The organism is Croceicoccus sp. Ery5, from assembly GCF_020985325.1.
Taxonomy (GTDB): Bacteria; Pseudomonadota; Alphaproteobacteria; order Sphingomonadales; family Sphingomonadaceae; genus Croceicoccus.
Genome location: NZ_CP087587.1, coordinates 2,541,650 through 2,599,320, shown reverse-complemented (window position 1 = coordinate 2,599,320; position 57,671 = coordinate 2,541,650). Strand labels below are relative to the sequence as shown.

Below are 57,671 nucleotides of genomic sequence, written 5' to 3'. Positions count from 1 at the left end.
TTCCCGCGTTCTCGCCGCGGTAGAGCCCGGCAAGGGCATCGGGGCACATCTCAAGGCCGTCCAGCATCTCCTCACTGTAGCGCAGCTTTCCTTCCCGCACCCATTGCGCCAGCGTCGCGACGGATTCTTCCCAGCGGTCGAAATGGTCGAACACGACAAACCCCTGCATTCGGGCGCGCTTCACAAGGAGGTGCCGCTCCACGCGCGGTCCGGACGGCCACGGGTTCCAGCGATCTATGGCGGCGGTACCGCAATTGACCACACGCGCATGCATGGCCAGTTGCGGCAAGACCGCATCGCTGACCGCACCCGACGTATTGTCGAAATATATGTCGACGCCATCCGGACACGCCTTCGCCAGCGCCTCGTCCAGTCCTGCGGCCTTGTAATCGATTGCCGCATCGAAGCCGAAGTCTTCGATGCACTGGCTGACCTTGGCTGGTCCGCCTGCAATGCCCACGGTGCGGCACCCCAGCATGCGGCCGATCTGCCCGACGGCTGACCCTACGGACCCGCCCGCTGTCGACACGACCAGCGTATCGCCCGCTTTCGGTTCGCCCACCATCGTCAGGGCAAGAAAGGCCGTGATGCCGTTGATGCCCAGTACGCCAAGCGCAAGGGAAGGGGAAAGATCCGGCTGTGAAACCGCGCGCACGATTGCATCCGACCCGACTGTTGCGATTTCCTGCCAGCCGAACCAGCCGAGGACGATCTGACCCTCGCGCCAGTCGGGATGGCGACTTTCCGTGATTTCGCCCACCGCCAGCGAACGCATTACGCCGCCGACGGGCACGGGATCCGAATAATTACCGGCATCTGCGATCCAGCCACGCATCGCAGGGTCAACCGACAAGAAGCGATTGGCGATACGAAGTTGACCTTCGCCCAAAGGCGGAACCGCAGTCCGGTCCATCGCAAAATTGGCGACCTGCGCTATGCTGGCCGGTCTCGATACGAGTATGACCCTGCGGTTCATTTCGACATTTTGCGTCCCCATGCACCAACGAAAGCCCGTGTTTTGAATGGAGATATCCTATCGCAGGGTAGGTGATGAGATAGCCTGCGGCCCGGATGGGGGTCACCAAAAGAACGGACAAAGGTTCGTTCACGGTCGACTTCGGGAGAATCGCTCCAATGCGTGATGTATTTATCTATGACCACGTTCGGACACCGCGCGGGCGCGGTCGGGCGGATGGCTCACTTCATGAAATTCCCGCCATCGAACTGGTTACCCAGTTGCTGCAGGAAATCCGCGATCGCAATGGCCTTAATACCGCCCTGCTGGACGATGTGGTGATCGGCTGCGCGCAGCCCGTGGGCGAGCAGGGCGGCGTGCTCGCCCGCGGCGCGGTGGTGAACGCGGGCTATGCCCACAGCGTTGGCGGCCAGCAATTGCACCGCTTTTGCGCGTCCGGGCTTGAGGCCGTGAACAATGTCGCTGCGCAGGTCGCTAGCGGCATGGCCAGCGCAGGCATCGGTGGCGGCGTCGAAAGCATGAGCCGTGTAATCATGGGTTATGACAGCGGTGCATGGGTCGCGGATCCCGCCGTCGCGCTGCAAAACTACTATGCCCCGCAAGGCCTTGGCGCAGACATGATCGCTACCCTCGAAGGTTACAGCCGCGAAGATGTCGACAGCTATGCGGTGGAAAGCCAGCGCCGCGCCGCTAAGTCATGGGACGAAGGCAACTTCGACCACTCGATCGTGCCCGTAAAGGACGTGATGGGCGAAGTCGTACTGGATAATGACGAATATCGGCGGCCGGCGACGACCATGGAATCGCTCGCGGGGCTGAAGGCTGCCTTCCCGCCCTTTGCCAAGATGGGCTTCGGCCGCGTCGCCAAGGAACGCTATCCCGAGATCGAGGAAATCAACCACGTCCATACCGGGGGCAATTCCAGCGGTATCGTCGATGGTTCGGGCATCGTCATGCTGGGCAATGCCGAGTTCGGTAAGGCCGCCGGCCTCAAGCCGCGCGCCCGCATCAAGGGCTGGGCCTCGATCGGTTCGGACCCGACAATCATGCTGACCGCGCCTGCCGATGTCGCGCGCAAGGCGTTGAAGAACGTGGGCATGGAAAAGGGCGATATCGACCTCTACGAATTGAACGAGGCGTTCGCGAGCGTTGTCTTGCGCTTCATGGATCATCTGGACGTCGATCACGCGATCACCAATGTGGCAGGCGGCGCGATTGCCCTTGGCCATCCGCTTGGCGCGACGGGAGCCATGATCCTGGGGACCGTGCTCGACGAGCTGGAACGCCGCGACCTCAATACCGCCATGACCCTGCTGTGCGCCGGTAACGGCCTCGGCACCGCCACCATTATCGAACGGGTGTGACCCGATGAGTGAAAGCGCAAAGAGCAAAACCATGCGACACATCAAGCTGGACAAGGGCGCCGACGGCGTCGCCATTCTCACACTCGACAATGCCGATGAGAGCATGAACGTCGTTTCGGCCGAATGGCTCGAAGACATGAATGCCGCAATTGCAGAGCTGCGCGACGACGAGAGTGTTACCGGCGTCATCATCGCATCGGGCAAGAAGGCCTTCATGGCGGGCGCCGACCTAAAGCTGATGGTCGCGGGTTATGAAACCATGACGCCCAAGGATGCCTTTGCGTTCAGCCAGAAGGCAACGGCAATGCACCGCGCGCTGGAAACGATGGGCAAGCCGGTCGCCTGTGCCATGAACGGCCTTGCGCTTGGCGGAGGGTTCGAACTGGCACTGGCATGCCACCACCGTGTGCTGTCGGACGATCCGCGTGCCGTCGTGGGGCTGCCAGAAGTCAATCTGGGTCTTTTGCCGGGATCGGGCGGCACGCAGCGCCTGCCGCGCCTGATTGGTCGCAAGAAGGGGCTCGACCTGCTTCTTTCCGGCCGTTCGGTCGCGCCGAAGGAAGCGCTGGAACTGGGCCTCGTCGACGAAATCGCACCTATCGACCAGCTGGTCGACAAGGCGCGCCAGTGGCTGGCCACCAATCCGCCCGCAGAGCGGATATGGGACGTCAAGGGTTACGCCATTCCCGAAATGCGCGGCATGATCGTGCCCGAAGTCGCGATGGATTATTCGATCGGCGTCGCACAGGTCGCAGGCAAGCATGGCTATAATTACCCGGCGCCCGCCGCGATCCTGTCATGCGTGTTCGAAGGCTTGCAATTGCCGATGGACAAGGCGCTTTCGGTGGAAGGCAAATATTTCGCCAAGCTGCTGACCGATCCGGTCGCGCGCAACATCATCCGCACGACCTTCATTTCCAAGCAGGCTGCCGAAAAGGGCGCGCGCCGCCCCGAAGGCGTGCCGAAGTCGGAAGTGAAGAAACTGGGCGTACTGGGCGCGGGCATGATGGGCGCAGGCATCGCGCTTGTCGCAGCAAAGGCGGGGATCGACGTGGTGTTGATCGACCGTGATACGGCCACCGCCGCAAAGGGCAAAGGCTATAGCGAGAAAGTCTTCGGCAAGGCTGTCGAGCGCGGCAAGATGCCGCAGGACAAGGCCGATTCCGCACTTGCGCATATCACCCCGACCGATGATTTCGCGCTGCTCGACGGATGCGATCTTGTGGTCGAGGCGGTGTTCGAGGATATGGGCATCAAGGCCGAAACCACGCAAAAGGCCGAAGCCGTCCTGCCGGAGAGCGCGGTCTTTGCGACCAATACCTCCACCCTGCCGATTTCGGAGCTTGCCAAGGCTTCCAAGCGGCCGGACCAATATATCGGCCTGCATTTCTTTTCGCCTGTCGATCGCATGGGACTGGTCGAAGTCATCATGGGCGAGCAGACGTCGGACGAGACGCTGGCCAAGTCGCTGGATTTTATCGCCCAGATCCGCAAGACCCCGATCGTCGTCAATGACGCGCAGGGTTTCTACACCAGTCGTGTCTTTCGCATGTTCATCTTCGAAGGCGCTGCGATGCTGGAAGACGGCGTGGAGCCCGCAAGGATCGAGAATGCCGCGAAGGCTGCCGGTTTCCCGATCGGCCCGCTCGCCCTGCTGGACGAGGTGACGATCGACCTGCCGGTCAAGATCCTCAAGGATGCGGAAGGCAAGGACGGGAACCTCTATACGATCGAGCGTGGCGGCAAGGTGCTCGACCGGATGCTCGAACTCGGTCGCGGCAGCCGCAAGGCCGGTGCCGGCTTCTACGAATATGCCGAGGATGGCAGCAAACATCTGTGGGAAGGTCTCGGCACGGAATTCCCGGTGTCCGACGATCAGCCTGATCAGGAGGAACTGAAGAAGCGCTTCCTCTACTCGCAGGCCAATGAAACCGCGCAATGCCTTGAGGAAGGCGTGCTCGAAACCGCGCAGGATGCGGATCTGGGTGCGATATTGGGTTGGGGCTTCCCCGTCTGGACGGGCGGCACGCTCAGCTACATCGACACGATCGGGGTTGCCGAATTCGTGAAGGATGCCAGCAGGCTGGCGGACAATTACGGCGCCCGTTTTGCTCCTTCGAAATGGTTGCAGGACCGGGCGGCCGCGAACACCGTCTTCTACCCGCCGATCAAGACAGGCTGAGCACCGATGCAGCGTACTATCTTCGAACCCGAGCACGAGCAGTTTCGCGACAGCGTTCGCAAGTTCATGCAAACGGAAGTGGGGCCCCATGCTGACCGCTGGCGCGAAGCCGGAATTGTAGACCGCGAAGTCTATCTCAAGGCTGGCGAGCAGGGCCTGCTATGCGTGTTCGCGGATGAGAAATATGGTGGTGCGGGGATCGAGGATCTCCGTTTCGACCAGATCATCATCGAAGAGAACATGCGTTATGGCGACATCGGGTTCTACATCAACCTGCATAGTGATCTTGTTGCGCCGTACATCCACAAGCTCTGCAATGATGAGCAGCGGGATCGCTTCATGCCCGGAATCGTGTCGGGCGAGACGGTCCTGGCGGTAGCCATGACCGAACCTTCGACCGGCAGCGATCTTGCCGGCATGAAGACCCGTGCGGTCGAAAATGGCGATCATTGGGTATTGAACGGGGCCAAGACCTATATCTCCAACGGCATCCTCGGCGATCTGATAGTCGTGGCGGCGCGCACCGATCCCGACAAGCCGCATGGCATCAGCCTGTTCCTTGTCGAGCGTGGCATGGAAGGGTTCGAACGGGGCCGCAAGCTCGACAAGATGGGGCTGAAGTCCCAGGACACGGCAGAGCTGTTCTTCAACGATGTGAAGGTGCCGCAGGCAAACCTGATCGGCGAGGCCGGGCAGGGTTTCAAATATCTCGCCCGGATGCTGGCGCAGGAAAGGCTGATCGCGGCCATAGGTTTCATGGCGACCGCGCAGACGGCGTTCGACCTCACGCTCGATTATGTGAAGGAACGCCGGGCCTTCGGCAAGCCGATCGGGGCGTTCCAGAATACGCGGTTCAAGATGGCCCAGATGCGCGCCGAACTCGACATGGCGCAGACCTATGTCGATCAATGCGTCATGTTGCTCAATGACAAGAAGCTTACTGCCGAAGATGCCTCGGCGGCAAAGCTTCTGACCAGCGAGCTGGAAGGGCGCGTCATGGACATCTGCGTGCAATTGCATGGCGGCGCGGGGTATATGGAAGAATACCGTATCAGCCGCATGTACACCGATGCGCGCATCAGCCGCATTTTCGCGGGCACAAGCGAAATCATGTTGGAAATCATCGGTCGCGGAATCGGACTGGACGAGCGCAAGATGAACTAACGTGGGCCTGCCCACTGGCACTGGCAGGTGATAACACTGAACAGCGCAATTACGGCAATGGCGTGCAGATCCCTGCTGAGCTAGGCGTCAGGGACATGATCCTCATGACCAGCTCGTAGCACTTGAAGGCTATGGTCTGTCGATCGTGGGAGAACAAGAGATCGATAGCGATTGATGGTACATCGGCCTCCCCACTTGCGAATTCCTCGCGAGTTCACCCCGAGAGCAGATCGCCACCGCAAGAGGATGCTGCACGATGCCGTGTTACGAATTCCAGGGCCTGCGGCCGGTGGTGGATGCCGCCAGCTACCTCCATCCGCTGGCATCGCTGATCGGCGATGTGATTGTGGGGCCGGGCTGCTATATCGGACCCGGTGCAAGCCTGCGGGCCGATTTCGGGCGGATCATCGTCGAGCGGGACGCCAGCATACAGGATAATGCCACGATTCATGTGTCCACCGAAAGGGACACGGTGATCAAGCGCGGCGCCACTATCGCCCACGGCGCCGTTGTTCACGGCTGCGAGATTGGCGAGAACTGTCTCGTCGGGATCAATTCGGTCGTTCTGGATGCAGCGATCCTCGCCCCCGAATGCCTGGTGGCGGCCATGTCATTCGTTCCGCATGGCATGGAAGTACCCCAACGCAGCGTCCTTATGGGTATTCCAGCGCGCATTGTCCGCACCTTAGCGGGCGAGGAAGTTTCATGGCGCAACGATGGTGACGGGGACTACCAGCTTCTTACGCGCGAAGCACTTACCAGTCTCCGCCAGACCGAGCCCCTGCGTCAGGTCCAACCTGTCAGGAAACGAACCCGGATCGAAGCCAGCGCCGTGACGCTGACACGCCGGTCGTCCGACTAGTCGTCCTGATCGGTCTGCAGCGCATTCATCACTTCAAGATGCTGGGTCGAGCGGTTATCTCCGTGGTGGTCGAGCGTGTCGAGAAGCAGAGACAGCAGCGATCGCAACTGATCCAGTTCCCCAGCAGAGAACGCTTTCTGGGCGCCAGCCTCCATCGCCTTGGCCTTCGCGAAAAGTCCGATCATTGTCTCGCGACCGGCTTTTGTCAGAGCGATGCTCGCATCCTCTGACAGCTCGATATACCCTTCGGCCACCAGCCTTTGAATATCGTCTTCCCTCCATTGCCAGCCTGATGCGTCCAGCATGGAGTTGACCTCCTCGACAGTAGCCGGGCCACCCTGCATCAGTACCGAGAGCGCATAGTGATCGACCTGAGACAGGCCAAGACCCCTAGCCTCGAGCCGGACATCATCGGTGAGCATGAAATAGGCGCGCGCGATAAGATAGTTGAGATCGCGGCGATTTTGGCCGTCGCCGCCGCCGGGGAACGTCTTGCGCGCATATTTCCCGCGGTGGAACAACAGAGGTTCCTTCTCCGACTGCTCGAGATCCAGGACTTCGCCGACAAAAATGATGTGATCGCCGCCATCGTATCGATAGGCCGTCCGGCATTCGAAGCGCGCAGCACAATCTTGCAGGAGAGGAACCCCACCTGCGCTCGTTTCGAACTCCACTCCCTCGAACTTGTCGATCCCGGGAGTGGCAAACCGGTTCGATAGCGCTTCCTGATCGGCCCCGAGAATATGTACTGCGAAGCCATCGACACTCGTGAACGCCTCGATGTTTGACGACTTCTTCGCCAGGCTCCACAGCACAAGAGGCGGATCGAGCGACACGGAATTGAAACTGTTCGCAGTCAGCCCGACATTTCGCCCGCCGTGGCTGGTTGTCACGATGGTCACACCGGTAGCGAAATTACCCAGTGCATCTCTCAATGATTTCGCTTCGATCACTGTTTGCCTCTCGACTCGTGGAAGGTCCATGCCGCCCCGTAGTTGGGTTTAATCTATAGAGACCTCCCGATCCTTTACCTTCCGACCGATAGGAACAGAGTCTCCGACAAATTCCGCGATACCGCCCTTTAGCAATCACCCTGCCTGTCGGCAGGAAAGGCCATGCGGACTCTCTGACAAACAACAGCTGTTCATTGCGATGACCTGTCGATCGATCTGCTTCGAAGTCGAACGGGTGCCTCGCCAAATAACTCGGATTGCGATGCGTCTCCCGCTCGTCGCTCATTTCTCGGAGAAATCATGCGTAAGCAGCCCACACATCTCACCCGCCGCAAGGCACTTCACGGTCTGGCCGCCGGGACCGGAGCCTTGGCGTTTGCTAGTTCTGCGGCCGCACTGGGCAAGGCAACGGGCTTGATTGGAACACAGGAAAGCCTGGCGCGGACTCCGGCTTGGCAGCTTCGAGAAATGATGGCCCACAAGTCGCTGTCGCCGGTCGAACTGACGCGCTATTTTCTTGATCGGATTGATCGTATCGACCCGCTTATCCACGCATACATAACCGTCGATCGCGAAGGTGCACTTGCGCAGGCAGCATCGGCCGAAAAGGCGATATCGAGCGGCGACAGGCTGGGTCCGCTTCACGGAATCCCGATCTCAATAAAGGATCTCTACGCGACCAAAGGCCTCGTCACCACACAGGGGTCGATGGCGATGAAGGACCTTGTCCCTACCGTGGACGAAATCCTTGTCGAACGCCTCCGCAATGCCGGGGCCATCATCGTGGGCAAGACGAATACGCCAGAATTCGCAACTTTCCCGCGGAGCAAAACGTTCCTTGCCGGCGAAACGCTCAATCCATGGGATCGCAGGCGTATTTCCGGCGCGTCAAGCGGGGGTGCCGCCGCATCCGTTGCTGCCGGAATCACGCCCTTTGCCATTGGCAGCGATGGAGGCGGGTCGACAAGAATACCTGCAGCACTGAATGGCGTGTTCGGGTTCCAGCCCAGTGCCGGGCGCATTCCTTCGCGCAGTCCGGTAAGCGTCCACATGTCGTCGGCGGGTCCCATCACGCAGGATGTCCGCGACGGCGCCATCATAATGCAGGTGCTGGCAGGCCGCGATGCGCGCGACCCAAGCGCCATCGACGAGCCGTCGCCAGACCTTGTGTCTGCGCTTGGCGCCGGTGTGGCCGGAAAGCGGATTGGGTGGAGCCGGGACTGGGGCGTCGTTACCGGCGGCGATCCGCGCGCCATCGATGTGGCGGAGAAAGCTGTCAGGCTGTTCTCTACCGCAGGCGCAAATGTCGAAGTCGCGGACGTTACGCTGCCCGATTCCGCGGCCTGGCCCGTGTTCATCGGGATGAATGAATATTCCTATCGACGCACGGGTCGGCTGCTTGGCTTCAGTGCCGAAAAGCAGGCGCTTTTCACGCCGCCGGTGAAGGCCATGCTTGCCCAGATCAAAGCGATGGGTGGAGAGCTGTTTTCGGCTGACGATTATATGCGGCTGTTCGAGACGCGTGCAGAACTGGTGCGTTGGATTGATACGGTGTTCGAGCGCCATGATTTCATATGCACGCCTACGGTCGGGATGATTGCTCCGTTGATCCCGGATGGTGAATGGGACCAGCCCTACACTGACAAATACTCGATCGACCACATAAGCACCAACTACACATATATAGCCAATGTGCTGGGCTTGCCTGCGGCATCGGTGCCATGTGGGTTCGTCGACGGCATGCCCGTCGGACTGCAGATCATCGGGCCGAGGCTGGCCGACGCGGAAGTATTCGCGGCGGCCCATGCTTTTTCCCGGATTCAGCCCTGGGCTGGGCAGCATCCCTCGATTGCGACAATTTAACACGGCTCACTAGACCGGCGGTGTAAATGGGCATGGCCGGTTTAGTGACCTAACGCTGGCTCTTGCTGAAAGGTCGCCGAATGGCGGCCTTTTATGCGTTTTACGGCTCGCGAGAACGTGATCGAGGCCGGGGCGGTGAGTGCTTGCGCCAGAAGAGTCGCCCGTTGGTAGTTTCAGCGGGACATGTTCTGAACCGCTTGCGCCGACCGCGCATTAGCACAAAGATATTGCCGCTTTGGGAAGTCGATTTTCCAGAAAGAAAGGGAGCGAACCGAAGTCCGCCCCCCTGCCGGTCCGCTTAAAGCCGGACCGCTTACATGTCAGTGATCAGAAGCTGTACTTGGCTTCCACGCCCCATGTGCGCGGCGGCCCCAGATAGAGGCTGTTGTAAGGTGCAGCAGGCAGAATCACGGAAACGCCGGCCTGATATTCAACATCGAACATGTTCTTGAGATAGAACCCAAGGTCGAAGCCGGAACCGCCGATACCCTTCAGGTCAATGCGGCCATTGGCCAGCGAATAGCCTTCCAGCTGGAAACCCTGCTGCCCGCCGTAATCGGCGGTCATATAGAGATCTCCGCTAAAGATCAGGTCAGCATCTGCCGGCTTGACCGGTGCGATCCAGCTTGCGCTGAACGTACCGGCGAATGTCGGGGTCAGCTTGTTGATCTGCCCCCTGCCAAAAGAGCCCACATTGGGTCCAAGTTCTCCATTGGTGTTTACTGGCAACTGCTTGTCGATGTCAGTCTGGGTTATCGCGCCGTTGAAACCGAGGGTGAAGTTGCTGTCGGGCGAGACGCTGGCGTCGATCTCCACACCATAGATGCTGAGGTCGGCGGCGTTGATGATGAACGACGACGGCGGCGCATCCAGTGTTCCACGTGGGAAGGTAAAATTACCCGAATTCGACAGGAACTGCGTTGCATTCTCATACTTCGAATAGAACGCAGCCACGTTGATCCGGCCGCGCCCGCCGCCGAGATTGAAATTCAGCTTCTCGCCGATTTCCACGTCGGTCACGCGTTCCTGCTTGATCGTCTGGTACCCGGTAAGATCGACACAGGATGTCGAATAGTTCCCCGAAGGACAGGTCACCGGATCGGATTCAAACAGCGGGAAATTCAGATTCTTCGGACGGACGCCGCGACGGCTGGTGATATAGACCATGAAGTCCGGATTCACCTTATAGTCGAAACCGACGGTCCAGGTGGGATAATCGTCCTTTACCGACGAGCGACCGAAACCATCGCTGAATTCGGTCGGCGTGCCGACACGATCCGCAATATTCTGCTTACACTCGTCGAAAGAAACCGATTCAAACGTCGCCGCGTTGCCCGGATTATAGCAGAACTGTGCCTTGTCCCAGCTGTAGCGACCACCGACGTTGAAATTCAGTTTTTCGCTAAGCGGAATCGTGAACTGGCTGTAGATCGCAAAGCTCTGGTTCTTGACGTGCGTCGTCGTGGGCGGAATGCGGCCTAGCGAAGAGAAGGTGGTGAACTGATCGCCTGAAGGACCGGCCGGACCATCGACGCTGTAATATGCGCCGAGAATCCCGTTGAAGCCGCTGTCACTATCGTAGATGAGCTGAAGGTCGTTATCGATATAATCGCGCACATAGTGCTGTTCGGCATAATAAACGATAAACGGTTGGGTGACGAGCCCGCCCAGAAACGGATTGGCAAATCCGCCTTGGTCGAGGATGGGCACGGCGCCCGTGTTGATCCCTTGATCGTTTGTATTTTTGCGATAGCCGAAGATGTTGCGGATCGAAAGGCTATTGCTCAAATCTACATCGGTCGTGTTCACGACAGCGATCGACTTGCGATAGGCGCGGCCGCCGTTGATGCCGCCATCAAATGCTCCGCGCGGATTTTCTTGTGCGTAGTCGGCTGCCAGATCAGCGAGAGCGACAGCAGTAGCTGCCCGGGCCGGGTCACCCATCAGGGGCAGGAAGGCCGTGTTCTGGAATGGCGCGAAGTCGGCCTTGTAAAGAAACAGGCCTGCCGCACGCTCATCTGCTTTGAAATATTCGACCACGGTGGTATTCGAAATTCCATCGGTCGGCTGGATCGTCAGCGAAGCGCGGACGCTGTCATTCTTGATGTTATCGAACCCTGGGTAGCTGTCTGCATTCGGGTCGGTGACTCCCAGCGCCTGAACCTCTGCAAGGGCGAAGAAATCGGCGTCGAGTGAACGAATTCGTTCATCCTGCCGGCGAATCTGTCCTGCGACGCGCAGTGCGACGGAGCCGGGGATGATCGGGATATTGAGCGCGCCTTCCAGAGCGCGATAATCATAGCGGCCATAGGTGCCACGGACATAGCCTTTGAAGTCGTACAGGTCCGGCTGCGCAGTGTTGACAAGGATCGCGCCGCCAAGCGTCGATTTCCCGAAAAGCGTTCCCTGGGGCCCTTTCAGAACCTGGATGTTCGCGATGTCGTATGTCGGGATGCTCGAGCCGAGGCTGGGGATCGCGATATTGTTGAAATAGGTGACCACGCCGGGTGTCGTGAGTCCTACGGGAAGCTGCCCGATGCCGCGAAGGCTGACGTTGGTCGTGCTCTTGCCGCCTTCGGAATTGAAGTTCAGACCCGATGCGATCGATCTGACTTCGGCCAGTTCCTGCACGGTGCTGCGTTCCAGCGCCTGATCGTCGAACGCCGTCACAGCAACGGGCACGTCTTGCAGTCGTTCAGCGGTACGGCGCGCGGTTACAATGATTTCGCCTTGCCCTGCGGGCGCAGATTCGGCGAGTTGCACCTCGGCAATGTCCTGATTTTCAATGTCCTGCGCGTGCGCGGGAAGCGCGATTGCAAGCGCGGCGCTAGACGCCAACAGAGCAGGATGAAGTAATTTACTCATTGACCATCTCCCATGGAATTAAGATTTTTGTGTCTGTCGCGATGGTAGATAGGGCGAATGGCTCGGCGATGACCTATCTTAAGGTGGGGACCCTTTTTTATTGGTCATTGGGGGGGATTTGCGTGAACTCGCGGCTGATGCAGGCGCGCGCCACGGTCAACATGGCCTTGCCGACGCCGGGCATCTCACCGTCGCGTCCGAACAAGGAGGGCATGTACACGGTCAGCCCCGCATCGCGGACCCAGCGAGCAAAACGCGCCACATAGAGTTTGATCCCGGGAGTTTCGGAGATCACGATCACGGCGGAACTGCTTCCGGCCACATACACGGTCTTGGTCTTTCCCAGGAGCGTCAATTGACGCTTGTAGAAATCGTCTAGCGGGTCACCGATCTCGGGAAGAAATTCTCGCATTGACCTGAGCCCGGCAAACTGGTCCGTTTTTTGTGGGAATTTCCCGGTTAGGTTTGGCCAGTGCCAGCCAGGAGATTCGTGGCATGAAGAAGTCCAGGTTCAGTGAGCAACAGATTGCCTTCATACTGAAGCAGGCGGAGGACGGGACGACGGTCGATGAGGTCTGCCGCAAGGCGGGGATCTCGATCCAGACGTACTACCGCTGGCGCAGCAAGTACGGTGGGTTGATGCCGTCGGAGATGAAGCGCCTGAAGCAGCTCGAGGAGGAGAACAGCCGGCTTAAGCGCCTGGTGGCGAACCTCAGTCTCGACAAGGAGATGCTGCAGGATGTCATCAAACGAAAAATGTAAGGCCTGATCGGGCCCGTGAGCTGGTTGGCTATATGCAGTCCAGCTACGGTGTCTCCGAACGGCGGGCCTGCGATGTGTTCCCGACCAACAGGGCAACCGTCAGATACAAGTCCCGCCGTCCCGATCAGGCCAGTCTCGAAATGCGGATCAGGGAGCTTGCCGCGACGCGTGTGCGCTATGGCTACCGGCGTATCCATGTCCTGCTGCGGAGGGAAGGATGGCAAATCAACCACAAGAAGACCCGACGGATCTACCGCGAACTCGGCCTGCAGCCGCGCAACAAGACGCCCAAGCGCAAGGTGAAGGCGAAGCTGCGCGAGGACCGGGTTCCGGCCACGGCGCCCAACGAGTGTTGGTCGATGGACTTCCTGTCGGACCAGTTGTTCGACGGGCGCAAGATCCGGGTGCTCTCCATCGTCGACAACTACACCCGGTTGTCACCGGCGCTCGATGTCCGGTTCAGCTATCGGGGCGGCGACGTGGTCGACACGCTCGAACGGATCGCGGGTCAGTATGGGAGACCGAAGCGGGTCAGGGTGGACCAGGGGCCGGAGTTCATCTCGAAGGACCTCGACCTGTGGGCCTACCAGCATGATGTCGTACTCGACTTCAGCAGACTCGGCAAACCGGCCGACAATGCCTTCGCGGAATCCTTCAACGGCCGGGTCAGGGCCGAGTGTCTCAACGCAAACTGGTTCTTGAGCCTGGCCGATGCCCGGCATAAATGTGAGGCGTGGCGGCATGACTACAACAATGTCCGCCCGCACAGCTCCCTCGGCAACCAAACCCCGGCGGAGCGCGCTTTTGCATCAGGGCAGGCTAGCCTGCCCTGATGCAAAAAGAGCCGGTCTTTCTCATAAAGATCGGACCAAAGAAAGGGCCAGGCTCAAGTGGCCCAAGGCTCTACTCGTAACTGGTAGAAACTTCGGGCTCAGACCAGCATGTTTCCCTTCCCCCTTGCGGAACCTACTAATCTGCCACAGGCAATTCCGTGCCCTGTTGTCCGATCCGGATGGACCGCGTAGCCAGCAGAAGGTGCAATCCCCCCCAAGCTACGAAGATCATGGCAAAACCGATGCCCCACGCAACGCCTCTCGTCCCGCCTACCGCTTCACTTACGGCGCCGATCAGATATGTGCCGGCGCCCACACCGATAAGGTTGGCCCCCAATTGCACCAGCGACACGGCCAAACCGCGCAGGCGCGGTCCGGCCTGGTGTACGATTACGGAATAGACCGGCCCATTATACGATGCGCTGAAAAAGCCGCACATCAGCATGGCCGCGATGACCTGCGCCAGATTGCCGAAATACACCGTTCCCAGCCCCGTGAGTGCGGTGGCAAAGGGGATCATCGCCCCGAACAGAGCGGTCCGCACGGGATTAAATCCACCTTTATGCCGGTTCAGCTGATCCACCGCCCATCCAGCGGCAAGGCCGCCCGCCGAGCCGAGGACTCCATATGATAGAGCGATGAGCAGTCCCGCATCGGCAATCGGCATGCCATGTACGCGAATGAGAAATGTCGTCAGCCATGTACTCATCCCATAGATGCCGGTGGCGATCAGGATGATGGCGAAGATGCAATGGGCAAGTCCCGGTCGCGCCAGCAATTCGCCGATGCGGGAACGCAGACCGGCCTCCGACGCAAGTTCGTTGCTGGCCGGATCTTCGCTGGCGTCCATGCCCCCACGCACCGGTTCGCGCACGCCGAACAGCAGGACCGGTGCCAGCAGGATCCCGGGAATACCAGCCGCGATGAATGCCCAGCGCCACCCGAAATTCTGTACGATCGCGCCGCCCGCGACGAAGGCTATCGCCAAACCTACACCCGAACTGAGATACCAGATGCCGATTGCGGTAGCGCGGCGGTTCTTGTCGAAATAATCGCTCAGGATGGAAATACCCGTGGGTGATCCGGCCGCTTCAGAAACCCCAACCACGGCCCTGCTGGCGAACATCGACCAAAATCCGACCGCAAGACCACATAACGCGGTCGAGGCGCTCCAGATGGTCAACGCGGCGGCCATGATGTTGCGCCGATTGAAGCGATCGACCGCGACGCCGAACGGAATCGCGGCCATCGCAAAGAAAATGCCATATGCAAATCCCGCAAGAACGCCGAGCCGGCCATCGCTCAATCCGAACTCCCGACCCATCGGTTCAAGGATCAGGCCGATGATTGCCCGGTCGATGCCATGGGTCGTCTGAACCGCCGTCAAAATGGCAAGAACGCACCAGCTATATGCAGGGGAAGGGGCCGCCGACTGAGGTGGCTCTCCGGATTTCATCGAAGTTCGCCTGTCGTTCGTTTTCCTTGGGCACTCACTTCGCGGCATCCCTGTGGAAATATCTTACGCGCAGACTATCCCTGTCAGTATGATAGGTTTCGATGCTGGGCAGAACCGTTTGGCCCGTCTCGCCTGCAATGATGTTATGCACCAAGGCTGCGGCTTCGTTGCCGTTGACCAGCAAATGCACGAGTTCGGTTGTGCAGCTTGGGCCGTATGTTTCCCACATCTCCTGGACAGCCGCTGTGCCTTCAATGGGTTCGCTGCCGACATATTCGACGGTGAAGCCGCCAGGACCCAAAGCCTCGAATGCAGCTAACACGCCGCCAAGGTTCTTGGAATTCCACTCGCTATAGATCGCGCGTATATGCGGTTCCATCTCTCTATTCACTGGACACTCCACTCCAAACTGCTCAAGCCGGCATCGCGCTCGCCGGTGCAAAGCGCGGTCGTATTCTTAATTTTTATTCAGGATGGATGGCACCGAGCGGCGATGAACCTTTCTTAAGAAAGGCACATCACTGCATTCGATTCCTGCGAGAACCTGGGCGGGCGTTGCAATAGCAACCGCACGCCTAGGCTCAGGACTCGTTGATCACAGCCAGAAGAGCACTGTTGCGGCCAGAGTGAGTGCGGAAAAGAAGACGGTTGGGCAGCGGTCGTATCGCGTTGCCACACGGCGCCAATCCTTGAGGCGGCCGAACATGATCTCGATGCGGTTGCGGCGTTTGTATCGGCGCTTGTCGTATTTGACGGGCATCGAGCGGGATTTACGGCCGGGAATGCAGGGCTTGATGCCCTTCTGCTCGAGCGCGTCGCGGAACCACTCGGCGTCATAGCCCCGGTCGGCCAGCATCCACTCTGCTTTTGGCAGGTCGTCGAGCAGAGCCGCCGCTCCGGTGTAGTCGCTGACCTGGCCAGCTGTGATGAAGAAGCTCAGAGGACGTCCGTTGGCATCGGTGATGGCGTGCAGCTTGGTGTTCATGCCGCCCTTGGTCCGTCCGATCAGGCGCCCGAGATCCCCTTTTTTACCCCAAGGCTGGAAGCCGTGCGGTGGGCCTTGAGATAGGTCGCATCGATCATGACGGTCTGGGGTTCGGCCCTCTGGGCGGACAGACCTTCCATCATCCGGCTAAACACGCCCATCTCGCCCCACCGCTTCCAGCGGTTATACAATGTCTTGTGTGGTCCATATTCCCTCGGCGCATCCCGCCAGCGCAGGCCGTTGCGGTTGACGAAAATGATCCCGCTCAGCACACGCCGGTCATCAACCCGAGGTTTGCCATGGCTCTTGGGGAAATAGGGCGACAGGCGCGCCATTTGCTCGTCCGTCAGCCAATACAGGTCGTTCATGATCAATCTCCTCCCGGAGCCTGAATCACATCGCCTCTCGCCAATCAATGGGTCCTGAGCCTAGATGGTATGCAACCTACCCGATGGCCGGTTGCTGTTGGGGCTGAACGACGATGTTGGTGCAACGGCACGATGTGGTTCGGCTGCGCATACCTATCTTAAGAGAGGTTTTTACCTGGGGCGTGAGGGCACATCGTCGGCCGCTATAGGACGCGTCAATCTTCAGTCGCGCAGGCCCGCAAGATGTCGGCAGGGTTATCGATGACCCGAAGCGGCGGCAACAAAACAAGAATGGTGGAGAAATCGGATGGCTAGCGCTGCAACCCAGGAAATCCCGGCCCATGTACCCGCCAAAAAGGCGATGCGCCTTCCGTTTTTCGCACGTGAGGAAGTCAAGGACTGCCCACAGGAAAAGATGATCCCCGAAATGCACAAGTCTCTGGGGCCAATCACCTATGTCACGAACATTTTCCCCGGCGACAAGCCGGGATGGCTACTTACCGGCTATCAAGACACGATGGCACTGCTGCGCGATCCCGAAAATTTTACCAAGAACGGGATGGGGCAGTGGTCGCAAAGCATCGATGAAAACTGGCTGGTGGTGCCTACGGAAATTGATCCGCCGAGCCACAACTTCTATCGAAAGGCGCTCAACCCCCAATTCTCGCCGCAGAAGATGGCGGCAATGAAGGACGATCTGCGTCGCCGCGCGCATGACCTTATCGATGTATTTAAGGGCCGCGGGTCCTGCGACTTCGTCAAGGAGTTTTCGGAACGCTTCCCGATCTTCATCGTGCTCGATCTTCTGGGTTTGCCGCAGGATCGGATGGCCGAATTCCTCGTCTGGGAAAAGGACATGCTGCACACCAATGACTGGGAAGTGCGTGTCGCCGCGGTAGGGCAGGTGGTCGATTACCTTCGCGGCGAAATCGCCGACCGCCGTGCCAATCCACGAGACGATTACATCACCCGCATCTTCGATTTCGAGGTCGACGATGGCCGTAAATGGAACGACGAGGAAGTGCTTGGCCACTGCTTCAACCTGTTCCTCGGCGGCCTCGACACGGTTACGACGATGCTTGGCAACATCTTCTGTCATCTCGCACGCCACCCCGATCAGCAGAAGGAACTACGAGAAAATCCGGACAAGATTGTCCTGGCGGTCGAGGAGTTCCTGCGGGTTTATGGTCCAGTTACGGCATTCCGCATCGCCACGCGCGAACTGGAAATACATGGTCAGAAAATTATGCCGGGTGAATATGTATCGGTCTGCACCCCTGTCGCCAATCAGGATCCCGAACAACATCACAACCCTTCCGAAGTGCGCTTCGACCGTAAGGCTCCTCACATTGCACTTGGCGGAGGCATCCACAAATGCCTCGGCATGCATCTTGCCCGGTTCGAGCTTCAGACGGCGCTTGAGATCTTTCTCGCTGAAATTCCGCAGTTCCGGTTCAAGGACGGGTTCGAGCCGTCCTACTTTGTCGGCAATATAACCTTTGTCCCGCGCCTCGAACTGCAGTGGAATTGAACAGATTGATCAAGCGTCTGCCTGCCTAAGTACTCATCGAGTTCTGTGAGCACTACGTTCATGCGATGCGTTCTTTTTCAGCATCAGCTTGCTCAGCTGTCGTTTCTCCAAGCCAGCCCTTCGGCGAATGGAACCGCGTCTTCCCGGACCCGGCAATGGCGCTCGCCGCAGTCGACAGGCTCGTGCATCACGCCACGATTTTCGAGATGAACGTCGAAAGATACCGCCGGCGAACGGCTTAGGCCCGCCGCACCGGGGCTGGACGTCCTGCCGCTTATACCACGTCCGAAGTCCTCGAGACCATCCGCGACAATCAGGATAAGAACGAGGCCCTAGCCAGCGATAGTTAAAATCGGCACTCAATGACGCGCCGCGACAATCACATTCTCATCTTGATTGACGCGCAATCCTCATCCTGTTTGTCGCGCTACCGTTCGCTATCTGTGCGTCGCTATCGACGATGCTCTCACCCTATCGAAGCGAACTGAAGTTAAGCGAGGATGCTGGCCCTTTGCGCTGCGTCCCAAGAGGTCAGTAGAGCTTGTGAACGAAGCAAGCTTTTAGTTACGTGATTCTGAATCCGAACATCCGCTTAGTCGGCATCGCGGGCCTTCGATCGATCAACGGTCGGACGAGAGACTTCTAGGACCTTTGGGGCGATCCGACTGTCCTTAAATGTCCATCGACGTCCAAAAACTTTGGGGGCATATTCGGGGCCAAACGCGCGGGCTGAAATATAAAAAATCGTTGTTAATCAGTCTGTAAATTAAAGTTTTCGAATCCCACCCTCTCCGCCACGCACCTTACTTGTCGCCAACCTGACGCCGTGTCCGGCTGCGGTCCCTAGTGAAAATCCACCGTGATCCGGAAATGCAGCTGGTCAGGCGTGATTTCTGCCGGTGGCGGATCGAACGGCGCGGCGCGGTGGAGCATGCGCTGCGCGATTCGGTCCAGGCGGGCATAGCCGCTCGATTGGGCGATTTGGTCCTGTATCAGCGCGCCTTGCCGGTCGAGGGTGAATGACAGCGCGACCGTGCCCCGTTGTCCTGTGCCTGCTGGCTTCCATGCCATAATCTGCTGCCGCAATTGCGCGGCATAGGCTGCAACCGGATCGGGACGCGGAGGCGTGGTTTGCGCTGGCGGCGGCAGGGTCAGTGTTTGCACGCGGTCCTGCGCCGGTTCCATGGCGGCAATGCGTGTCGGCGGGGCCGGGGTCTGCCGGACAGCGGCCTCGTCTGCCAAAACAGCGCCATCCGGCACGATGGTGCGTGTCGGTGCTGCCTTTGCTTGGTCGGGTTCCGATTCGGTGCCATTGGCCGGCGGGCGTTTGTCAGGCTGGCGTTCGGTCGCGGGTTCGGCGGCGAAGCGCATCGTCACCTGTATCGCATCGGCTGTTGCGGCAGGCACAGGTTCGTCGATCCGGAATGCGGTCGCCGCGACGAGCAGCAGCGCGATATGCACTGCCACCGTCGCGACGATACCGCGCAGGTTGGGCGCAGGGGGTGTGGCGGCGAAACTCACCGCGTTCTCCGTCGTCCCGCCCTGTCGGTCCGGTCAGCCATCAGAACCGCGTCGAAAGCCCGACATTGAAAGACCGGCCACGGCCCGGAACGGGACGCAGTTCGCCCGTCGCGCCGTAATCACCCAGCGATACCCCGCCCAAGGGCAGGGCATAGCCCGCATCGAACAGGTTCTCGACATCCAGACTGACGCGCACGCCCGCAAGCGTATAGGCAGCGCCCAGGTTGACCAGCGCATAGTCGTCGGTCTCAGGCTCGTTTCTTGTATCGTCGACGCGGGTCTTTTCCGCCACCCATTCGACATCCGCGCCCAGTTCCAGAGCGCCGCTGCGATGCGAAAGCCCCAGTTTCAGATCGAGTGGCATCTGGCGATAAACCGGGCCGCCATCGGTAAGATTATTGGCCCGCAGCCACGAAACCGATGCCGTCATCGCCGTGCCGTCGGCATCCTTGCCCCTTGCGATCTGCAGCGCGCCCGACAGGTCGACGCCATAGAATTCGGCATCCTGATTGGCGAATTGCAGCTGCACGAAACCGCTGGGCATGCCCATCATATCGGTCAGTTCCTGTACGAATTCGGCGTCGATATAATCGTCGACCCGCGTGTAATAGGGGGACACGCGCAGCGACCAGCCCGCCGTTTCGGACCCCAGCGCCAGGGCCGCGCTGACCGTATCGGCCTTTTCGGGCTTCAGATCCGGATTGCCGACATAGCCATTGCCGTCGCCGTACCAGCCGATCATCCGGCTCGCCATCGAACCGCGCCCCCAGCTGTAACGCTCGTACAGATTGGGCGAACGGGTCTTGTGCGCATAGCCCAGCTCCAGCACGGCCATGTCCGAAAGCTCATAGACCAGCATCGCCGATCCGCTGAGATTGTCGTCGGTCCGCTTGCGGTCGATGGCGTTGAAAGCGGCAGCGGCGGCCACGTCCGCCATTTGCATCATCGATGTGCCATAGGGGCTGACATCGCCCGTATCTATGACGACGCGGTCGTAACGCAGGCCGATATTGGTTGATAGCGCGTCGCTCCAATGTCGTTCCCATTCGGCGAAAACGCCGGTCCGGTCGCGCGTGCCTTCGTTGATGTTCACGAAGGCGTCCGGGCCCATCATCATGCTGCCTTCGACCGGAGGCCAGTAATCGTCCAGCCATTGACCGTGAAACTCTCCGCCAACGCGCAGGCTGTCATGCATGGAGAGGGTGAGCGTCGCTTTGGCAGAGGCGTCGAAGCTGTGAACCTCGGTGTTCATCGGCATAGAGCCGGGCAGCTTGTCTTCCAGAAAATTCATCTCGTGGTCGGTGTCGCGATAGGCGGCTTTCACCTCGACATCGCCCCAGTCGTAATAGCCGTCATAGCTGCCGTTGACGAACCAGCTGCGGTTGTCGACCATGTCCATCCACTGGTTGGGAAACCCTTCATAGGGGGACCGCTGGATGCCGCCCTTTACCTGCAGCAGGCCGGCGTCGTGCTGCCATGCCAGCGCGATAGCATGATCTGTCTTGGCATATTCGGTAGAGCGCACCAGCCCGTCATTGCCGCCGCCGTCGTACTGGTCCGACTGGCTATAGGAGCCTGTATAGGTTGCGCTGATATGATCGCCCGCGACGGTGATCTTTGCCGCGCCGCCAAATCCGTCGCCGTTGGAACGGTAAAATGCCGACATTTCGCCAGTGACCAGCAGGTCGCCGGTGGTGGAGAAAACGGGCGGCGTGCTGGTGACCGAAATGACGCCGCCGATATTGTCGCCTCCGCTGCTGACGGGGGCCACGCCGGTCAGCACGGTGATCGCATCGATGCTTTGCGGATCGGTATAGGAAAGCGGCGAGTTCATGTCGTTGGGACAGGCGGCATCGATCAGGAAGCCGTCGACCAGAACGGTCAGCCGCTGTTCGGAAAGGCCCCTGATCGAAGGCATCGACGAAAACCCGCCGCCGGTTGCGGCGCTGACACCGACCAGATCGGTGATAAGCCGCGCAGTATCGCTGCTGGCCGCTTGCTTGCGCGCCAATGCCTCGCGCTCGATCCGCTGACCGGTGACCGTCGCGCGCGAAATATTTGCGCTGGCCGACGTGCTGTCGATGTCGATGGTGCCGATATCGGTTTCGGGGGCAGTCATATCCTGCGCCTGCGCCTGCGCGGCGATGGGGGTAAGGGCGCATCCGGCCAGCAGGGCGGCGCGCGCAATTTGCATGCGGTAATTCATGTCGTTCAACTTCTCGGTTCAGAAAGCTGCGCGCCGCGCACAGCCACAACGGGCGCGATCGCGGGCGACAGCGGAATAATGCGGATCCGGACCGACAGGGGACAGGGATGTACAACGGGCACGGACAGTCCCGTGCCGGTATCGCAGCATCAAATGCGGCCGAACGGCGCGCGAACGGCGTCCGTCAGACCTTCATTGCGAAAACTGCCCGCCCGTCAGGCAGACAGCGGGGGCGCACGCAGGGGAGGGCGCAGGAACGCGGGACGCCGGATCGTGGGCAGGGGGGCGGCATGCACCGCCAGCAGCATGATAAAGGCAATCGCCGCTGCCAGCAGCGCAATATCCCCGCCCGTCAGCGCTGCATGCGACAGGCCCGAAAATGCGCAGTGCAGCGGTTTGGCACCCTGATCGGTCTGCGTATCGCCGTGATGGCCCTGCTGGTCGTGATGGAGCTGCGGGATCGACCGGACCATCGCGACAGGGCCTGTCGATGTGCACAAGACCACCGTGATCGACCCGCCCGACTGGGCCGAAAGCATGAAGCCGGACGGCACCGCCGCCCTGATTAACAAGGCCAGCGCAAGCAGCACCAGCGCCATGCGGCGATGCTGTCGAATCAGGTGGCGCAGGCGATCCATGCGCGCGGCATATGCCGGTTCGAAGCGGATGTCAGCGGTTCTTTATGTCGCAGATCCGCGTCGATAGCATCGCCCCGGCCGCCGCATCGCAGCATCAAAGGGTGCGATCGTCCGGCCCCGGCGTCCGGTGAGCCGAGGATATTAACGTTGACCTTGGGTGTAATATCGATAGGCTGCCGTCAACAAAGCAACAAACATCACCGTTTCGAAGGACTCGATCACCGTGCCGCTGGCTGGCACGGAGGAAAAGGGTGTTTCCGATGGTTCGTGTTTGTCGTGACGGCATCAACTCCTGTCTCTCTAAACCGGTCCCGCGTCGTGCCGGACCAGCCGGAAAACGGCGTGTTCTGGCGCTGGGCACTGCATTGTGCGGCGCGCTTCTGGCGATGCCTGTCGGCGCCAAGGACGCCGAATCCCGCCTTGTCCGCTGCGGTGCGGCAAGCTGCCTTCAACTGACGGGCTATCGCGACGATCCCGATGCGGAAGTGCTGGTGAACGGCCGTTCGGTCGCGGTTGAGGGAGAGCGTCGCTGGCAGGTGCATATGCCATTGGAAACATTGCGCGATTATGCCGATCCGCATGCCCGTTCGATCGAGGTTTCGGTGGGCGAACAGGCAGCGCGTGAAGGGGTGGATCGGGTGAAACTGCCCATCGGCCTGCTTGGCAATACGACGGGTCTGGACAGTATCGTCGTCACCGCGGGCTGAAACCGGGCGTGAAAAATAAAAGATAATTCCATTTGCCCAATCGCTTCCCGCACCCGCGAACCCGCTGAAATCCGCCAATTCTTGCAAGGTCAGGGCCGTCGGCCTATATCCGTATCCAGCCGTCAGAGAGCGGCAGGAGAACACGCAGGAGTTGATGATGAAGAAGGGCCTTTTGGTCGTAGCCGCTTGCTGCATGGCAAGTTCGGCATGGGCCGCCACGGGCGATCCGGTCGCAAGCGATCCGTTCGTGCAGCAAGCCGCCGAACTGCGGCTGGACGGGATCGATTTCACCACTGTCGAAGGCCAGAACCGCCTTGCCATCCGCATGGACGATGCGGCGCGGGCCGTTTGCGGTGACCGTCTGGCCAGCGTGCATCTTGCCGTCGCAAGGCAGGCGCGCGACTGCGAAGTGCAGGTGAAGGCCGATATCCGCAGACAGATCGAACAGCGCATGGCTGCCCGCGAAGATGGCGTGCGGCTGGCGTCGAGCCGGTAATGACTATGCCGTTCGTGTGGACGGCGACACTGCGATGAGGTGGCTATCCGGTCCGAAGCAAGCTTGCGTTTGCTTCGCCGGATAACACTTCATATGCTGCGGCGATGAATGTCGCGCAGCCTGAATTTCCGCCATTTCCTGCCCATTCCGGTGCCTTGCGCAGCCGTGCCGCGTGTAACTGGCGGGCGGCATGACAATGGGCGATCTGCAAGCGGACGCACGCGCCGCGCTGGAACGGGGCGATCTGGCCGCTGCCGCCAATGCCGCAAGGGAACTGGTCCACGGCGAACCGGCCAATCCGGCAGGCTATTTCCTGATGGGCGTCGTCGCGGGAGAGGCGGGGCAGGTCGCCAAGTCGGTGCCCATGATCCATGCGGCGATAGAGCGCGGCGAAAAGGCCGAGCATTGGGCCCATCTGGCCAAGATGCTGATCCTGCTGCGCCGCGATGGCGAGGCTGCCGAGGCCGCGCAAAAGGCGCTGGCACTTGCGCCCGGCGATGCCATGACATGCGATACGATCGGTTGCGTACTGGTGCGGCTGGGCGATCATAAAGGGGCGCTGGAGCCGTTCCGTTCGGCCGTCGCGGCGCGGCCCGATAATCTGGAATTCCGCTATAATCTGGCCGCAGCGCTCGGCTTTACCGGCAGGGTGGAAGAGGCGCGCGAGCAATATGAGCATATTGTGGCCGATGATCCGGGCGATGCGCGCACGCATTATGCGCTGGCGATCCTGTCGCGGCAGGCGAGGGACCGCAATCATATCCCCCGCTTGCAGGCCGCGCTGGCCAAGGCTGAGCGGCCCGACGATGCGCTGCGCATCCGCTATGCGCTGGCCAAGGAGCTTGAGGATATCGGCGATGCCACCGCGTTTTCGCATCTTTCCGCCGCGAACGAGCAGCAGAAGCGCGCGCTGAATTATGATTTCGCGCAGGACGCAGCCATTTTTGACGCGCTGGAGGCGCTGTTTGGCGCAGCTCCGCCGCAAGATGGCGCAGGCCTGGCCGGATCGAACCCGATTTTCGTAATTGGCATGCCGCGCACCGGCACCACGCTGGTCGACAGGATCCTGTCGTCGCATCCCGATGTGCGTTCCGCGGGCGAATTGCAGGCGATGCCTCTGGCGCTGAAGCGGATGGCGGGAACGGCGTCGCGCACTATCATCGATCCTGCAACGATCGCGGCCAGCGCGGGGATCGATCCGGCGGCATTGGGAGAGGCCTATCTGGCGCAAGCCAGCCACCATGTGCCCGATGCGGGCAAGCGCTTTATCGACAAGCTGCCCGCCAATTTCCTCTATGCCGGCCATATCGCGCAGGCCCTGCCCGACGCCGCCATCGTTTGCCTGCGACGCGGGCCGATGGATACGGTGTGGAGCAATTACAAGAACCTGTTCGCCAGCAATTCGGCCTATTACGCCTATTCCTACGATCTGATGGACATTGCCCGCTATTACGCGCGGTTCGACCGGTTGATGCAGATGTGGGAACATCTGTTTCCGGGCCGCGTGCTGCAATTATCCTATGAAGGGCTGGTCGCCGATCAGGAAGGGCAGACCCGCCGCCTGCTCGACCATTGCGGGCTGGGCTGGGATGCGGCCTGCCTGTCGTTTCACGAGAACAGCGCCGCCGTCGCCACGCCCAGCGCCGCGCAGGTGCGCCGCCCGATCAATGCCGACGGCATCGGCAAATGGCGCGCCCATGAACAGGCGATGGAACCGGTGCGCCGCTGGTTCGAAACGCAGGGCATCCGCACCGCATAAAAAGAGGGCGCCTGCCGCAACCGGCAGGCGCCCCATGTGTGGCATTCAATCAGGCGATCAGAACTTGATCCGCCCGTCGATCCCGACGGTGCGCGGGGTCAACACCACATTGCGGTAATAGCGCAGCAGCACGCCGTCGTTCAGCCCGGTGCGCGAACGGTCGTTGGCGACCGAGACCACGGCATATTTGTCGAAGATATTATCGGCAAACAGGCTGACGGCGAATTTGTCGTTTTCAAAACCGAGCGATGCGCGATGCGTGACAAAGCTGGGCAGCTTGTCGCCATAGGCGCGTTCCCAGCCAAGGCGCGACACGACATTGCCGCGATAGACGGCGGTCCAGTTCGCGATCACGTCGCCATCGCCCATCGGCATGACATAGGTGGCCCCCAGCGTACCCGAATTCTTGGGCGAACCGGGCAGGCGATCGCCGTCTTCCGCGATCAGCTTGATGGGCGAGCTGGGATAGGTGCCCGCCGGATCGTTGATCGGGATCAGACCGTCGAAGATCGGATCGAGCACACCGTCGTCATTGGCGTCGACATCCTCGGTCAGCTTGGCATCGGTGTAGCTATAGGTGCCCTGGATCGACAGTTCGGGGATCGGACGGATCTGGAACGAGGTTTCGAAACCCTTCGATTCCGCCTTGCCCGCGTTTACCGTGATGCCGGTCACGCCATAGGTGGTGGCCGATGCGACCTGCAGCCCGTCCCATTTGATCAGGAAGGCGTTGAAGTTGAAGGTCACCTTGCGGTCGAACAGCTGCGTGCGGATACCGACATCGATGTTCTTGGTTGTATCCGGTGCGTACTGGATTTCGTTCGGCAGGGCGCAAATGACCTGCGGACCTTCGTAATCGTTGGGGTTCAACGGGATTTCAGGACCGCAAGGCGCGACCCTGTTCGGTCCGCCGATGCGATAGCCCTTGCTGTAGGTACCATAGAGCATGATGTCGGGCGTGATTTCGAACGAGGTGTTGAACTTCCACACCCAACCGTCCTGACCGGCATCGCCGCCATTGACGTCCAGTTCATAGGGGCTGAGCGGATCGCCCAGAAGCGGCAGTGCCGCCGCGCCCGCGATTTCGGAATCGTAATCGAAATAGCGCGCACCGGCCGTTACCTGCCACTGCGGGATGATCTGGAACGAACCTTCGCCGAAGGCTGCCTTCTCGGTCACTTTCGACGTGACATAGCTGACATATTCAAGCGCTTCGGGATTGCTGTCGGTATCGACCCACGGGTGGTTGGGCGTATGCTCGGCATAATCGCTCTGGTACTTGTTCTCGTTATAGAAGCCGCCGACGACCCAGCTGAACGGGCCGCCATGGCGCGACACAAAGCGGATTTCGCCGGTCTTCTGCTTGCGCGTCGTCTCGCTCTCGTTCCACGCGGCAAAGGCGGGATAAAGCTCGTAACCATAGTCGAGGTCGAGCAGCAGGTCGGTCACGTCGCCCTCGGCCTCGGTCTTTACCTCGGTATAGGCGCCGGTGGCGACGATATCGAAGATATCCGCGATATTGGCGTTGATCTCGGCGCTGGCCAGATGCGCCTGACGCGTGGTGGGTTCGGTAAAGCGGCTGGCGTTTTCATAGCGGCCCGTGCCCAGCACGCCGTCGCTGTTCGCCTGCGCGCCGCCCGTTTCGGTCTTTTGATAGGCATAGGTCAGGATCAGTTTCAGATCCTCGCTCGTCTGCATCAGCAGCTGGTTGCGGGTGGTAAAGGTACGCTCGTAATTGAGGTCCTTTTTCCACTTGAGGTTCGCGGCATAATCGTCAGCGTCGATGCCGTCGACACCGCTGGGCTGCGGCAGCGAAATGCCCGGTTCCTGCACCAGAGTGGTGTAATCGATAAAGCCCGGCGTATCGTACCAGCCGGTGGCGGTGCGGAACGCAATATGGTCGCGCACGATGGGAATGTTCAGCGTGACATCGCCCTGATAGCCGAAATCGTCGCTGTGCGACATGGCCATGCCGCGCACATGCACCTCGCCCTCGATCACATCGGTGTTGGGGCGGTTGGGGATATAGCGGATCGCACCTGCCAGCGTGCCCAGACCGTAAAGCGTGCCCTGCGGGCCCAGCAGCGTTTCGACGCGGTCGATATCGATCAGCTTGAAATCGTAATAGAGCGGCGTTTCGCCCAGATAGGTGCCGAGCGCATTGTCATAGTTCGAACCGAAATCGCCCGTGTCCGACGCGCTGAGGCCGCGCAGCACGATCTTGCCGGTCGACCCCGGGCCGGTGTCGAGCACGGTCATGCCGGGGGTGAAATCGGCGATGTCGCGCACGTCGTCGATCCGCTGGGCTTCCAGCTCTTCGCCGCCGATGGCGGTGATGGTGATCGGCGTATCCTGAAGCGTGGTGCTGCGGCGGGTGCCGGTCACGATAATGGCGTCGGGATCGGTCGCCGCGGATTGGGCAACGGCAGCCGTGCCGGTCGCTTCTTCCTGCGCCGATGCCTGCGCGGAAAAGGCACTGCCCGTCAGCACCGTCGCCGTCATCAGACCCAATCGAAATTTCGCGCAATTCGTCATTTAGTTCCCCCTAATCTGGGCCAAAACCTTCCCGCGTTCCGAAGCGCGGTTGCGCAACGGCCCATGGGTTCCTGATCTGAATGGATCCTGGCGTTCACCGGCTGCCGGCTTTGCGGCTTGTCGGCTGGTGTCCGCTTGCTGCCCGTCCGTCCTTCTGCCGGGCAATGCGATCCGTGCTACTCCTGCGTACTCACCGGACTTCAGCCCGCTGACGGGGGCGAATTGCGCCCCGCCTTCCACCGGTCGATCACGGGCTGAAACGGAAACATGAATTGTTCATAGATCGACAGCCGCTTGCGTTCGTCCTGCCCCACGACAGAGGATTCCCCCTCGCGATAGGTGCCGAACACGCGGTCGATGACGATCAGCGAATTGGCATAATTGCAGCGCGTATCTTCATAGCTGAGCGCCGTGTGATGCAGGCTGTGATGCCGGATCGTGGTGAAGAAAAACGAATAGAACAGCGGCGGATCGGACCGCACATTGGCATGGGCAAAGCCCGAAATGACGCCCAGCAGGTTGATCGCGCAAAAGATCGCAGCCGGTGCGAAATCGAACAGCGCCACGACGCTGAGCGTGATGAGGAACAATTCGATGGGATTGCCGACCGCGCCTTTTAGCGCGTTGAGCTGGGTGATGTGATGATGCGGCGCATGGGTGAGCCATAGCGGATAGGCATTATGCATCAGCCGGTGCATCCAGTATTGCCCGAACTCGATGATGAAGATCACCGCCGCGACCTGAACCAGAAAGGGCAGCGCCAGCATCCACGGCGTTTCGATGCCCAGCGCCTCTTTCAGCAGGGCAAGCGGTTCGTCGGCCAGCGTGACCGTGGCCCATGCGATGACCGTATAGCTGAGCACGACATAGAACACGTCGGTCGCCAGTTCGCGCAGGTTGATGCGCCAGGTCGCATGGCGTTCTAAGACCAGTTCCAGCCCCTGTATCCACGCCATGATCGCAACGGCCACCAGCGTCAGCGTGACGGGGCTTTCGGCAATGTCTGTGGGGGCAAGGGCCCAGAACGCGGCGACGACGGCCAGCGTGACGGGCGGGATCAGATTGACGAGAAGGGTTTTGACAGATGATGCGCGCCCAGCGCCCTGCGCCGCATCACCGGCCGTCGCGCCAGCCTGTCCGGCGGCTGCGGAAGCGGTGCTTTCGGCGTGCGTCTGGTGCATCGAAAACCTCCATAGAGGACCGTTTTGGCCCTGCCGTGAAAATCCTCTCGCCATTCCCTCAATGCCGCTTCTCGGGCAGCTATGGGATACGGTACAGATATTACGAAAAGCGTCAAGCGTATTAATTGGGGGTGCGGTTTTGTCGGTATGCCCCAGTTAACGTATTGATTTTCGCGATTTTACATTTTTGGCGGTAATATCCGGCGATACGTCTGACATGCCGACTCGTGTATACAAAGTGGCGGGTGTGCAACATTCGTCGTGGGTCGATTCTCAAACGGCGCGGCCGCCATGTCCCGCAGTCAGGACATGGCTGCCGCGCCGCTGCGCCGGGGTATTGCAATTACCCGGCGGTCGGCAGGGTCCACCATGACAGGGTCTGGTTGTCATGCGCCGATGTCCACACGCCGTCGGGCGTATAGCGGATCGCCCCGCTGCCCGCGGCCTTGCCCAGCCGCGCCTTGACCGTATTGGTCGCCGGATCGATGACGGCGAACACCTGATCGTCGGTGGTGCGCAGCCAGACAAGCCCGCCACCGACATCGATATCGCCATAGATCAGGTTCTCGCCCACAGCGATGCGATCGGTCACGGTCATGGTCGCGGGATCGACACGGGCCACGGTGCCATCGCCCTGTTCCTGCACCCACACGGCCCCTTCGCCCGCGGCAAGGAAGCCCGGCTGCTTGCCCAGTGCGACCTTGCCGGTGACCTTGTTCGTCGCCGGATCGATCTTTTGCAGCGACTGCGCATCGCTGCTGACGGCCCATAATGCGTCGAGCCCGAACGCCAGATAGAATGTGCCGGGATCGACGCTGACCGTGGCGATCACTTCATTGGTCGCAGGATCGACGCGCGCGATCGCGCCTTCGCTGTCGCTGGGCACCCAGACCGAACCGGCGCCTGCCACCACATTGGTCTCTCCCTTGGGATTGGCGATGCCGGTGGCGATGATCGTTTCGACCTGCGCATCGTCCAGCCCGATGCGATAGAGATTGCTGTCGGGACAATTGGCGACCCACAACGATCCCTCGGCAATGGCCATGGTGCCGCAGGGGCGCGGCATTTCCGTGGCGGCCAGCTTGCCGTCGACGCCCCATTGTTCGACCCTGCCGTCATTGGTGACCCATACGGTGTCGCCATCGACGGCCAGGAAATCGGCAAAGCCGGGCACGGCCAGTTCCTTTTCGACCATCTCGAATGCCTCGCCCGCCGGTTCTTCGGCAGGGGGCGAACCGCATGCGCCAAGCGAGACGGATGCCAATGCGATTGCAACGGTTTTCTTCATGCGCGTGCTCCTGTCACGGCCCGGACGCGGGCCTTAGCTATAGCGATAGGGATAGGTGTCGATAGTGGTGGTGCTCCGCGTCTGGTTGCACAGGAACACCGTGCCGGTGAAATAAATGCCGGGTTCGGTGATGGTCTTGGCGAATTCGAACGTGTGGCGCAGCTGTTCGACCGTCATCTGCACCGGTGCCTCGTCCGGTTGCCATGTCAGCCCGTAGGGATAATCGACCCCGTCCTTGCTGATCTCGACATGGCAGCCCATCACATGGGTCACGGGATGGGTGTCGACGAAGTCGATCAGCCGCTTCATGCTGTCGAACCAGGGCTCCCAGAAACTGATATAGCAGCGCCCGCGATAGAACATGTCGCCGGTATAGAGGATTTGCGAATAGCTGTCGTAATAGGCGAATTCCGAGATGACATGGCCCGGCGAGCCCCAGATCAGAATGTCGCGCCCGCCAAGGTCCAGCGTCACCCTCTCTTCGGGGAAATTGGTCATGCCCCAGAAACCGACCATTTCTTCATGCGTCAGCCCCATGTAACGCGTGTTGGGCCGGTCCGCGAACTGGTTGACGGCGGCGTAATGGTCGGCATGCAAATGGCTGAACGCGACCAGCAGCTCCATCTTTGCCGGGTTCTTGCCGTTGCGCTTGCACCATGCGTCGATCGTATCGTCCACGATGCCGCGCAGGTCGCAATCGTTGCGCAACTGCACGAAACCTTCGTCCAGCAGCAGGATGCGGTCGTTCCCGAAATAGAGCGGGGCGAAGGGCGCTTCGTAACTGTACGCCTTGTTCTGGCGCAGGATGGCGGTGTGTTCGTTGTACCAGTGCACCTGCCACGGCGGATCGGTGTTATCCATGCACGACGGCGAACCGCAGATCCATTTGTCGGGAAAGGAACCGGTGGCGGGCAGATTGCTTTTGAAATCGATGGGCGGGCCGTTGTCGGCCAGCGTTTCGGCATAGGCGATGCCGGCGCCCGACAGCGGAATGACGGCGGCGGCGTTCGTGGCCAGAAAGGTTCGGCGGTCCATGGCGTGTTTCCTTAAAGTCGGAACGGGTGCGGGTCAGAACGGGTGGGGCGGGCGGATCTGCGGCACGCCTTCGGGCCATTCGCGCGTGCGCTGATCGGGGCTGACGCCGTTCATCAGGATAAAGTCGGGCCGGATCAGCATCGTATCCTTGCCCTGAACCTCGCGGGCGAAATGCAGCGCCTCGTCGATCAGTTCGGGTTCCATCTCCAGCACCCGCTCGTACGGTTTGTAATTGGCAAAGCGAGGGTAATACTGGCCGGGCACGAACATCATTTCGATATGGCCGCCCATGATCCATTTGACGGAATGGCTGGCGGCAAAATCCTTCAGCCGTTCCAGCGAGGCCACGAAGTCGCGGTCGTTCCCGATATTGATCTTGCCGGGATACAGCAGGTCGCCGGTGAAGAGGAAATCGCAATAGGGATCGTAAAAACTGACCCCGTCCTTATGCGCGCCGGGGGTGGGGATCACGGTGATGGCGCGGTCGCCCAGATCGATGGTGCCGGTGCCCTTGGGCCAGCTGGATAACAGGCCGTAATGATCCTTCATCGCGGCCAGCGGGGCAGGGACGAATGTCGTGTCAGGCCGCCCCGCGAACTGGCCAAGGCCGCGGTTCTGGGCCACATCCTCGCCCGACGTCATGGCCAGGGTCAGCGGCACGCGCGTGCGTCCGCGTCCCTTGGCCCAGCGCGCGACGATCGCATCGACCGTTTCGCGAAGCGGATATTGGGCGGGATCGGCAGTCGCGCCATTGTCGATCAGCAGGGCGCCGCTGTTGCCGAACAGCAGATAGGTAAACGGCGCTTCCCAATGCACGCAGACATTCTGGCGCAGGACGAAAGTATCCTCGTTATATTGCATCACCTGAACCCGCGGATCGCGGTTCTTGGCGGCGACATTGGAGCCATATGTCCAGCGGAAGCCGAGCCGGCCCGGCGCCGGGCCGTCGCAGTCGTAATCATGCATGACGGGGGCGACCGGGTGCAGCGGCACGACGCTGTCGGTATGGCGCACACCGTCAGGATTGTATCCCAAATCCGGATTGCCATTGGGATAGGCCCGCCCCGTTCGCGATTGCTGATTGCCGGATCGTTCGGGATTGTAAGTCTGGTTTCCAGGCATCGGAATCTCTCGCAACGCCGCGGCGGCGGCAGGGGTTCAATCGCCAGTCCGGCATGCCTGTCCCGATGCGTTCGCTCTATCGCAGCGCATGCGATCCGTCACGCTTGGACAGCGAACATATGGATATTACAAAACATATCAACAGTAATAATTACCCATAGACAAACGTCGGAATACCGGCGATGCTGCGGGTGCGAAAGGAGTCGAATCATGCTCAACAGGTTCCGCAGCGCGGGAAGAATTGCACTGATCGCTTGTGCCATGGCGGTTGCATCATGCAGCTCTGGCGGGGACGATCCGGCCGAGCCGCGGACCGAGTTCGATATCGGCTGGTCGATCTATGCCGGCTGGATGCCGTGGCCCTATGCCCAGCAGGCCGGCATCGTCGACAAATGGGCCGATAAATACGGTCTCGACATCGAATTCGTGCAGGTCAACGATTACGTCGAATCGGTCAACCAGTATACAGCAGGCAAGCTGGACGGCGTGACCGTCGCCAATATGGATGCGCTGACGATCCCCGCCGCTGGCGGCAAGGATACCAGCGCGATCATCGTCGGCGATTACTCGAACGGCAATGACGGCATTCTTCTGAAAGGCGCGAGCGATCTGTCCGCGATCAAGGGGCGTCAGGTCTATCTGGTCGAGCTGTCGGTATCGCATTATTTGCTGGCGCGCGGGCTGGAAAGCGTGGGCATGCCGCTGACCGATGTCAGCACCGTCAACACCGCCGATGCCGATATCGCGGGCGCCTTCAATTCGCCCGACATCACTGCCGCGGTCGCTTGGAACCCGCAGCTGACCACGATGAAATCCGCGCCGGGCGCCAATCTGGAGTTCAGTTCGGCCGACATCCCGGGCGAAATCGTCGACCTGCTGGTGGTCGATACCGCTACGTTGAAGGCCAATCCCGATCTGGGCAAGGCGCTGGCGGGCATCTGGTATGAGACCATGGCGCTGATCCGTCAGGATAACGCAGAGGGCAAGGCCGCGCGCGATGCCATGGCCAAGCTGGCGGGCGCCACGCCCGAGGAGTTCGAGCAGCAGCTGGCGAGCACTTTCCTTTATACCGATCCCGCCGATGCCGTGGCCGCCACGCAGTCGCCCGATCTGGTGACGACGATGACCCGCGTTCGCGATTTCAGCTTTGCGCAGGGCCTGTTCGGACAGGGCGCGCGTTCGGCCGATGCCATCGGCATGGCGTTCCCCGGCGGCAAGACGCTGGGCGATGCGAATAATGTCACGCTGCGCTTTGACGACACCTATATGAAAATGGCTGCGGATGGCGAGCTTTAAGGCGGTTCGCAAGGCAGGACGGGGCTAGCCATATGCGATGGGTGAACCGGAAGATCCGGCCTGCACAGGCGGTCATGCTGGGTGCGATTCCGATCGTGCTGCTGCTGATCCTCTATCTCGTGCTGGCCGCGAACCGGCATGCGATCAATCCTGCCGATAAAATCCTGCCCCTGCCGCAGGATATGGCCGAGGCGATGTCGGCGCTCGTGTTCGAGCCCGACCGCCTTTCGGGACAATATCTGTTCTGGGCCGACAGTTTCGCCAGCCTTGCCCGGCTTTTCATCGGGCTTGGCATCTCGACCCTCTCCGCCCTGATCGTGGGGCTGGTGCTGGGTGTTCTCCCTCCGGTCAGGGCCACCTTCGGGCCATTGGTAACGGCGGTTGCGGTCATCCCCCCGATTGCGCTGCTTCCGATCCTGTTTATTGCCTTTGGCCTTGGCGAAACCGCCAAGGTGGCCCTGATCGTTATCGGCATCGCGCCCTTTATGATGCGCGATATCGCCGCCCATATCACTGCCCTGCCGAAAGAGCAGATCATCAAGGCGCAGACCCTGGGCGCCAGCAGCTGGCAGGTGATGCTGCGCGTCGCCTTGCCGCAAGCGATGCCGCGGCTGATTCAGGCGCTTCGCCTGTCGCTGGGGCCGGCATGGGTCTTCCTGATTTCGGCGGAGGCGATCGCGTCCGACATCGGCCTTGGCTATCGCATCTTTCTGGTCCGGCGCTATCTCTCGATGGATATCATCCTGCCCTATGTCGCATGGATCGCCGTTCTGGCGGTCGTCATCGATTTCCTGCTGGCGACAGGCAGCCGGAAACTGTTCCCATGGGCCCATGGAGCAAGCCATTGAGCGCGCTCCTTTCGCTTCGCAACGTCTGGGTCGAGTATGGCGAGAAAGTCGTGCTCGAGAATGTCTCGCTCGACATTGCGGACGGTTCCTTCGTGTCGATCATCGGTCCGTCGGGCGCGGGCAAGAGCAGCCTTTTGCGCGTGATACTGGGGCAGGACGTGCCGACGCGCGGCAGCATCCTGCTGGACGATAAACCGCTGCCGCCCGAATGCGGGCCGGATCGCGGCGTCGTGTTCCAGCGCTATTCGGTCTATGCCCATCTGACGGTGCTGCGCAATGTGACCTTCGGGCTGGAATGCGCGCAGGCTCCGTTCACCGCCCGGTTGTTCGGTGCCAAGCGCCGCGCGGCCGAGGCCGAGGCGAAGGAGATGCTCCACGCGGTCGGTCTTGGCGATGCGATGCATCTTTATCCCTCCGAAATGTCGGGCGGCATGCAGCAGCGTCTGGCCATCGCGCAGGCGCTGATCAAGCGGCCCCGCATCCTGTTGCTCGACGAACCGTTCGGCGCGCTCGACCCCGGTATCCGCGCAGACATGCACGCGCTGATCACGCGGCTGTGGAAGGACTATGGGCTGACCGTGGTGATGGTCACCCATGATATCAAGGAAGCGTTCTCTTTGGGCACGCGCGTGCTCACGCTCGACAAGCGCCGATACGATCCGCACGCGCCACACCGCTATGGTGCGACGGCGGTCTATGACCTTGAACTGACGAAGAAAATGGCCGCAGCCGCGCTGGCCGAGGCAGAACAGGCGGGAGCGTCGGAAGGCCCTTCCGGCGATCCTGACAGTATTACGATTGACACGAATAATAATACTTGAGAGAACAGTGAAATGAGTTCCGACTCCAGCAATCTCGCCCGCCTGAGCATGAGCCTGCCGGCCGAACTTTTCCGCCAGCTCGACGTGATGGTGGAGGAACGCGGCCTGCCCTCGCGCTCTCAGCTGATCGCCGAACTGATCCGCCACGCGCTGGCCGACCACGAGGCGCGCTTCCGGCCCGAGGACATGCTCGCGGGCACGGTCACGCTGGTCTATCGCGGCAGCCGCGGGCGGGTGCGCCAGCAGCTTGCCGAAACGCAGGCGGATTATCTCAAGGAAGTCATCTCCTCGCAGCATGTCTTTCTGGAGGATGACCAATCGCTGGAGGTCATGCTGGTGCAGGGCCCTGCCAAGCGGCTGGAAGAATTATGCGACGCTTTGCGCGGCATTCGCGGGGTGCGCCAGCTTCAGCTTGTGACCACCACGGCTCTGCTGCCGCCGCTCCACGATGTGGAGGAAGGCGCGAAGGAGCCCGTCAAGAAAAGGAAGGAGGCCGCCGCATGACGGTCAATCTCGCCGATCCGATGGCGGCGCGCGAACACGCCCGCGCGATGGCCGGAACGAAGGCCGACGCGATGCCGGTGCTGCCGCCCGTGGCAGACGATCTGCCCGATGGCGTCGCACCCGGCGATCTGGTTTGGGAAGAAGTGATCGCGGCAGGCGGCTATGCCACGCGGCGGCTGTCGCGCGGATCGCGGCTGCGGCTTGTCGATCTGGAGGGCGACGCCTGCGCCTCTTTGCTGGTGTACAACGCCGAAATGCCGACCGAACGGCTGAATGTCGCCGATACGGTCAAGGTGCAGTGGAACGGCTATCTGGGCGCGGGCAAGCTTCTGCTGTCCGACATGGGCCGCGTGATGATGAGCATTCTTTCCGACGATGCCGGAACGCATGATGCGTTCTGCGGTACGTCGAACGCCGCTACCAATGCCGCCAAATATGGCGAGGGGCGCAACAGCGGCGCATTCCCCAACGGGCGCGACAGGCTGCTGCTGGGATCGGCCAAGCACGGTTTGCAGCGGCGCGACGTGCACCCCTGCATCAACCTGTTCAAGGGCGCGCGGATCGAGGCCGATGGCACGATCGTGCCGCAGGTGGGACCGTTCGATGCGGGCCGCGAGCTGGTCCTGCGCGCCGAAATGGACGTCATCGTGGTGATCGCCAATTGCCCGCATGTCCTTGACCCGCGCGACGAATACGCCGTCACGCGCCTGCGTGCCACGGCATGGCGCGGCCCCGTCACCGGCAGCGACGATCCCGTGCGCAACGCCAGCCCCGAAGGGCTGCGCGCGTTCGAGAATGTCGAAGATTATTACCGCCGATAAGCAGGAACGACCGAACATGAGCACCGATGCCGCACTCTCGGGCCTTTCCGGCGCGATCGTACATGACGAGATCGTGCCTGCGCGCGCGCCGTGGCTGCACCATATCGCCGCGGGCCAGACGCTGCGCATCGTCGATGTAGAGGGTAATCAGGCAGTCGATTTCCTGCTCTATTCCGCGCAGGACGATACCGAACGCTATAGCGCGCAGGACACTGTTTCGGCGCAGGGCAATCTCTTTCTGCGCAAGGGCACGGTACTGCGGTCGAACGAAGGGCGTCCGATGATGACCATTGCCGACACGGCGGTGGAATATCACGACACCATCGGCGGCGCCTGTTCGTGCGAATCCAACACGCTGCGATACGGCCATCACACCAAGGCGCAGCACGCCTGTGTCGAAAACTTCCTGGAAGCGAACCTGACCGAGGAACGCGGCAAGCGCGACATCGTATCGAACATCAATTTCTTTATGAACGTGCCGGTGCTGGAAGACGGATCGCTGGGCATTGTCGATGGCATATCCGCGCCGGGCCTGACCGTCGATCTTAAGGCAGAGATGGATGTGATCGTGGTGGTGTCGAACTGCCCGCAGATCAATAATCCGTGCAACGCGTTCAATCCCACCCCCGTGCGCATGATCGTCGCCGCATGAGTTTCGATACGGTACTGGTCGCGAACCGCGGTGCGATCGCCACGCGGATCATCCGCACGCTGCGCCGCATGGGGCTGCGTTCCGTCGCCGTCTATTCCGAGGCGGATGCCGGATCGCTGCATGTGTCGCAAGCCGATGTCGCGGTGTGCATCGGACCCGCTCCGGCCGCCGAAAGCTATCTCAATGTCGATGCGATCCTTGCCGCGGCGCGCGAAACCGGCGCGGGGGCGATCCATCCCGGTTACGGCTTTCTGGCCGAAAACACCGATTTTGCCGAGGCTTGTGCCGCTGCCGGTATCGAATTCATCGGCCCCACGCCCGACAATATCCGTACCTTCGGCCTGAAGCACAGCGCCCGCGCGCTGGCAGAGGCACATGGCGTGCCGCTGGCCCCCGGCACCGGCCTGCTGACGGACGAGGACGAGGCGGCAGAGGCAGCGCAAGGCATCGGCTTTCCCGTCATCCTGAAAGCCACGGCAGGCGGCGGCGGCATCGGCATGCGCATTTGCGAGGATGTGGCCGCCGTGCGTGACGGCTTTGCCGCCGTTGCACGGCTGGGCGCGGGCAATTTCGGCGATGCGGGGGTTTTCCTCGAACGCTATATCGGGCGCGCCCGCCATATCGAGGTGCAGATTTTCGGCGATGGCACGGGCCGCGTCATGCCTTTGGGCGAACGTGATTGTTCGCTTCAGCGCCGCAACCAGAAAGTGGTCGAGGAAGCGCCAGCACCCTGCCTGAGCGATGCCAAGCGCGCGGAGCTGATCGCCGCCGCCGTCCGATTGGGCGAAGCGGCGAACTATCGCTCTGCCGGTACGGTCGAATTCCTGTTCGATGCCGAGCGGGAAGAGTTCTTCTTCCTTGAAATGAATACCCGCCTGCAGGTCGAACATGGCGTTACCGAAGAGGTGACGGGTGTCGATCTGGTCGAATGGATGATCCGCGGCGCGGCGGGCGATTATGCGTTTCTGGATGGTGATGCGCCGGTATTGCAGGGACACTCGGTGCAGGTGCGCCTCTATGCCGAAGATCCCGCGCTGGATTACCGTCCCACCGTCGGCACGCTGACCGCCGTCGAATTTCCGGACGACATCCGTGCCGAAACATGGGTGATGGCGGGCAGCGAGGTCAGCGCATTTTACGATCCGATGCTGGCCAAGCTGATCGTGCATGCCGCGACGCGTGAAGGCGCGATCGCGGCAATGCAGGACGCGCTGGCGCACAGCCGCGTCGACGGGATCGAGACCAATCTGCGCTGGCTGCGCGATGTCGTGCGCGATCCCCGCTTTGCCAGCGGCGAGGTTTCGACCCGCATGCTGCAGACCATCGATTACGTCCCGCGCTGCGTGCGCGTGGTCAGCGGCGGCACCGCGACCACCGTGCAGGACTGGCCGGGGCGGCAGGGGCTGTGGGCCATCGGCGTCCCGCCGTCGGGTCCGATGGACGATCGTTCTTTCCGCATCGGCAATCTGCTGCTGGGCAATCCCGAAGGAATGGAAGGTCTGGAACTGACCGCCAGCGGCCCGACGCTGAATTTCACGCAGGACACGCAGATCTGCCTGACCGGCGCCGATTTCGGCGCGAAGATCGATGGCGAGCCGGTGGGGCGCAATCGCGTGCTGACGGTGAGGGCGGGGCAGACACTGGCGATGGGCCGCGCGACCGGCGGCGGCGTGCGCGGTTACATATTGTTCGCGGGCGGTCTGGACATCGCCCCCTATCTGGGCAGCTGCAGCACGTTCGAGCTGGGCCAGTTCGGCGGCCATGCCGCCCGCCGCCTGCTGGCAGGCGATACGCTGCATCTGAACGCGCCCCAAGCTCCTGTCGCGGACAACCATCGCGCGCCCGAGGAACTGGGCAAGACTTGGACCCTTCGCGTCCTGTACGGTCCGCATGGCGCCCCCGATTTCTTCACGCCCGCCGATATCGACCAGATCCTCGATGCCGAATGGCAGGTCCATTACAACAGCAACCGCACCGGTGTGCGCCTGGTGGGGCCAAAGCCCGAATGGGCGCGCAAGGACGGGGGCGAGGCGGGGCTGCACCCGTCGAACATCCACGACAATCCCTATGCCGTGGGCGCGGTCGATTTCACCGGCGACATGCCGATCATCCTTGGTCCCGACGGTCCTTCGCTGGGCGGGTTCGTGTGCCCGTTCACCGTGATCGCCGCCGACCGCTGGAAGATCGGCCAGCTTTCGCCTGATGACCGGCTGCGCTTCGTGCCTGTCAGCATCGATGATGCACAGGCGGCGCAGCGCACCATGCTGGAGCCGCTGGACGCGGCCCATACGCCGCGCGACATCGCCACGCTGTCGCCCGTGCTGGCCGAAACGCCGGCGCAGGGAAAGCGGCCGCGCACCTTTTATCGCCAGCAGGGCGACCGCAATATTCTGGTCGAATACGGACCCATCGTGCTCGACATCGAATTGCGCATCCGCGTCCATGCCTTGATGACCGAACTGGAACGGCTGGCGCTGCCCGGCGTGGTGGATATCGTCCCCGGGATCCGGTCGCTGCAATTGCATTTCGATGGCGAGACGCTGGACCAGAAAGGCGCGCTGGCCGCGTTGATGCAGGCAGATGACGCGCTGGGCGATCTTGAGGATTTCACCGTCCCCTCGCGCATCGTGCACCTGCCGCTCAGCTGGCGCGATCCGGCCACGATCGAAACGGTCGAGAAATATATCGCCGCCGTGCGCGACGATGCGCCGTGGTGCCCCGACAATATCGAATTCATCCGCCGCATCAACGGCCTGCCCGATGTAAAGGCGGTCGAGGATATCATCTTCGACGCCAGCTATCTGGTGATGGGGCTGGGCGATGTCTATCTGGGCGCGCCGGTCGCGACCCCGATCGATCCGCGCCACCGGCTGGTGACGACCAAATACAACCCCGCCCGCACGTGGACGCCGCCCAATGTGGTCGGCATCGGCGGCGCCTATATGTGCATTTACGGCATGGAGGGGCCGGGCGGATACCAGCTGTTCGGCCGCACCATTCAGGTGTGGAACACGCACCGCCAGACCGACGCCTTTATCGAGGGCAAGCCATGGCTGCTGCGCTTTTTCGACCAGATCCGCTTTTACGAGGTGAGCGCGGACGAGCTGGCCGAATGGCGCCGCGATTTCCCCAATGGCCGCCGTTCCATCACGGTGGAGCCGTCGGAATTCCGCCTTGCCGATTACCGCGCCTTTCTGGCCGATAATGCAGGCTCCATTGCCGAGTTTCAGGGGACCCGGCAGGCCGCTTTCGACGAAGAGCGCGCCGACTGGGAGCGTTCGGGCGAATTCGACCGCGTGTCCGACCTGATCGAGGAAGCCGACGGCAGCGCCGAACCGGCGGCGATCGAACTGCCCGAAGGGACCGAGCTGATCGAGGCACCCTTTGGCGGCAGCGTGTGGAAGCTGATGGTGGAGCCGGGAGACAGCGTGAACGCAGGCGATGTGATCGCCGTGATCGAGGCGATGAAGATGGAATGTCCGTTCGAAAGTCCCGCCAGCGGCACGGTCGAGGCGCTTTACCTGCAAGAGCGTCAGGCCCTGCAGCCCGGCGCCCCCATGCTGGCGCTGAGGCGTTCGGCATGAGCGCGCCCGATACCAGAAGCGCCGCCGCCATCGCCGCCGCCGTCAATGGCGGGCAGGCCAGCGCGGCCGATATGGCCGAACAGGCACTGGCGCGGATCGATGCCTATGATGCGGTGCAGCCGCAGATCTGGATCACCCGTGCTGCGCGCGAAGACGTGCTGGCCGCCGCGCGCAAGGTGGACGAACGCATCGCGGCGGGCGAAATCTTGCCGCTGGCAGGCGTGTCCTATGCGGTGAAAGACAATATCGATGTGGCCGGCCTGCCGACGACGGCGGCATGCCCCGCCTTTGCCTATGACCCGGCGGCATCGGCCGGCGTGATCGAAAGGCTTGCGGCGGCAGGCGCGATCTGTGTCGGCAAGACCAATCTGGACCAGTTTGCCACCGGCCTGAACGGCACGCGCAGCCCCTATGGCATTCCGCGCAATGCCTATAATCTCGATTACGTCAGCGGCGGGTCCAGTTCGGGGTCGTCGGTTGCCGTGGCGGCGGGGCTGGTCCCGTTTGCGCTGGGCACCGATACGGCGGGTTCGGGCCGCGTTCCGGCGGCGTTTCAACATCTGATCGGTTTCAAGCCCAGCAAGGGGCGGTGGAGCACGCGCGGCCTTGTCCCTGCGTGCCGCAGCATCGATTGCATCACCACATTCGCCAACGACGTCGCCGATGCGCGGCTGGTCGACGCGGCGATTGCCGGTTTCGACCCCGCCGATCCGTGGTCGAAGCCGCTGGCCGAAACCCAACTGCAGCCGCGCCGCATCGGCGTGCCGCGCCCCGACCAGCGCGTGTTCTTTGGCGATGCGCAGGCGGCGTTTTTCTATGAACAGGCGATCGCCACGCTGGGCCGCGATGCCGAGATCGTCGAGCTCGACATTGCGCCTTTGCTGGAAGCCGCGCTGCTGCTTTACGGCGGTCCGTGGGTGGCCGAACGCACCGCGGCGATCGAGGAATTGCTGACCGGCAATCCCGACGCCATCGACCCCACCGTGCGCGAGGTCGTTAGCGGCGGAACCGATATCAGCGCGGTGACATTGTGGAACGGCATCTATCGGCTGGCCGAGTTGAAGCGCCATGCCGATCTGATGTGGCAGGATGTCGACATGCTGGCGTTCCCCACGACGCCGACCACCTATCGCGTGCGCGAGATGCTGGCAGCGCCCGTCGCGCTGAACAGCAATCTGGGGTTCTACACCAATTTCGTGAACCTGCTCGACATGGCGGCCATCGCCGTGCCCGCGGGTGTGCGCGACAATGGCACCGGCTTTGGCATCACGCTGATCGGCCCTGCCGACAGCGACCTTGCCCTGATGCGCGGGGCCGAGGGTTTTCTGGGCGCGGCGGAAATTCCCGCTCCGCCACCGCTCGATCTGGAGGGACATATGGAACGCGTGAAACTGGCCGTCGTCGGCGCCCATCTGAAAGACATGCCGCTCCACTGGCAGCTGACCTCGCGCGATGCCGAATTCGTCGGCGCGTTCGATACCGCGCCCAGCTATCGCCTGTATGCCATGGCCGACAGCACCCCGCCCAAGCCCGCGCTGGCATGGGCCGAAGATGGCGCGGCCATTCCGGTCGAGGTCTATGAGCTGGATGTCGCCGCGTTCGGCAGCTTTACCGCCGAAGTGCCCGCGCCGCTTGCCATCGGGACGGTCACGCTGGAAGACGGCAGCAGCGTCAAGGGTTTCGTCGCCGAACCGCGCGCGCTGACGGGGGCGACCGACATCACCCATCTGGGCGGCTGGCGCAACTTCATCGCAGCGGGCTGAACGGCGATGAACGGCGCGGTCGAAATATCTCTGGCGGTCGTGTGAATGGCACGCGGGGCGCACTCTGTTAAAGGCCGGCTGCGGTGCCGGGCCTGATGGAAAGCGTTCTTTCCCGCCTGACCACGGGCCGCGCCGCGCCGCGCCATGATACGGGCCTGCTGGAGCGTATCGCCACGCTGGAATCGCGCCAGGCCGAACTGCTGCGCGCCAAGGCAGCGGCAGAGGCTGCGAACGAGGCAAAGACACGCTTTCTGGCGAGCGTCAGCCATGAGATCCGATCGCCGCTCAATTCCATCTATGGCTATGCGCAATTGCTGGAACGCGGCACGGCGCGCGATCCGGCGCATGCCGCGCGGGTGATCCGCCGCAGTTCGGAACATCTGGCCAATCTGGTCGAAGGGCTGCTCGACCTGTCGCAAGTCGAAGGCGGGGTCATGCGGATCAGCCGCGACACGATCCGCTTTCCCGCGCTTATCCGCCAGATCGTCGACATGTTCGAACCGCAGGCACGGGCGCGCGGCATCGATTTCCATTTCGAATGTCCGGCGCCCTTGCCCGAATTCGTGCGCGGCGATCAAAAGCGACTGAGGCAGGTGCTGATCAACCTGCTGTCGAACGCGATCAAGTTTACCGACAGCGGCCGTGTCACGCTGAAGATCACCTATCGTTCGCAAATCGCGACGTTCGAAGTGGCCGACAGCGGCATCGGCATACCCGCCGAACGGCTGGACCGCATATTCGAAGCGTTCGAGCGTAGCAATGATTCCGCCAACGACCGGCCAGGCACGGGGCTGGGCCTTGCGATCACGCAGGCGCTGGTCCGTATCATGGGCGGCGAGATCGCGGTGGAAAGCCGCGTGGGCGAGGGGACGCGCTTCACCGTCCGGCTGATGCTGTCCGAACCGGCAGAGCGACCGGCGGACGAAACGCCGACGACCGCCGTCACCGGCTATCGCGGACCACGCCGCACGATTCTTGTCGTCGATGACGATGCGGCTCAGTCGGCGCTGCTGTCGGGGCTGCTCGAACCTTTGGGTTTCGCGGTGAGTGCGGCAAGCGATGCGGACGGGGCCGTGCGCCTTGCTGCCGACATGTTGCCCGATCTGGTATTTCTCGACATTTCCATGCCCGGCAAGTCGGGATGGGAAGCGGCGCGCATGCTGCGGGCCCGCTATGGCAGCGCCCTGCGGATCGTGATGCTGTCCGCCGATGCGGACGAATTTCGGGGCGCTGGCGATGCGGCAGGGCCGCACGACGCATTCGTTCTGAAACCGTTTGAATTCGGCGCGTTGCTGGATGTTGTTTCGGCGCAATTGCAGATCGAATGGACGGGTAACGCGGTTCAGAAGGCGCTTTCCGACGCATCGGTCAAGGCGACACCAGCTGAAGATTTACGGGCCGATCCGCGCATGGGCCCCCATCTGGCCGCCATCGCACAGGCCGCGCGGATTGGCGATATTCGCGGGATCGAAGACGGGATCGATGCGCTGGCGGCGCTGGCTTCGGGTGATGATGCACTGGTCGCCCGGCTGCGCCGGTGCCTCGACGGTTTCGACCTGAAGGCACTGGCGTCACTTGCGGAAAAGGCCGATGCGGAAAAGGGGAACTCCGATGCCGGATGAAGCCCGCCCGACGGACCGCATTCTCGTCGTCGACGACCAGCCGGATTCGCTGCGCTTCATCGTCGAGACGCTGGAACAGGCAGGCATGGGCGCGCTGGTCGCCACCAGCGGAGAGGCAGCGCTCGACGTGCTTGCCGGGGCCATGCCCGATCTGATCCTGATGGACGGGGTCATGCCCGGCATGTCGGGTATCGAAACCACGGTCCGGATCAAGAACGATCCCGCGCTGGCGCATATTCCGGTGATTTTCATGACGGGGCTGACCGAACCCGAACATGCGGTCGCCGCGCTGGAAACCGGCGGCGTCGATTATATCCGCAAGCCCATCGTGATCGAGGAATTGCTGGCCCGCATCCGCGTTCATCTGGCCAATGCGCGCCAGTCGCACCGGTCGCGCCTCGCGCTTGACGCGGCGGGTGGCAGGCTGGCGGCATTCGATGCGCGCGGCGCGCTGGCATGGTGCACGCCCCAGGCGGAGGAATTGCTGACATCCGTCGATCCTGCATGGACGGCGAACGCCCGGGCATTGCCCGCGGCCTTGCAGCCGACCGCCGATCGCGTGCTGGCCGATCCGGCGCGGGCGGGCAATGCGATGCGCGTGTCGGTGGCGGATTTCGCGGTCGAGATTTCCGCCGTCAAAAGCGAGCGCGATGGCGAGACATTGATCCGCCTGACCGAAATCCGCGAAGGCGCCGATCTTGAATCGCTGCAGAATTACGCGGGCCTGACCCAGCGCGAGGCAGAGGTTCTGCTGTGGGTCAGCTATGGCAAGTCGAACCGCACGATCAGCGAAATTCTGGGCATCAGCCCGCGCACGGTCAACAAGCATTTGCAGCAGATTTTCACCAAGCTGGGCGTGGAAACGCGCGCGGCTGCAGCGGCCCTGGCGGTAAGGGTGATTTCCGAATGAGAATAGTATACATTCCATCGCGGGAATCGTCGATTTTCGGGGGAAAATCGCTGCAAAACTACGTCATTTGGACACTTACTTCGCCTCCGTCAGGGGGCATACGCTTGGCTTGATTTTGGACGGGCCGCCCTTGGGCGTCCCAATCGGTTTTCACGACATGTGATGCGGGTGGGTAGTATGAGCGGAGTTCGCGTAGGCAAACGGATCATCGGGGCAGACTCTCCGGTTACGATCGGCTGGGAAAACCTGCCCAAGGTTGAAGGCAGCCGGGCCAAGGTGTTGTTTTTCACCTGGTTCCAGCCCGCGACGCTGCTCGCGCTGCTGGCGTTCTGGTATTATGCGCCCAATTCGATCGCGACAGCGTCGACGGCCATCGCCATCGGTATCGGCTTCAAGATTTTCCTGCTCGGCCTCGAATGGGTGAACCCCCGTTTTCGCAGCTGGCGCCTGACGTGGAAGGAATTCGCGGTCGACCTGTTCTATGTCGGACTTGGCTATACGATCATCCGCACGGTGGGCAGCTATATCGGCGACGATGCCATCATCGGTTTTATCCAAAGCTCGTTCGACTGGGAAAAATTCGCCTGGTTCATGATGCTGCCGCTGCTGGTGCAGGCATTCCTGATCTCGTTCATTTTCGATTTCGGGCAATATTGGATGCATCGCGGCATGCATAACTGGCACCCGCTGTGGCTGACCCATGCGCCGCACCACTACATCACCCAGCTGAACATCAACAAGGGCGCCGTCGGCAATCCGATCGAGCTGTTCCTGATCGGCCTTGGCATCGGCGGTTTCTTCGACTTCCTGCCGCGCGCCTTCCTGCTGGCCGGTACGCTGGGTGTCGCGGTGTCGATCTATCAGCACATCAATGTGCGCTTCAACACGCCCAACTGGTGGCGCTTCGTGTTCAACACGACCGAACATCACAGCGTCCATCATTCGCAGGACTACGAAGCGAGCCGCAGCAATTATTCGGGCACGTGGATCATCATCGACCGCATGTTCGGCACCTGCGTCGACGGAGAGGCGGAGCTGCTGGGCATGGAAGGCGGCCGCGCCATGTCGATCAAGGAAACGATGGTCTTCCCGTTCAAGGATGCATGGGCGTCGATGAAGCTGCGTTTCCAGCGCCGCCTGCCGCCTGCGGTTCCTGCCGAGTGATCGGGCCGGACATGAATCTGAATTCGGGGTGCATAGAGTGATCAAGAACTACTTCGACTGGATCTGGCATGTGCGCGACAGCGTGGAGCTTCCGGCCGGCCAGTCCCCGAAAGAAGCGCTCGACCGGTTGGAGCCGCTGTTCCACGAACGCGGCACCAGTTTCGAACGGCATGGCAATACGATCAGCTTTGGCAAACAGGGCCAGCCCGCGCAGGACCGAATGTCGGTCTTCGACCGCGGCGAGCTGGTCGTCGAAAACGACGGCACGGCATCGCGTCTGAACTATCATCTGGTCAGCCGCGCTTTCCTCTACTGCTTTTTCGCGCCGCTGCTGTTTCTGGCCTTTGCCCAGATGAACACGCTGATCCGTGATTACGAACGCGCGTCTGCTGCGGCCGAAATGGCTGCAGAGGGCGATAAGGCGAAAGAGGAGAAGGAAGACAAGATCCTTCCCCAAAGCCCGATCGACAAGTTTCTTGGCGCGCCCACGCCTGAAATGCCGGATAAGGACAAGGAAAAGGATCTCGACAAGATCGGCCCTTCGCCTACGCCCGCCTATGTTTTCGCGTGCATTTTCGTCGTGCTCTATATCGGCGGGCGCATTCTGGAAACGCGGCTGGTAAAGCGCCTGTTCCGGCGGCGCATGCGCGGTGAGGATCGTGAACCGGTCGGCCCCGCGCAGGTTGTGGCCCTGGTCTGAAAGGTCGGTCCGGTCCGGCACGTTCAGGCCGGACATGCAGGTCCGGCCCTATCTCCCTATAAGTCCGCATCATTATCAGCATTAACCGCGAGTGTCCGTTGACACGCGCCGGTCTAGTGTAAACGCTCTGCACATTGGTGAATTTCCGAATCCGGCGTAGGGAACTGCCGGACGGGATCGCCCTGAACGCGGGGGGAATTGCACTATGCATCGGGGCAGTCGGGCAGGTCTGGTATCGCCGCATGGCATGATCATGCGGGCGATGGCCGTGCTGTGCCTGTTGGCGCTTGCCGCCCTTTCCCCCGCATGGGCGCAAACGCCGGATGCCGCCCCCGGCGACGTCACCCTGGCAGAGCCCCCGCCAGACGAAGCATCGCTGGAAGAAGAGGCCCGCCTGCAACTGGCCGAGGCGGAAGCGGCAAGGGCAGAGGCGGAGGCGGAACGTCGCAGCCTGCTGATCGCCGAATACACCCGTCTGAAAACCGCCCAAACCGCGGTGGCGGCAGAGGCGGCGCGGCTGGAGAACGAGGCTGCTGCCATCGGGCTGATTGAAACCGACGCGCTGGCATGGCGCCGCAAGGCGGAGGCGGTCGCGGGATCGCCGGGCAGCACCGCAGCCGCCGACGCGCTTAACGGCGATCTGATCGTTGCGCTGCGCGGTATCAGGGGCGAACTGGGCGATGCGCTGGGCGGCGCGACCGGCGCCAAAAATTCGCGCCTGCGCATTCCGCCCGTCGATCCTGCGCTGATCACGTCCGAAGGTACCGGAGAGCGGCTGATTGCCTATCAGCAGGCACTGGCAAGGCAGGCGGTGCTGTTGTCATCCTATCAGCAAGTGCTGCTGCGCGAGCGGCGCGATGCGCTGTATGATGCGATGATCACCATGAACGAGGCGCGGCTGGCGCTGTTGCCCTCGCTCTCGTCGGGGCTGCGGTCGCGGGTCACGGGTTTCGGTGCCGAGGGTCTGGATCAGGTCGGTCGCGAAGTGAAGCAGATCGTGCTGACCGTGCGCTATAATGTGGCGACGGGCTTCGCGGGGCTAAAGGCTTTCACTACCGGCCTGATGGAATTCCGGGCCAGCTATTTCCTCGTCATTTTCGAATTGCTGCTGGCAGTGATGGTGTTCCGTTTCTGGCGCGGCGTGGGCGATACGGTCGTCGGCGATCTGGAACGCACGCAAAGCAGCCGCAAGCCGCCGACCCTGTGGTCCTCGCTCTCCGCCTATCTGCTGCGCCTGTTGCGCCATGCGCTGAAACCGCTCGACTGGCTGGTGCTGCTGCTGGTGCTGAACTGGCTGTTTCCGGTGTTCTTTTCCCCCGCGCCGATCCGGCTGGTCTGGTTGCTGGCATGCTGGATTTTCGGCGGGGCGGCATTGGTGCAGGTGATCGACGCGATGGCGCGCGGCCGCGGCGGAGAGGACCCGCGCGCGGCCCTTCGCAAACGCTCGCTGCGGCTGGTGGCGACCGTGGTGATCGGTGTCGGGCTGTTGCTGACCATGACGGCGGGCGTCGTCGGCCATGGCGCGATCTATAGCTGGATACTCACCTTCTGCTGGCTGCTGGCGATACCGGTGCTGTTCGTGATCACCACATGGTGGCGCGAAAGGATCGAGACTCTGGCCCGTCTGGGTGCACCCAAAAGCACCGTTCTGCGCTGGGTATCGAACAATCCCGACGGCATCAGCGGCGCGCTGGGGCGGGTGGCGGGCGGTTTCGTGCTGATGGCGCAGGGCGCGCGCGTGATCGTCGCGCGCCGTATCCGCCAGCTGTCGCTGATCCGCGAGATATTGGGCCAGCGCGCGCGCGAAAAGGCGAGCGAGCGGGTCATCGCGGACGAGGAAAGCGGCCGCTATGACCCGCTGAGCGACGCGGAAATGCACCTTCTGGCGCCGCACGGGCGCCCGTTGGCGGATGCGACGGTGCCTGCCGCCGCCGATGCGAAGTCGGGCTTTCCGCTGCCGGGCCATGTGCTGGCGGTGGTCGGCGATCGCGGCCATGGCAAGACCACCATCGTCAATCGTCTGGTCGAAGCATCGGGCCTGCCGCCGTTGCAGGTGGAGGCGAAGGCGGGGCCGGACGACGGATTGCTGGCCGCCATGGCAGACGCGCTGGGCTGCGCGGCCGAACCGCGGGCTGTGATCGATGCATTGCAGGCCGCGCCGCACTGCGTGGCCATCGACGATGTCCAGCGCATGATCGTTCCGGCCATCGGCGGGCTGGCGCGGTTCGATGCCTTGCTGGAAGTCGCGCGCCACACGCCGGGGCGCACCAGCTGGATCTTCGCCGTGGGCGGTGCGGCATGGCCGTTTCTGGAACGGGCGAGGGGGGACAGGCCCCTGTTCGATGACGAAATCATGCTGCGCCCGTGGTCGGTAAAGCAAATCCGCGAGCTGATCGAAAGGCGCAGTGCCAATGCGGGGATCGATCCCGAATTCGAATATGCCGGCGACGATACGGGCAGCATGTTGTTCGAGGACGAGGTCGCGCCGGAGGAACGCGCGCGGCGCGCGTTTTACGCCGCGCTGACCGAGGAATCGGGCGGCAATCCGGCAGTGGCTCTGGAGCGCTGGCGGCGCAGCCTGTTCCGCGACAGGGAAACAGGGCAGGTCTGCGTCCGCACGTTCAAGGCGCCCGATATCGCGCGACTGGCCGCCATGCCGCCCATGACATTGTTCGTCCTGCGCACCATATTGCAGATGGACATCGCCAGCGCCGCCGATATCGCCAGCGCCACCGATCTGCCGCTCGCCCGCGTGCGCGAAACGCTGCGATCGTGCGAATTGCTGGGCGTGACCGTTCCGCAGGATGGCGGCTATCGCCTGAGCCTGTACTGGTTCGAGGAAGTCAAACGACTGTTGCGGGCCCAGAACCTTATCGCGGGAGCAAAGCCATGATCGCGGCCCATTCGCGCAGGATCGCCTTGCTGCTGGCGGCGGTTTCGACCGCCACGCCCGCCGCGGCGCAGGCGCCCGATATCGATGTCGCACAGCTGGGCGATTTCGTGCGGTGGAGCGGGGTGGTCACCTCGCTCTTCGTGCTGGCGGGGGCGTGGTTCCTGCTGAAAGTGCTGACCGGCTTCGTCAACCGGTTCAGCACGCAATTCGCCGCCCGCCGCCTGACGATGCAGAAAGTGGCGACCTTCGCCAAATTCTTCATCTTTATCGCCACCGCCGTGATCGTGACGGCGCTGTCGTTCAAGATCGACAGCACATTGCTGGCACTGATGGGCGGCACCGCGGCGGTCGCGGTCGGCTTTGCGCTGAAAGACCTTGTCGCGTCGTTCGTGGCGGGCGTGATGATTATCGTCGACCGCCCGTTCCAGGTGGGTGACCGCGTCAGCTTTGGCGGGTTTTACGGCGATATCACGGCGATCGGCCTGCGTTCGGTCAGGCTGCAGACGCTGGACGACAATACGATTACCATCCCGAACAACAAGTTCCTGAGCGACATTACGTCGTCGGGCAATTACGGCGCGCTCGACATGCAGGTGGTGGTCGATTTCCTGATCGGCGCGGGCGAGGATATCGATCAGGCGCGCGAGATCGTGACCGAAGCTGCGCTGTCGAGCCGCTATATCTATCTGCCTAAGCCCATCGTGGTGCTGGTGTCGCAAGTGCCGATGCAGAATTTCGTGGCGGTGCGGTTACGGCTGAAAGCCTATGTCCTCGACACCAAGCACGAAAAACAGTTCGAGACCGATATTACCGTCCGCACATTGCGCGCGTTTCGCGCCAATCGCATCATGCCGCCCGCAGCGGCGGCTTGATCGCGGGTATTTCGACCCGCGCCGGACCTGTTCGGAATGCCGGTCGGGATCAGCCGACGAAGGCGCGCTCGATCACGAAATGGCCGGGCTTGGAATTGCTGCCCTCGATAAAGCCGCGCGCTTCCAGATCGGCGGCGTGATCCTTGATCATCGCCATGCTGCCGCACAGCATCACGCGGTCGTTTTCGGGATCGAACGTCTTGGGCCCGCTGACGGTTTCGAACAGCTTGCCGTTTTCGATCAGCGTGCTGATGCGGCCGGTGTTGCGGAACTCCTCACGCGTGACGGTGGGAACATAGTGGAACTGCAGCAGTGCTTCGTCCTGCACCAGAGGGTCGCCCGCCAGCTGCGATTCCAGCAGGTCGCGATAGGCCAGATCGCTGACCTTGCGCACCGAATGGACCAGCACGATCTCCGAGAACATCGAATAGACGTCGGGATCGCGCGCAAGGCTCATGAAAGGGGCAAGGCCCGTGCCGGTCGACAGCATGAACAGGCGGCGGCCCGGGATCAGCGCGTCGGTGACCAGCGTGCCGGTCGGCTTCTTGCCCAGATAGACGGGATCGCCCACCTGAATATGCTGAAGCCGCGAGGTCAGCGGCCCGTCCTGGATCTTGACCGACAGAAACTCCAGCTCGTCGGCATAGCTGGGGCTGGCGATCGAATAGGCGCGCAGCAGCGGCTTGCCGTTATTGGGCAGGCCGACCATCACGAATTCGCCCGAACGGAAACGGAAGCTGGCCGGACGCGAGATCGAGAAGCTGAACAGACCGTCGTTCAGATGATGTACGCGCTTCACCGTTTCCACTTCGAGAGCGGCGGAGGGGGTGAATTCTTCGCGGGCAATAGGCTGATGGGTCAAGGCTTGGTCCATGTTTCGTCGTCAGGGTCGGGAACGCCTTGGCGCCTTTGATGGCATGCGGCTGCAATTGCAACCTTGGCATGCGCAAAATCGGTACCGTCGGCAGTGCGTTCCTTCTACTCGTCAAAAACTCTAATGCAAGTCATTCGCATTAATTGCGCTACAATCCTGCTTCTGCCGATCTCGCGCGTAAAAGCCAAAGCAGGATATGTTTCACCCCTGTTATGTCAGCTTAGGCGTGATTTTGGCCGCGGGGCCGGCCCCATGGCCAGCGTAGGCGCGGTTACGGTACGGCAGGGTAACGGTCCGCCACCGAGCCCAGCGCGCTTTTCAGCGGGGCCAGCCATGGTTCGTAATTCTTCCACTGGCTCAGCCCCTGCGTATAGATCGGCTGGCGCACCTGTTCCGAACTGGCAGTCCGCACGGCGCGCCTGTTGGTATGGAAATCGACGCAGGATTGTTCGAACTTCAGACCCAGATAATCGAGCAGGCGTCGGATTTCCGCCTCGGTATCATGGACCATATCCTCGTATATCACGCGGTGCACCGCGCCCGGATCGGCGGCGTCATAGGCGGCCATCAGCGCCACATAATCGCGGTAATACCGGCCGATGTCGTCCAGATCATAGCTGAAGGTCTGACCCCGCGCGAAATGCTGTTTCCATCCCGACAGGCAGCAGGACAGCGGGTGCCGCCGCGCGTCGATGATGCGGGCATTGGGCAGGATCATGCGGATCAGACCCGTGTGCTGCCAGTTGTTGGGCATCTTGTCGATGAACAGCGGCTTGTCCGTCTGGCGGTGAACGCGCGTGCGATCGATATATTCCTCGCCCAGCCGCGCCCTGTCGTCGGGCGAGAGAGAGGCGATCATGGTGGCGAAATCGGGGAATTCGCCATCGTCGATGCGCGATTGCAGGCGGCCGGCGATCATCATCATCTCGGGCAGTTCCATCGTACCCTCGATCTGGCTGTGGCTGGCCAGAATCTGTTCCACCAGCGTCGATCCAGAACGCGGCAGGCCGACGATGAAGATCGGATCGGGGGCAGGGCAACCGCCCGGTTCCAGCGCGCCCAGAAACGCGGCATCGAATGCGCGCGCCGTGGCTGCGACCTCTGTCGTGAAATCGTCGGCATCGTGCAGGATCATCGTACGGCGCAGACGATTGCCCTTGTCGTAATGGCGAAAGGATTCCGCATATTCCCCTGCGTCTTCCAGCGCCTTGCCCAATGCGAAATGGAGGTGGAACAGATCCTCTTTCTGGTCTTCGACCGCCGGGTCCAGCGTCGCCAGAGCGGCCTCCATCGCGGCGATATCGCTCTTGTCCAGATGCACCGTTTTCAGATTGGCAAGGCTCCACCACGCTTCCCCCATGGCGGGGCGATGGGTGACCGACCGGCGATAGGCGGCGATGGCATCGTCCTGCTGCCCCATGGTCTTGAGCACGTGGCCAAGGTTCTGCCAGACCTGCGGGTGATCGGGCTTTAGTTCAAGCAGGCGTTCATAGATCGCCTTCGCCTCGCCATGGTCGCCCAGCCGGACCAGAACCGATGCGCGCAGCAGATCATGGCCGGGATGCGCGACGGGAGAGCGGGCCAGCACCTCGACATGCGCCATCGCTTCTTCCAGCCGGTTCATCTGCAGCAACAGCCGCACCATGAAGTCGCGCGCAAGATCGAAACCGGGCGCCATGACAAGGGCGGTCTCCACCGTGTCGAGCGCGGCGGACAGGTCGCCCTGACGCCATGCGATCTCTCCCGCAAGGCGCACGGCAACAGGGTCTTCGGGAATGCGGTGACGGCGCGCCTTGGCCATGGCTGCCGCATCGTCCAGCCTGCCCACATTCATCGCGGCAGCGACCTTCAGCAATTCGGGGTCGCGGGCAGAGGCGTGGACGCCCGACAGATCGGCGCGCCATGCCTCTTCGGCACGGTCCAGCCTGCGCAATTGCGCGGCCAGCAGGAACCAGCCCGTGGCGATGGCGGGCTGCTGACGGGTGAGCGTTTCCAGCGCGGCGACCGCCCTTGCGCTGTCGCCCGTCTCTGCCGCGGTTTGCGCCAGTTCCCATAGTGCGCCGAACATGCGCGGCTCCTCTGCCACCAGCCGGTCGAGCCGCGAGAGTGCACCCGCAGCATCGCCGGAGCGGCGCATGGCCTGCGCCTCGATCAGGCGCACGACGGGATCGGCGGGGGCCATTTGCAGCATCGCCCGCGCCTCTGCCAATGCCGCTGCCGGATCCCGGTCGAGCAGGCCCGTCGCCCTTGTAAAGGCGGCTTCCATCGCCTGTTTCTGATCCGGTGCCGAACGGGCGGATTGCAGCATGTTGCAAGGCTTCCAGTTGGTTACGCGTGGAACAATCCAACCACGTTATACGCCGCTGCGCAACAGGCAAACAGTGGTCAAATGACGCAGCGCAACAATCGTATTGACAACGAACGAATCGCTGGCATGATCAGATTTCGGACACATGTTCTAGATTCGTGATTTTGCCCTAAGGCATTGTAGTCGCAGCATTCGTCTGCGGATGCCTTTCGTTTTCTGAATCAAAAGCCGGCAACGACCGGCCACGTGGGAGGGGTGCCTTTTCCGCGAGCGGGCGCGCATGTTTTGCGTCCGCGAAGCGAGAGGGCCGGGGCCGTGCCGCAAGGGGCATGGCCCTCGGACAGGGGCCGATGACATCGGCTGCGGGATCGTACCACGGGGGTAATGATGAAGCTTCGGCAATCACTGGTAAAACGTTCGCTTGTTCTGCTGAGTTCTTCCACCATGCTGGCCGGCATCGCCGTCGCGCCCGCCCATGCTGCCGACAATATTGCGGCCGACGATGTCGCGGACGAGGCTGTCGCCGCCGATGCAGCGGCAGAAACCGCCGCCGCCGCCGTACAACCGGTCGAGCCGGGCCTTGGCGATATCGTCGTTACCGCGACGCGCACTGCCGAAAGCGTACAGCGCGTGCCGATCTCGATCCAGGCGCTGGATGCCAGCAAGCTTGAAAACCGGCAGGTAAAGGGCCTTAGCGATTTTGCGAACCTGATCCCCTCGGTCACGATCGCGGGCCTTGGGCCGGGCCGTCAGACTGCCTATTTCCGCGGCATCGTGCCTGCGGGCGGCTCATACGCGTCGGTCGGCTATTACCTTGACGACATTCCGATTGCCGGGACCGGCGTTCCCGACATCCATGTTTACGATATCGCCCGTGTCGAGGCGCTGTCGGGACCGCAGGGCACGCTTTATGGCGCGGGGTCGCTGGCGGGCACGGTGCGTTTCATTTCGAACAAGCCCGATACCGGCGCGTTCGAATGGGGCTATGACCTTGAAGGCAACAAATATGGCGACGGCGAATTTGGCGGGCAGGCGCAGGCCTATGTCAATGTGCCGCTGGGCGATACGCTGGCGGTGCGCGCCATGGGCTATTACCGGCGCGATGGCGGCTATATCGACAATACGCCCAATAATGGCGAGCTGAACAATGGCGAGCCCGCCGTGCTGACGCTGGGCGACAATAATCCCAACACCTTCTGGCTGCTCGACAATTCGGATATTGCCGAGGACGATTACAACAATATCAAGGAATATGGCGGCCGCCTCAGCCTGATGTGGGAACCGGCACCGGGCTGGGAAATCAATCCGCAGGTCACCGCGCAGCATCAGAAGGCCTATGGCTATTTCGGTTACGACCCGCGCGTCGGCGATCTGGAAGTGCACGATTACGACCTGACGCTGCAGGACGATAAATGGTATCAGGCCGCGCTGTCGATCCATGGCCACATCGGCGACTGGGATGTCGTTTCGGCCACCGGCTATTACCGGCGCAAGGTCCATCTGCGGAACGATTACACCTATTACACGGTGACCTACGACAGCTTTGGCGCGGGTTACGAAAGCTATCTGCAGTTCTTCGACGCGGACAGCTGCACCGGCACCGGCGCGGACATGCAATGTTCGATGATCAACCCGCAGCAATATTATAACGGGCTGACCAAGGACAACCAGTTCACCCAGGAAATCCGCGTCACCACGCCCGACAGCTGGCCGTTCGACGTGACGCTGGGCGGGTTTTACCAAAAGCGCAAACAGCAGACGAACAGCGATTATGCGATCCACGGTCTGGACGAGATCATCGGATCGACGCTGGTCGGCGGCGGCGACGTTGCGGGCGGGCTGATCGGCGTGCCGGCGATGTATGGCATCGCCTATGACGAGGATGGCACGCCATTTTTCGACACGACCGATGTGATCAATCCCGACGGTAACCCGCTGGGGACGATGGTCTATGGCTCTCCCGCGGTAAAGCGCGATGCCTATTACCTGTCGGAACGCAACAACAACTGGACCGACAAGGCGATCTTTGCCGAAGGCCATTACGACATCACCGACACGCTGAAGCTGACGGGCGGTATCCGCTATTTCTGGACGGAATTCACCACCAAGGGCTTTTCGGGCATCTGGGCATCGGCGCTGAACACGGTGACCTCGCTCTATGTGCCGACGGGCGAATATGGCTGTCCGTTCCCGCTGCCTGACGAGCGTATGCAGTGCCTCAACTCCAACCTTGCCGCTGCCGATCAGGTGGGCCGCTATAAAGAGGATGGCGAGACGCATAAGGTGGCCCTGAACTGGCAGTTCGAGCCGACCAAGATGGTCTATTTCAACTATTCCACCGGCTTCCGCCCCGGCGGCTTCAACCGTCCGCTGCGCGTTCGCAACGTGGGCGTGGTCGATGTGCCGTCGTATGAATCGGAAGAGCTGACCAATTTCGAGGTCGGCGTGAAGACCACATGGAACAATATCTTCCGCTTCAACGCGGCCGTCTATCTCGAGAAATGGGACAATATCCAGTATAGCGTGGTCGTATCGGGCACGCAGGGCGCGGGCATGACCGGCAATGCCGGCAAGGCCGAGGTCAGGGGCATCGAATATGATGCCGATCTGAAGCTGGGGGCGATCACCATCTCCTCATCGGGCGCGTTCAACGATGCCAAGCTGAAGGGCAATTTCTGTAACTTCGCGCTCGACACGACAACCATGTCGATCTCGCAATTGTCGAGCTGTACCGAAGGGGAATTCGTGCCGGGCTCCTATCCCCCGACCCCCGAAGTCGCCGCCGCCGACGGCACGCGCCTGCCGCGCCAGCCCAAGTTCAAGGGCACGACATCGATCCGTTACGATACGATGATCAGCGACATGGATGCCTATGTCATGGGTGCTGCGCTTTACCAGACCAGCGCGACGCAGGACCTCAACGTGTCGGACAATAATCTCTATGTCTGCCCGGAAATTGCGGATTCGCAGACGACGGCCTGCACCACCGACGGTTTCGTCACCTTCGACTTCTCGGCAGGGTTGAAGAAGGACAACTGGACGCTGGATTTCTTCATCCAGAATGCCTTCGACAATCGCGGCACGCTGACGATGAACACGTTCTGTTCGATCACCTTCTGCTCGGGCTCGACGCGCGCCTTCCCCGTGAAGCCGCAGTTCATGGGCGTCCGCTGGGGACAGCACTTCTAACGGTTTCCTGCCAAGGATCCCCTGCGCCCGCCATGGTCATCGCCATGGCGGGCGACTTTTTATGCGGGCAGGATCGCCGCCAGCGCGCGGCGCAATTCCGCCGCGTCGCGGGCCCCGTGCACAGCCATGGCGCGCGCGGCAAAGCCGCTGATCTGCGCGGTGGCAAAGCTGGTGCCATACAGATTGCGCTGTAACGGT

Annotated in this window: 43 protein-coding genes and 1 pseudogene (2 of these 44 running past the window's edge); 26 read left to right on the top strand and 18 right to left on the bottom strand. The window is 61.7% G+C overall.

Annotated features, from left to right (window positions below):
• A protein-coding gene (locus LOZ74_RS12250; RefSeq protein ID WP_230291455.1) for an NADP-dependent oxidoreductase crosses the window boundary here: on the bottom strand, positions 1-913 show its 5' portion. The gene continues 20 nt to the left of window position 1, outside the view; 913 of the gene's 933 nt are visible here — the first part of the coding sequence; it begins with the start codon at positions 911-913; its stop codon lies off the left edge, out of view.
• 221 nt (positions 914-1,134) lie between these two features.
• On the opposite strand from LOZ74_RS12250, the gene LOZ74_RS12245 reads away from it, so the two are divergent.
• From LOZ74_RS12245 to LOZ74_RS12230, 4 genes are all read left to right on the top strand, one after another.
• Positions 1,135-2,340, top strand: a complete 1,206-nt coding sequence (locus LOZ74_RS12245) for an acetyl-CoA C-acetyltransferase (RefSeq protein WP_230291454.1) — start codon at positions 1,135-1,137, stop codon at positions 2,338-2,340.
• 31 nt (positions 2,341-2,371) lie between these two features.
• Positions 2,372-4,522: a 3-hydroxyacyl-CoA dehydrogenase NAD-binding domain-containing protein gene (locus LOZ74_RS12240; protein ID WP_230291453.1), complete on the top strand. Its 2,151-nt coding sequence runs from the start codon at positions 2,372-2,374 to the stop codon at positions 4,520-4,522.
• A gap of 6 nt (positions 4,523-4,528) precedes the next feature.
• The gene (locus tag LOZ74_RS12235) at positions 4,529-5,686 is read left to right on the top strand and encodes an acyl-CoA dehydrogenase family protein (RefSeq protein ID WP_230280612.1); all 1,158 of its coding nucleotides are present in this window, start codon (positions 4,529-4,531) and stop codon (positions 5,684-5,686) included.
• Positions 5,687-5,942: 256 nt separating this feature from the next.
• Positions 5,943-6,548 (top strand): gamma carbonic anhydrase family protein, encoded by a 606-nt coding sequence (locus LOZ74_RS12230; RefSeq protein WP_230291452.1) that lies wholly within the window; start codon positions 5,943-5,945, stop codon positions 6,546-6,548.
• Here the strand turns inward: LOZ74_RS12230 and LOZ74_RS12225 are convergent.
• Positions 6,545-7,501, bottom strand: coding sequence for a flavin reductase family protein (locus LOZ74_RS12225; RefSeq protein ID WP_230291451.1), 957 nt, complete (start codon positions 7,499-7,501; stop codon positions 6,545-6,547). The two genes, LOZ74_RS12230 and LOZ74_RS12225, sit on opposite strands and share 4 nt — an antisense overlap.
• A 300-nt stretch (positions 7,502-7,801) precedes the next feature.
• Here LOZ74_RS12225 and LOZ74_RS12220 point away from each other — a divergent pair, with 300 nt between their 5' ends.
• Entirely contained in the window at positions 7,802-9,364 is a 1,563-nt protein-coding gene (locus LOZ74_RS12220) for an amidase (RefSeq protein WP_230291450.1), read from the top strand.
• 327 nt (positions 9,365-9,691) lie between these two features.
• On the opposite strand, the gene LOZ74_RS12215 is transcribed toward LOZ74_RS12220, so the two are convergent.
• Together LOZ74_RS12215 and LOZ74_RS12210 are read right to left on the bottom strand one after the other, a co-directional pair.
• Positions 9,692-12,229 (bottom strand): TonB-dependent receptor, encoded by a 2,538-nt coding sequence (locus tag LOZ74_RS12215; RefSeq protein ID WP_230291449.1) that lies wholly within the window; start codon positions 12,227-12,229, stop codon positions 9,692-9,694.
• Positions 12,230-12,326: 97 nt separating this feature from the next.
• A complete protein-coding gene (locus tag LOZ74_RS12210; protein WP_230291448.1) occupies positions 12,327-12,641 on the bottom strand; it encodes a hypothetical protein in 315 nt (104 codons plus the stop codon).
• Between the two features lie 83 nt (positions 12,642-12,724).
• On the opposite strand from LOZ74_RS12210, the gene LOZ74_RS12205 reads away from it, so the two are divergent.
• Positions 12,725-13,824 (top strand): IS3 family transposase gene (locus LOZ74_RS12205; RefSeq protein WP_230291447.1). Its coding sequence is split into 2 segments (ribosomal slippage): positions 12,725-12,986 and positions 12,986-13,824, totalling 1,101 coding nucleotides; the frame shifts between segments, so codons are not numbered across the junction.
• A 136-nt stretch (positions 13,825-13,960) separates the two neighbouring features.
• Here the strand turns inward: LOZ74_RS12205 and LOZ74_RS12200 are convergent.
• From LOZ74_RS12200 to LOZ74_RS12190, 3 genes are all read right to left on the bottom strand, one after another.
• Positions 13,961-15,280: an MFS transporter gene (locus tag LOZ74_RS12200; RefSeq protein WP_230291446.1), complete on the bottom strand. Its 1,320-nt coding sequence runs from the start codon at positions 15,278-15,280 to the stop codon at positions 13,961-13,963.
• 34 nt (positions 15,281-15,314) lie between these two features.
• A complete protein-coding gene (locus LOZ74_RS12195; RefSeq protein ID WP_230291445.1) occupies positions 15,315-15,659 on the bottom strand; it encodes a nuclear transport factor 2 family protein in 345 nt (114 codons plus the stop codon).
• 216 nt (positions 15,660-15,875) lie between these two features.
• A protein-coding gene (locus LOZ74_RS12190; protein WP_230291444.1) for an IS5 family transposase occupies positions 15,876-16,633 on the bottom strand; the annotation gives its coding sequence in 2 pieces (ribosomal slippage) (positions 15,876-16,300 and positions 16,300-16,633; 759 coding nt in all).
• A gap of 307 nt (positions 16,634-16,940) precedes the next feature.
• On the opposite strand from LOZ74_RS12190, the gene LOZ74_RS12185 reads away from it, so the two are divergent.
• On the top strand, positions 16,941-18,164 hold the full coding sequence (locus tag LOZ74_RS12185) for a cytochrome P450 (RefSeq protein WP_230280625.1): 1,224 nt from the start codon (positions 16,941-16,943) through the stop codon (positions 18,162-18,164).
• Between the two features lie 92 nt (positions 18,165-18,256).
• Positions 18,257-18,514: pseudogene (locus LOZ74_RS18345) on the top strand (ATP-binding protein); the annotation flags it as partial.
• A gap of 493 nt (positions 18,515-19,007) precedes the next feature.
• Here the strand turns inward: LOZ74_RS18345 and LOZ74_RS12175 are convergent.
• The 3 genes from LOZ74_RS12175 to LOZ74_RS12165 form a co-directional block, all read right to left on the bottom strand.
• Positions 19,008-19,685 carry an energy transducer TonB gene (locus LOZ74_RS12175; protein WP_230291443.1) on the bottom strand — a complete coding sequence of 226 codons (678 nt, stop codon included), beginning with the start codon at positions 19,683-19,685 and terminating at the stop codon, positions 19,008-19,010.
• A gap of 40 nt (positions 19,686-19,725) precedes the next feature.
• A complete protein-coding gene (locus tag LOZ74_RS12170; RefSeq protein ID WP_230291442.1) occupies positions 19,726-21,879 on the bottom strand; it encodes a TonB-dependent siderophore receptor in 2,154 nt (717 codons plus the stop codon).
• Positions 21,880-22,106: 227 nt separating this feature from the next.
• The gene (locus LOZ74_RS12165; RefSeq protein ID WP_230291441.1) at positions 22,107-22,529 is read right to left on the bottom strand and encodes a DUF2946 family protein; all 423 of its coding nucleotides are present in this window, start codon (positions 22,527-22,529) and stop codon (positions 22,107-22,109) included.
• Between the two features lie 260 nt (positions 22,530-22,789).
• Here LOZ74_RS12165 and LOZ74_RS12160 point away from each other — a divergent pair, with 260 nt between their 5' ends.
• From LOZ74_RS12160 to LOZ74_RS12150, 3 genes are all read left to right on the top strand, one after another.
• On the top strand, positions 22,790-23,236 hold the full coding sequence (locus LOZ74_RS12160; protein ID WP_230291440.1) for a hypothetical protein: 447 nt from the start codon (positions 22,790-22,792) through the stop codon (positions 23,234-23,236).
• Positions 23,237-23,390: 154 nt separating this feature from the next.
• Positions 23,391-23,732, top strand: a complete 342-nt coding sequence (locus tag LOZ74_RS12155; protein WP_230291439.1) for a UrcA family protein — start codon at positions 23,391-23,393, stop codon at positions 23,730-23,732.
• A gap of 190 nt (positions 23,733-23,922) precedes the next feature.
• Positions 23,923-25,491 (top strand): sulfotransferase, encoded by a 1,569-nt coding sequence (locus LOZ74_RS12150; RefSeq protein ID WP_230291438.1) that lies wholly within the window; start codon positions 23,923-23,925, stop codon positions 25,489-25,491.
• 57 nt (positions 25,492-25,548) lie between these two features.
• Here the strand turns inward: LOZ74_RS12150 and LOZ74_RS12145 are convergent, their stop codons facing one another.
• The 5 genes from LOZ74_RS12145 to LOZ74_RS12125 form a co-directional block, all read right to left on the bottom strand.
• Complete coding sequence (locus LOZ74_RS12145) at positions 25,549-27,993, bottom strand: TonB-dependent receptor (RefSeq protein WP_230291437.1); 2,445 nt, start codon at positions 27,991-27,993, stop codon at positions 25,549-25,551.
• Positions 27,994-28,226: 233 nt separating this feature from the next.
• The gene (locus LOZ74_RS12140) at positions 28,227-29,207 is read right to left on the bottom strand and encodes a sterol desaturase family protein (RefSeq protein ID WP_230291436.1); all 981 of its coding nucleotides are present in this window, start codon (positions 29,205-29,207) and stop codon (positions 28,227-28,229) included.
• A 343-nt stretch (positions 29,208-29,550) separates the two neighbouring features.
• Complete coding sequence (locus LOZ74_RS12135) at positions 29,551-30,495, bottom strand: YncE family protein (protein ID WP_230291435.1); 945 nt, start codon at positions 30,493-30,495, stop codon at positions 29,551-29,553.
• Positions 30,496-30,528: 33 nt separating this feature from the next.
• The gene (locus LOZ74_RS12130; protein ID WP_230291434.1) at positions 30,529-31,530 is read right to left on the bottom strand and encodes an MBL fold metallo-hydrolase; all 1,002 of its coding nucleotides are present in this window, start codon (positions 31,528-31,530) and stop codon (positions 30,529-30,531) included.
• A gap of 33 nt (positions 31,531-31,563) precedes the next feature.
• Positions 31,564-32,652 carry an MBL fold metallo-hydrolase gene (locus LOZ74_RS12125; RefSeq protein WP_230291433.1) on the bottom strand — a complete coding sequence of 363 codons (1,089 nt, stop codon included), beginning with the start codon at positions 32,650-32,652 and terminating at the stop codon, positions 31,564-31,566.
• Between the two features lie 210 nt (positions 32,653-32,862).
• Between LOZ74_RS12125 and LOZ74_RS12120 the strand changes: the two genes are divergently transcribed.
• The 14 genes from LOZ74_RS12120 to LOZ74_RS12055 all read left to right on the top strand — a co-directional run bounded on the left by LOZ74_RS12120 (position 32,863) and on the right by LOZ74_RS12055 (position 51,102).
• Positions 32,863-33,948: a putative urea ABC transporter substrate-binding protein gene (locus tag LOZ74_RS12120; RefSeq protein ID WP_230291432.1), complete on the top strand. Its 1,086-nt coding sequence runs from the start codon at positions 32,863-32,865 to the stop codon at positions 33,946-33,948.
• 32 nt (positions 33,949-33,980) lie between these two features.
• Complete coding sequence (locus tag LOZ74_RS12115) at positions 33,981-34,796, top strand: ABC transporter permease (RefSeq protein WP_230291431.1); 816 nt, start codon at positions 33,981-33,983, stop codon at positions 34,794-34,796.
• Positions 34,793-35,617 carry an ATP-binding cassette domain-containing protein gene (locus LOZ74_RS12110; RefSeq protein WP_230291430.1) on the top strand — a complete coding sequence of 275 codons (825 nt, stop codon included), beginning with the start codon at positions 34,793-34,795 and terminating at the stop codon, positions 35,615-35,617. The genes LOZ74_RS12115 and LOZ74_RS12110 overlap by 4 nt, the downstream gene beginning before the upstream one ends.
• A gap of 12 nt (positions 35,618-35,629) precedes the next feature.
• Positions 35,630-36,121, top strand: coding sequence for a CopG family ribbon-helix-helix protein (locus tag LOZ74_RS12105; protein ID WP_230291429.1), 492 nt, complete (start codon positions 35,630-35,632; stop codon positions 36,119-36,121).
• Positions 36,118-36,942, top strand: a complete 825-nt coding sequence (locus LOZ74_RS12100; protein WP_230291428.1) for an urea amidolyase associated protein UAAP1 — start codon at positions 36,118-36,120, stop codon at positions 36,940-36,942. Before LOZ74_RS12105 ends, LOZ74_RS12100 begins: the two co-directional genes overlap by 4 nt.
• Positions 36,943-36,958: 16 nt before the next feature.
• On the top strand, positions 36,959-37,594 hold the full coding sequence (locus tag LOZ74_RS12095) for an urea amidolyase associated protein UAAP2 (protein WP_230291427.1): 636 nt from the start codon (positions 36,959-36,961) through the stop codon (positions 37,592-37,594).
• A complete protein-coding gene (uca, locus tag LOZ74_RS12090) occupies positions 37,591-41,178 on the top strand; it encodes an urea carboxylase (RefSeq protein WP_230291426.1) in 3,588 nt (1,195 codons plus the stop codon). The genes LOZ74_RS12095 and uca overlap by 4 nt, the downstream gene beginning before the upstream one ends.
• Positions 41,175-42,941 (top strand): allophanate hydrolase, encoded by a 1,767-nt coding sequence (gene atzF, locus LOZ74_RS12085; protein ID WP_230291425.1) that lies wholly within the window; start codon positions 41,175-41,177, stop codon positions 42,939-42,941. Before uca ends, atzF begins: the two co-directional genes overlap by 4 nt.
• 95 nt (positions 42,942-43,036) lie before the next feature.
• Complete coding sequence (locus LOZ74_RS12080; RefSeq protein ID WP_230291424.1) at positions 43,037-44,563, top strand: ATP-binding protein; 1,527 nt, start codon at positions 43,037-43,039, stop codon at positions 44,561-44,563.
• A complete protein-coding gene (locus LOZ74_RS12075) occupies positions 44,553-45,473 on the top strand; it encodes a response regulator (RefSeq protein ID WP_230291423.1) in 921 nt (306 codons plus the stop codon). The genes LOZ74_RS12080 and LOZ74_RS12075 overlap by 11 nt, the downstream gene beginning before the upstream one ends.
• 177 nt (positions 45,474-45,650) lie before the next feature.
• Positions 45,651-46,637, top strand: coding sequence for a sterol desaturase family protein (locus LOZ74_RS12070; RefSeq protein ID WP_230291422.1), 987 nt, complete (start codon positions 45,651-45,653; stop codon positions 46,635-46,637).
• Between the two features lie 37 nt (positions 46,638-46,674).
• The gene (locus LOZ74_RS12065; protein WP_230291421.1) at positions 46,675-47,337 is read left to right on the top strand and encodes a hypothetical protein; all 663 of its coding nucleotides are present in this window, start codon (positions 46,675-46,677) and stop codon (positions 47,335-47,337) included.
• Positions 47,338-47,542: 205 nt separating this feature from the next.
• Entirely contained in the window at positions 47,543-50,230 is a 2,688-nt protein-coding gene (locus tag LOZ74_RS12060) for a hypothetical protein (RefSeq protein ID WP_230291420.1), read from the top strand.
• Entirely contained in the window at positions 50,227-51,102 is an 876-nt protein-coding gene (locus LOZ74_RS12055; protein ID WP_230291419.1) for a mechanosensitive ion channel family protein, read from the top strand. The genes LOZ74_RS12060 and LOZ74_RS12055 overlap by 4 nt, the downstream gene beginning before the upstream one ends.
• 49 nt (positions 51,103-51,151) lie before the next feature.
• Here LOZ74_RS12055 and LOZ74_RS12050 read toward each other — a convergent pair whose 3' ends face one another.
• The gene (locus tag LOZ74_RS12050) at positions 51,152-51,976 is read right to left on the bottom strand and encodes a ferredoxin--NADP reductase (protein ID WP_230291418.1); all 825 of its coding nucleotides are present in this window, start codon (positions 51,974-51,976) and stop codon (positions 51,152-51,154) included.
• Positions 51,977-52,247: 271 nt separating this feature from the next.
• A complete protein-coding gene (locus LOZ74_RS12045) occupies positions 52,248-54,284 on the bottom strand; it encodes a sulfotransferase (RefSeq protein ID WP_370638827.1) in 2,037 nt (678 codons plus the stop codon).
• A 387-nt stretch (positions 54,285-54,671) separates the two neighbouring features.
• Between LOZ74_RS12045 and LOZ74_RS12040 the strand changes: the two genes are divergently transcribed.
• Positions 54,672-57,473, top strand: coding sequence for a TonB-dependent receptor (locus LOZ74_RS12040; RefSeq protein ID WP_230293887.1), 2,802 nt, complete (start codon positions 54,672-54,674; stop codon positions 57,471-57,473).
• Between the two features lie 59 nt (positions 57,474-57,532).
• Here LOZ74_RS12040 and LOZ74_RS12035 read toward each other — a convergent pair whose 3' ends face one another.
• Positions 57,533-57,671, bottom strand: partial view of a S8 family serine peptidase gene (locus LOZ74_RS12035; RefSeq protein ID WP_230291417.1) — the 3' portion only. Its footprint extends 560 nt past the window's final position; only the last 139 of its 699 coding nucleotides appear in the window; the start codon falls outside the window, past its right edge — the gene reads right to left on this strand; it ends in the stop codon at positions 57,533-57,535.

Bases quoted from the DNA above. Each gene is read 5' to 3' on its own strand.
- LOZ74_RS12245 (WP_230291454.1), top strand. From the start codon at position 1,135: ATGCGTGATGTATTTATCTATGACCACGTTCGGACACCGCGCGGGCGC.
- LOZ74_RS12240 (WP_230291453.1), top strand. From the start codon at position 2,372: ATGCGACACATCAAGCTGGACAAGGGCGCCGACGGCGTCGCCATTCTC.
- LOZ74_RS12235 (WP_230280612.1), top strand. From the start codon at position 4,529: ATGCAGCGTACTATCTTCGAACCCGAGCACGAGCAGTTTCGCGACAGC.
- LOZ74_RS12230 (WP_230291452.1), top strand. From the start codon at position 5,943: ATGCCGTGTTACGAATTCCAGGGCCTGCGGCCGGTGGTGGATGCCGCC.
- LOZ74_RS12220 (WP_230291450.1), top strand. From the start codon at position 7,802: ATGCGTAAGCAGCCCACACATCTCACCCGCCGCAAGGCACTTCACGGT.
- LOZ74_RS12215 (WP_230291449.1), bottom strand. From the start codon at position 12,229: ATGAGTAAATTACTTCATCCTGCTCTGTTGGCGTCTAGCGCCGCGCTT.
- LOZ74_RS12210 (WP_230291448.1), bottom strand. From the start codon at position 12,641: ATGCGAGAATTTCTTCCCGAGATCGGTGACCCGCTAGACGATTTCTAC.
- LOZ74_RS12200 (WP_230291446.1), bottom strand. From the start codon at position 15,280: ATGAAATCCGGAGAGCCACCTCAGTCGGCGGCCCCTTCCCCTGCATAT.
- LOZ74_RS12195 (WP_230291445.1), bottom strand. From the start codon at position 15,659: ATGGAACCGCATATACGCGCGATCTATAGCGAGTGGAATTCCAAGAAC.
- LOZ74_RS12185 (WP_230280625.1), top strand. From the start codon at position 16,941: ATGGCTAGCGCTGCAACCCAGGAAATCCCGGCCCATGTACCCGCCAAA.
- LOZ74_RS12170 (WP_230291442.1), bottom strand. From the start codon at position 21,879: ATGCAAATTGCGCGCGCCGCCCTGCTGGCCGGATGCGCCCTTACCCCC.
- LOZ74_RS12165 (WP_230291441.1), bottom strand. From the start codon at position 22,529: ATGGATCGCCTGCGCCACCTGATTCGACAGCATCGCCGCATGGCGCTG.
- LOZ74_RS12160 (WP_230291440.1), top strand. From the start codon at position 22,790: ATGGTTCGTGTTTGTCGTGACGGCATCAACTCCTGTCTCTCTAAACCG.
- LOZ74_RS12155 (WP_230291439.1), top strand. From the start codon at position 23,391: ATGATGAAGAAGGGCCTTTTGGTCGTAGCCGCTTGCTGCATGGCAAGT.
- LOZ74_RS12150 (WP_230291438.1), top strand. From the start codon at position 23,923: ATGACAATGGGCGATCTGCAAGCGGACGCACGCGCCGCGCTGGAACGG.
- LOZ74_RS12145 (WP_230291437.1), bottom strand. From the start codon at position 27,993: ATGACGGCGACGGTGCTGACGGGCAGTGCCTTTTCCGCGCAGGCATCG.
- LOZ74_RS12140 (WP_230291436.1), bottom strand. From the start codon at position 29,207: ATGCACCAGACGCACGCCGAAAGCACCGCTTCCGCAGCCGCCGGACAG.
- LOZ74_RS12135 (WP_230291435.1), bottom strand. From the start codon at position 30,495: ATGAAGAAAACCGTTGCAATCGCATTGGCATCCGTCTCGCTTGGCGCA.
- LOZ74_RS12130 (WP_230291434.1), bottom strand. From the start codon at position 31,530: ATGGACCGCCGAACCTTTCTGGCCACGAACGCCGCCGCCGTCATTCCG.
- LOZ74_RS12125 (WP_230291433.1), bottom strand. From the start codon at position 32,652: ATGCCTGGAAACCAGACTTACAATCCCGAACGATCCGGCAATCAGCAA.
- LOZ74_RS12120 (WP_230291432.1), top strand. From the start codon at position 32,863: ATGCTCAACAGGTTCCGCAGCGCGGGAAGAATTGCACTGATCGCTTGT.
- LOZ74_RS12115 (WP_230291431.1), top strand. From the start codon at position 33,981: ATGCGATGGGTGAACCGGAAGATCCGGCCTGCACAGGCGGTCATGCTG.
- LOZ74_RS12105 (WP_230291429.1), top strand. From the start codon at position 35,630: ATGAGTTCCGACTCCAGCAATCTCGCCCGCCTGAGCATGAGCCTGCCG.
- LOZ74_RS12100 (WP_230291428.1), top strand. From the start codon at position 36,118: ATGACGGTCAATCTCGCCGATCCGATGGCGGCGCGCGAACACGCCCGC.
- LOZ74_RS12095 (WP_230291427.1), top strand. From the start codon at position 36,959: ATGAGCACCGATGCCGCACTCTCGGGCCTTTCCGGCGCGATCGTACAT.
- uca (WP_230291426.1), top strand. From the start codon at position 37,591: ATGAGTTTCGATACGGTACTGGTCGCGAACCGCGGTGCGATCGCCACG.
- atzF (WP_230291425.1), top strand. From the start codon at position 41,175: ATGAGCGCGCCCGATACCAGAAGCGCCGCCGCCATCGCCGCCGCCGTC.
- LOZ74_RS12080 (WP_230291424.1), top strand. From the start codon at position 43,037: ATGGAAAGCGTTCTTTCCCGCCTGACCACGGGCCGCGCCGCGCCGCGC.
- LOZ74_RS12075 (WP_230291423.1), top strand. From the start codon at position 44,553: ATGCCGGATGAAGCCCGCCCGACGGACCGCATTCTCGTCGTCGACGAC.
- LOZ74_RS12070 (WP_230291422.1), top strand. From the start codon at position 45,651: ATGAGCGGAGTTCGCGTAGGCAAACGGATCATCGGGGCAGACTCTCCG.
- LOZ74_RS12060 (WP_230291420.1), top strand. From the start codon at position 47,543: ATGCATCGGGGCAGTCGGGCAGGTCTGGTATCGCCGCATGGCATGATC.
- LOZ74_RS12055 (WP_230291419.1), top strand. From the start codon at position 50,227: ATGATCGCGGCCCATTCGCGCAGGATCGCCTTGCTGCTGGCGGCGGTT.
- LOZ74_RS12050 (WP_230291418.1), bottom strand. From the start codon at position 51,976: ATGGACCAAGCCTTGACCCATCAGCCTATTGCCCGCGAAGAATTCACC.
- LOZ74_RS12045 (WP_370638827.1), bottom strand. From the start codon at position 54,284: ATGCTGCAATCCGCCCGTTCGGCACCGGATCAGAAACAGGCGATGGAA.
- LOZ74_RS12040 (WP_230293887.1), top strand. From the start codon at position 54,672: ATGAAGCTTCGGCAATCACTGGTAAAACGTTCGCTTGTTCTGCTGAGT.